Source organism: Kocuria rhizosphaerae, from assembly GCF_044462265.1.
Lineage (GTDB): Bacteria > Actinomycetota > Actinomycetes > Actinomycetales > Micrococcaceae > Kocuria > Kocuria rhizosphaerae.
Window position 1 is genome coordinate 1 of record NZ_JBISWL010000134.1, and the last position, 50,373, is coordinate 50,373.

General features: G+C 72.5%; 46 protein-coding genes. 30 read left to right on the plus strand and 16 right to left on the minus strand.

The genetic code is table 11. From position 1 onward, the window contains the following. Window positions 1-22 precede the first annotated feature (22 nt). Both ACH9EU_RS15490 and ACH9EU_RS15495 read right to left on the minus strand, forming a co-directional pair. Window positions 23-1,039 (minus strand): transketolase C-terminal domain-containing protein, encoded by a 1,017-nt coding sequence (locus ACH9EU_RS15490; protein WP_396414794.1) that lies wholly within the window; start codon window positions 1,037-1,039, stop codon window positions 23-25. Then, the gene (locus ACH9EU_RS15495) at window positions 1,036-1,899 is read right to left on the minus strand and encodes a thiamine pyrophosphate-dependent enzyme (RefSeq protein WP_396414795.1); all 864 of its coding nucleotides are present in this window, start codon (window positions 1,897-1,899) and stop codon (window positions 1,036-1,038) included. The genes ACH9EU_RS15490 and ACH9EU_RS15495 overlap by 4 nt, the downstream gene beginning before the upstream one ends. A 412-nt stretch (window positions 1,900-2,311) precedes the next feature. Between ACH9EU_RS15495 and ACH9EU_RS15500 the strand changes: the two genes are divergently transcribed. The 10 genes from ACH9EU_RS15500 to ACH9EU_RS15545 all read left to right on the plus strand — a co-directional run bounded on the left by ACH9EU_RS15500 (window position 2,312) and on the right by ACH9EU_RS15545 (window position 13,859). After that, complete coding sequence (locus ACH9EU_RS15500; RefSeq protein WP_396414796.1) at window positions 2,312-2,971, plus strand: FCD domain-containing protein; 660 nt, start codon at window positions 2,312-2,314, stop codon at window positions 2,969-2,971. A gap of 603 nt (window positions 2,972-3,574) precedes the next feature. After that, window positions 3,575-4,621, plus strand: a complete 1,047-nt coding sequence (locus ACH9EU_RS15505; protein ID WP_396414797.1) for a TRAP transporter substrate-binding protein — start codon at window positions 3,575-3,577, stop codon at window positions 4,619-4,621. Between the two features lie 4 nt (window positions 4,622-4,625). After that, window positions 4,626-5,213, plus strand: coding sequence for a TRAP transporter small permease subunit (locus ACH9EU_RS15510; RefSeq protein WP_396414798.1), 588 nt, complete (start codon window positions 4,626-4,628; stop codon window positions 5,211-5,213). After that, complete coding sequence (locus ACH9EU_RS15515) at window positions 5,206-6,477, plus strand: TRAP transporter large permease subunit (RefSeq protein ID WP_396414799.1); 1,272 nt, start codon at window positions 5,206-5,208, stop codon at window positions 6,475-6,477. The genes ACH9EU_RS15510 and ACH9EU_RS15515 overlap by 8 nt, the downstream gene beginning before the upstream one ends. Window positions 6,478-6,584: 107 nt before the next feature. Further along, the gene (locus ACH9EU_RS15520) at window positions 6,585-8,327 is read left to right on the plus strand and encodes a dihydroxyacetone kinase family protein (protein ID WP_396414800.1); all 1,743 of its coding nucleotides are present in this window, start codon (window positions 6,585-6,587) and stop codon (window positions 8,325-8,327) included. A gap of 1 nt (window position 8,328) precedes the next feature. Further along, a complete protein-coding gene (locus ACH9EU_RS15525) occupies window positions 8,329-8,790 on the plus strand; it encodes a ribose-5-phosphate isomerase (protein WP_396414801.1) in 462 nt (153 codons plus the stop codon). Window positions 8,791-9,272: 482 nt separating this feature from the next. Beyond that, window positions 9,273-10,301 carry a sodium:calcium antiporter gene (locus ACH9EU_RS15530; RefSeq protein WP_396414802.1) on the plus strand — a complete coding sequence of 343 codons (1,029 nt, stop codon included), beginning with the start codon at window positions 9,273-9,275 and terminating at the stop codon, window positions 10,299-10,301. 377 nt (window positions 10,302-10,678) lie between these two features. Continuing rightward, complete coding sequence (locus ACH9EU_RS15535; RefSeq protein WP_396414803.1) at window positions 10,679-11,644, plus strand: MBL fold metallo-hydrolase; 966 nt, start codon at window positions 10,679-10,681, stop codon at window positions 11,642-11,644. A gap of 30 nt (window positions 11,645-11,674) precedes the next feature. Further along, complete coding sequence (locus ACH9EU_RS15540) at window positions 11,675-13,372, plus strand: FAD-dependent monooxygenase (RefSeq protein WP_396414804.1); 1,698 nt, start codon at window positions 11,675-11,677, stop codon at window positions 13,370-13,372. A 73-nt stretch (window positions 13,373-13,445) separates the two neighbouring features. After that, entirely contained in the window at window positions 13,446-13,859 is a 414-nt protein-coding gene (locus ACH9EU_RS15545) for a DUF1622 domain-containing protein (protein WP_396414805.1), read from the plus strand. A gap of 204 nt (window positions 13,860-14,063) precedes the next feature. Here the strand turns inward: ACH9EU_RS15545 and ACH9EU_RS15550 are convergent, their stop codons facing one another. After that, window positions 14,064-14,444, minus strand: coding sequence for a DUF1304 family protein (locus tag ACH9EU_RS15550; RefSeq protein WP_396414806.1), 381 nt, complete (start codon window positions 14,442-14,444; stop codon window positions 14,064-14,066). Between the two features lie 190 nt (window positions 14,445-14,634). On the opposite strand from ACH9EU_RS15550, the gene ACH9EU_RS15555 reads away from it, so the two are divergent. Next, window positions 14,635-14,997 (plus strand): alpha/beta fold hydrolase, encoded by a 363-nt coding sequence (locus tag ACH9EU_RS15555; RefSeq protein WP_396414807.1) that lies wholly within the window; start codon window positions 14,635-14,637, stop codon window positions 14,995-14,997. Window positions 14,998-15,156: 159 nt separating this feature from the next. Here the strand turns inward: ACH9EU_RS15555 and ACH9EU_RS15560 are convergent, their stop codons facing one another. After that, entirely contained in the window at window positions 15,157-16,830 is a 1,674-nt protein-coding gene (locus ACH9EU_RS15560) for a thiamine pyrophosphate-binding protein (protein ID WP_396414808.1), read from the minus strand. A 141-nt stretch (window positions 16,831-16,971) separates the two neighbouring features. Further along, window positions 16,972-18,378, minus strand: coding sequence for an MFS transporter (locus ACH9EU_RS15565; protein WP_396414809.1), 1,407 nt, complete (start codon window positions 18,376-18,378; stop codon window positions 16,972-16,974). Between the two features lie 340 nt (window positions 18,379-18,718). Here ACH9EU_RS15565 and ACH9EU_RS15570 point away from each other — a divergent pair, with 340 nt between their 5' ends. Both ACH9EU_RS15570 and ACH9EU_RS15575 read left to right on the plus strand, forming a co-directional pair. Next, window positions 18,719-20,125, plus strand: coding sequence for an MBL fold metallo-hydrolase (locus tag ACH9EU_RS15570; RefSeq protein WP_396414810.1), 1,407 nt, complete (start codon window positions 18,719-18,721; stop codon window positions 20,123-20,125). 233 nt (window positions 20,126-20,358) lie between these two features. Beyond that, complete coding sequence (locus ACH9EU_RS15575) at window positions 20,359-20,646, plus strand: hypothetical protein (protein ID WP_396414811.1); 288 nt, start codon at window positions 20,359-20,361, stop codon at window positions 20,644-20,646. Between the two features lie 226 nt (window positions 20,647-20,872). On the opposite strand, the gene ACH9EU_RS15580 is transcribed toward ACH9EU_RS15575, so the two are convergent. The 4 genes from ACH9EU_RS15580 to ACH9EU_RS15595 form a co-directional block, all read right to left on the minus strand. After that, complete coding sequence (locus tag ACH9EU_RS15580) at window positions 20,873-22,150, minus strand: MFS transporter (RefSeq protein ID WP_396414812.1); 1,278 nt, start codon at window positions 22,148-22,150, stop codon at window positions 20,873-20,875. A 98-nt stretch (window positions 22,151-22,248) separates the two neighbouring features. Next, window positions 22,249-22,632 (minus strand): thioredoxin, encoded by a 384-nt coding sequence (gene trxA, locus ACH9EU_RS15585; RefSeq protein WP_396414813.1) that lies wholly within the window; start codon window positions 22,630-22,632, stop codon window positions 22,249-22,251. 45 nt (window positions 22,633-22,677) lie between these two features. Further along, window positions 22,678-23,265, minus strand: coding sequence for a rhodanese-like domain-containing protein (locus ACH9EU_RS15590; protein ID WP_396414814.1), 588 nt, complete (start codon window positions 23,263-23,265; stop codon window positions 22,678-22,680). A gap of 134 nt (window positions 23,266-23,399) precedes the next feature. Next, the gene (locus ACH9EU_RS15595) at window positions 23,400-24,617 is read right to left on the minus strand and encodes a cobalamin-independent methionine synthase II family protein (protein ID WP_396414815.1); all 1,218 of its coding nucleotides are present in this window, start codon (window positions 24,615-24,617) and stop codon (window positions 23,400-23,402) included. A 295-nt stretch (window positions 24,618-24,912) separates the two neighbouring features. On the opposite strand from ACH9EU_RS15595, the gene ACH9EU_RS15600 reads away from it, so the two are divergent. Next, entirely contained in the window at window positions 24,913-25,668 is a 756-nt protein-coding gene (locus tag ACH9EU_RS15600) for a 3-hydroxybutyrate dehydrogenase (protein ID WP_396414816.1), read from the plus strand. 25 nt (window positions 25,669-25,693) lie between these two features. On the opposite strand, the gene ACH9EU_RS15605 is transcribed toward ACH9EU_RS15600, so the two are convergent. Beyond that, on the minus strand, window positions 25,694-26,497 hold the full coding sequence (locus ACH9EU_RS15605; RefSeq protein ID WP_396414817.1) for an IclR family transcriptional regulator domain-containing protein: 804 nt from the start codon (window positions 26,495-26,497) through the stop codon (window positions 25,694-25,696). Between the two features lie 143 nt (window positions 26,498-26,640). Here ACH9EU_RS15605 and ACH9EU_RS15610 point away from each other — a divergent pair, with 143 nt between their 5' ends. From ACH9EU_RS15610 to ACH9EU_RS15620, 3 genes are read left to right on the plus strand one after another with little or no spacing between them, the layout of a single operon-like run. Continuing rightward, entirely contained in the window at window positions 26,641-27,381 is a 741-nt protein-coding gene (locus ACH9EU_RS15610) for a 3-oxoacid CoA-transferase subunit A (protein WP_396414818.1), read from the plus strand. Beyond that, window positions 27,378-28,079, plus strand: coding sequence for a CoA transferase subunit B (locus ACH9EU_RS15615; RefSeq protein WP_396414819.1), 702 nt, complete (start codon window positions 27,378-27,380; stop codon window positions 28,077-28,079). Before ACH9EU_RS15610 ends, ACH9EU_RS15615 begins: the two co-directional genes overlap by 4 nt. Continuing rightward, window positions 28,076-29,266 (plus strand): acetyl-CoA C-acyltransferase, encoded by a 1,191-nt coding sequence (locus ACH9EU_RS15620; RefSeq protein ID WP_396414820.1) that lies wholly within the window; start codon window positions 28,076-28,078, stop codon window positions 29,264-29,266. Before ACH9EU_RS15615 ends, ACH9EU_RS15620 begins: the two co-directional genes overlap by 4 nt. A gap of 73 nt (window positions 29,267-29,339) precedes the next feature. On the opposite strand, the gene ACH9EU_RS15625 is transcribed toward ACH9EU_RS15620, so the two are convergent. From ACH9EU_RS15625 to ACH9EU_RS15635, 3 genes are all read right to left on the minus strand, one after another. Further along, the gene (locus ACH9EU_RS15625) at window positions 29,340-30,314 is read right to left on the minus strand and encodes a LysR substrate-binding domain-containing protein (RefSeq protein ID WP_396414821.1); all 975 of its coding nucleotides are present in this window, start codon (window positions 30,312-30,314) and stop codon (window positions 29,340-29,342) included. 102 nt (window positions 30,315-30,416) lie between these two features. Then, on the minus strand, window positions 30,417-32,267 hold the full coding sequence (locus ACH9EU_RS15630; protein ID WP_396414822.1) for an FAD-dependent monooxygenase: 1,851 nt from the start codon (window positions 32,265-32,267) through the stop codon (window positions 30,417-30,419). 210 nt (window positions 32,268-32,477) lie between these two features. Beyond that, on the minus strand, window positions 32,478-33,038 hold the full coding sequence (locus ACH9EU_RS15635; RefSeq protein ID WP_396414823.1) for a MarR family transcriptional regulator: 561 nt from the start codon (window positions 33,036-33,038) through the stop codon (window positions 32,478-32,480). A 107-nt stretch (window positions 33,039-33,145) separates the two neighbouring features. Between ACH9EU_RS15635 and ACH9EU_RS15640 the strand changes: the two genes are divergently transcribed. The 3 genes from ACH9EU_RS15640 (at window position 33,146) to fahA (ending at window position 36,559) form a co-directional block, all read left to right on the plus strand. Next, a complete protein-coding gene (locus ACH9EU_RS15640; protein ID WP_396414824.1) occupies window positions 33,146-34,372 on the plus strand; it encodes a homogentisate 1,2-dioxygenase in 1,227 nt (408 codons plus the stop codon). Continuing rightward, window positions 34,369-35,241: a hypothetical protein gene (locus tag ACH9EU_RS15645; protein WP_396414825.1), complete on the plus strand. Its 873-nt coding sequence runs from the start codon at window positions 34,369-34,371 to the stop codon at window positions 35,239-35,241. Before ACH9EU_RS15640 ends, ACH9EU_RS15645 begins: the two co-directional genes overlap by 4 nt. An 85-nt stretch (window positions 35,242-35,326) precedes the next feature. Continuing rightward, window positions 35,327-36,559: a fumarylacetoacetase gene (gene fahA, locus ACH9EU_RS15650; RefSeq protein WP_396414826.1), complete on the plus strand. Its 1,233-nt coding sequence runs from the start codon at window positions 35,327-35,329 to the stop codon at window positions 36,557-36,559. A 123-nt stretch (window positions 36,560-36,682) separates the two neighbouring features. On the opposite strand, the gene ACH9EU_RS15655 is transcribed toward fahA, so the two are convergent. Together ACH9EU_RS15655 and ACH9EU_RS15660 are read right to left on the minus strand one after the other, a co-directional pair. Further along, entirely contained in the window at window positions 36,683-37,210 is a 528-nt protein-coding gene (locus tag ACH9EU_RS15655) for a TetR family transcriptional regulator (RefSeq protein ID WP_396414827.1), read from the minus strand. Window positions 37,211-37,248: 38 nt separating this feature from the next. Continuing rightward, window positions 37,249-37,863 (minus strand): SSI family serine proteinase inhibitor, encoded by a 615-nt coding sequence (locus tag ACH9EU_RS15660; protein ID WP_396414828.1) that lies wholly within the window; start codon window positions 37,861-37,863, stop codon window positions 37,249-37,251. A gap of 112 nt (window positions 37,864-37,975) precedes the next feature. On the opposite strand from ACH9EU_RS15660, the gene bioB reads away from it, so the two are divergent. Genes bioB through bioD form a run of 5 tightly spaced genes read left to right on the plus strand, consistent with a single transcriptional unit; the run spans window position 37,976 to window position 43,424 of the window. Further along, window positions 37,976-39,100, plus strand: coding sequence for a biotin synthase BioB (bioB, locus tag ACH9EU_RS15665; protein WP_396414829.1), 1,125 nt, complete (start codon window positions 37,976-37,978; stop codon window positions 39,098-39,100). After that, window positions 39,093-40,475, plus strand: a complete 1,383-nt coding sequence (gene bioA / locus ACH9EU_RS15670) for an adenosylmethionine--8-amino-7-oxononanoate transaminase (RefSeq protein WP_396414830.1) — start codon at window positions 39,093-39,095, stop codon at window positions 40,473-40,475. The genes bioB and bioA overlap by 8 nt, the downstream gene beginning before the upstream one ends. Further along, window positions 40,472-41,584, plus strand: coding sequence for an aminotransferase class I/II-fold pyridoxal phosphate-dependent enzyme (locus tag ACH9EU_RS15675; protein ID WP_396414831.1), 1,113 nt, complete (start codon window positions 40,472-40,474; stop codon window positions 41,582-41,584). The genes bioA and ACH9EU_RS15675 overlap by 4 nt, the downstream gene beginning before the upstream one ends. Further along, entirely contained in the window at window positions 41,581-42,642 is a 1,062-nt protein-coding gene (locus tag ACH9EU_RS15680; protein ID WP_396414832.1) for a cytochrome P450, read from the plus strand. The genes ACH9EU_RS15675 and ACH9EU_RS15680 overlap by 4 nt, the downstream gene beginning before the upstream one ends. Beyond that, the gene (gene bioD, locus ACH9EU_RS15685) at window positions 42,639-43,424 is read left to right on the plus strand and encodes a dethiobiotin synthase (RefSeq protein WP_396414833.1); all 786 of its coding nucleotides are present in this window, start codon (window positions 42,639-42,641) and stop codon (window positions 43,422-43,424) included. The genes ACH9EU_RS15680 and bioD overlap by 4 nt, the downstream gene beginning before the upstream one ends. Here the strand turns inward: bioD and ACH9EU_RS15690 are convergent. Next, window positions 43,400-44,926, minus strand: a complete 1,527-nt coding sequence (locus ACH9EU_RS15690; protein WP_396414834.1) for an FGGY family carbohydrate kinase — start codon at window positions 44,924-44,926, stop codon at window positions 43,400-43,402. The genes bioD and ACH9EU_RS15690 overlap by 25 nt on opposite strands. A gap of 165 nt (window positions 44,927-45,091) precedes the next feature. Between ACH9EU_RS15690 and ACH9EU_RS15695 the strand changes: the two genes are divergently transcribed. The 5 genes from ACH9EU_RS15695 (at window position 45,092) to ilvD (ending at window position 50,353) form a co-directional block, all read left to right on the plus strand. Beyond that, the gene (locus ACH9EU_RS15695; protein ID WP_396414835.1) at window positions 45,092-46,183 is read left to right on the plus strand and encodes a YhjD/YihY/BrkB family envelope integrity protein; all 1,092 of its coding nucleotides are present in this window, start codon (window positions 45,092-45,094) and stop codon (window positions 46,181-46,183) included. 87 nt (window positions 46,184-46,270) lie between these two features. After that, window positions 46,271-46,987: an ATP-binding cassette domain-containing protein gene (locus tag ACH9EU_RS15700; RefSeq protein WP_396414836.1), complete on the plus strand. Its 717-nt coding sequence runs from the start codon at window positions 46,271-46,273 to the stop codon at window positions 46,985-46,987. Further along, window positions 46,987-47,724, plus strand: coding sequence for an ABC transporter permease (locus ACH9EU_RS15705; RefSeq protein WP_396414837.1), 738 nt, complete (start codon window positions 46,987-46,989; stop codon window positions 47,722-47,724). Before ACH9EU_RS15700 ends, ACH9EU_RS15705 begins: the two co-directional genes overlap by 1 nt. A gap of 13 nt (window positions 47,725-47,737) precedes the next feature. Next, window positions 47,738-48,385, plus strand: a complete 648-nt coding sequence (locus tag ACH9EU_RS15710) for a TetR/AcrR family transcriptional regulator (protein ID WP_396414838.1) — start codon at window positions 47,738-47,740, stop codon at window positions 48,383-48,385. Window positions 48,386-48,520: 135 nt separating this feature from the next. Then, on the plus strand, window positions 48,521-50,353 hold the full coding sequence (gene ilvD / locus ACH9EU_RS15715; RefSeq protein WP_396414839.1) for a dihydroxy-acid dehydratase: 1,833 nt from the start codon (window positions 48,521-48,523) through the stop codon (window positions 50,351-50,353). Window positions 50,354-50,373: the final 20 nt, after the last annotated feature.

Here is a 50,373-nt window from a genome sequence, read left to right on the forward strand (position 1 = left end):
CCCGCCACTGTTCCCGTTGTGCTCAGTCCACGCGCTCCGTGTGCGCAGGCTGGAGGAGGGACTTGATCTTCTCGACGATCTTGGCGGTGGACACCCCGTAGCGGTCGTTGAGGGTGGGCAGGGCGCCGGCGTCGAGGAATTCGTCGGGCAGCCCGATCGGGGTGATCTGCCGGAGCACCCCGTCGCGGACGGCGGTGTGGGCCACCGCGTCGAAGAGCCCGCCGATGACGGTGTGGTTCTCGCAGGTGAGCACCAGCCGGTCGCGGCCCAGCTCCCGAAGGATGGTGGCCTCGTCGAGGGGCTTGAGGGTGGGCACGTGCAGCACCGCGACGTCCACCTTGTCCGCCTCGAGCTCCCGGGCCGCCTCCAGTGCGCGCTCGGTCATCAGACCGGTGGAGATGAGCAGCACCTCGTTGCCGTCGCGGATCGTCTTGGCCTTCCCGAGCTCGAAGGTGTAGTCGTACTCGTCGAGCACGCGGGGAACCTTGCCGCGCAGGATGCGGGTGTAGGTCGGTCCGTCGTGGGCGGCCAGCTGCGGGACGGCCTGTTCGATGTCCACCGCGTCGCAGGGGTCCACGATGGTGAGGTTCGGCATGCCCCGCAGGATCGCGACATCCTCGGTGGCCTGGTGGGAGGGTCCGTAGCCGGTGGTGAGCCCGGGCAGGGCACAGACCATGTTGACGTTGAGATTGGCCTCGGCGATGTCCAGGCACAGGAAGTCGTAGGCCCGGCGGGTGGCGAAGACCGAGTACGTGGAGGCGAACGGGACGAACCCTTCCATGGCCAGGCCGGCGGCGGTCCCGAGCAGGGCCTGCTCGGCCATGCCGATCTGGTAGAAACGGTCGGGCATCGCGTCGCGCAGGATGTGGAGGTCGGTGTACTTGGCGAGATCGGCCGACAGGCCCACGATGCGCTCGTCGCGTCCCGCGAGCTCGACCAGGGCGTGCCCCAGGGGGGCGGCAGTGGTCCGCTGGCCCTCCCGGGCCAGGGACGCGCTCATGGCGTCGGAGGTCAGCCTCTTCTTCTGGTTGGTGCTCATGCGTCGAACGACTCCTTCAGCTCTCGGTGGGCCCTCTCCCACTCCTGTGGGGCGACAGACATGAAATGCAGCTTCTCGCGGTTCTCCAGGAACTCCACGCCCTTGCCGAGCTTGGTGTTCACGATCAGGCACCGCGGTTGCGGGGCGTCGAGGCCGCGCAACTCCTCGAGTGCGGTGAGCACGGCGGCCACGTCGTTGCCGTCCACCCGTCGGGTGATCCACCCGAAGGCCTCGAACTTCCCCTCGATCGGTTCCATGCCCAGTGTGGCCTGGCTCTTGCCGTCGGCCTGCTGGTCGTTGAAGTCCACGATCGCGATGAGGTTGTCCAGCTCGTGGTGGGCGGCCACGGCGGCGGCCTCCCAGGTCGAGCCCTCGTTGAGCTCTCCGTCGGAGAGGATGTTGTAGACGAAGGCGTCGTTGTCCTTGCGCTTGAGGCCCAGGGCCACGCCGTTGGCGATGACCAGGCCGTGACCCAGGGAGCCCCCGGAGATCTCCACACCCGGGGTGTAGGAGGCCATCGCCGACATCGGCAGGCGGGAGTCGTCGGTGGCATAGGTGTCCAGCTCCTCCGCGGGAAGGAACTTCGCCTCGGTCAGCGCGGCGTAGAGGGCGATGGCGTAGTGCCCGATGGAGAGCAGGCACCGATCCCGGCCCTCCCACTCCGGCTCCTCGGGGCGCAGGTTCAGCTGGTCGGCGTAGAGCACGGCCAGGACGTCGGCGAGATCGAGGGCCTGGCCGATGTAGCCCTGTCCCTGGACCTCGGCCTGGATCAGGGCGTTGGTGCGGATCCGGAAGGCCGCTTCCCTGATCCGCTGCAGACGCTCGGCCTCGACCGGAGCGACCTCAGTGGATGACTGCATGGGTTTCCCCTCGTGTGTGGTGGTTGTCGGGTCAGCGGGGCAGGGGGCACGGAGCTCCGCCGTACTCCACAACGCTGCTGACTGTTGACAGCAGCTGTGGTTGGAATCACAGTAGTCCCAGTTGTTGTTAACAGTCAACAGTTGAGGCCCTGGTGGTCATCCCACGGCTGAATGCCGTGTGTGGCTTCCTTCCACACTCGGTCGACGGTTAACCGCGGCGTATGATCGGTGGAAACCGGATCGGCGACGAGGTGCCGGCGGCAGATGCGTGCCGGGGCATGGCGGCTTGGGAAGGGGAGGTGGTCTCGGGGCCTCTCACAGACCCGCCATGATCGCCTCGCGCGGCAGGTGTGCTGCTGTCGGCCGGCATTCCAGATCTGTTCCCATCCCCAGCTTCCGAAGGACGGCCTCGATGACCACCCAGAACGCGGCCCTTGCGGGTCTGGCGAAGGTGAACCTGCGCCAACAGGCTCTCTCGGCGCTGCGCCGAGCCATCACGACCGGAGAGCTGCCTCCCGGCACCCACCTGGTGGAGACAGAGCTGTCCGAGCAGCTGCAGATCAGTCGCGGCACCCTGCGTGAGGCCATGCGCCAGCTCCAGCAGGAGGGCTTGATCTCCGCCGGGGCGCGGGGCCGGCTGGCCGTGCGGAGCCTGGACGCCAAGGAGATCCTGGACATCTTCGCCGTACGCGCGGCGCTGGAGTCCTTGGCGGTGCGGACCCTGAGCCAGGTGGAGGACCGTCACGTGGTCGTGGCGCCGCTGCGCGAGGCGATCCGGACCATGGACGAGGCTGTCGGGGACACGCTCGAGGAGCGCATCGAGGCCGACCTGGCCTTCCACCGCACCCTGTGCCGGCTCACCGGCAATGCCATGCTCCTGCACTCCTGGAAAGCCCTCGAGGGCTCCATCCGGATGTCCTTCATGTGGGCCGGCATGGAGCGCGCGGTCGGGAACATGCGCGTGGACCGGCACACGGCCATCGTCGACGTCATCGAGGCCGGCGACGCCCCGCAGGCCGCCGAGTTCATGCTCCACCACATGAACGAGGCCGCCGCCAACCTGGTCTCCTGACCACCCCGGAGGCACGCGCGACACCACCCCGCCGCGAGACGCGCGGTGACGGCCGGAGCCGGCCACGAGGCCGTGATCGCCGGAACCGTGGACGTCGATCGATCCCCTGCGCCCTCGCCGGCGCAGGGGATCGACCCGTTTCATGAGCCGCACCGGCGCGTGCCTGCCCTTGTCGCAGCATGACATCCGCGCGCTGGAGCGGCGCGAGCGCGGTTCCGCCACGGCCGTCACCGGCGCGGAGGGTGTGCTGGGGAGGGGCCTCTCATGCCTCGGCAATCCTTTCCGTGCGCGCACCCCAGAACGCCGCGAGCGCTGCGCCGCGCCGGGCAAAGTCACCCTTGCGTCCCGGCCGGAGCGTGTGACACACTTCACGAACCGGCCGTTGACTGTTAACAGTCAACTGGCGGCAGAGTCCTTCAGGTCCTGCCTCCGGCACTCGGAGAAAGTGCGGCGGGGTCCCGGCGCGGGATTTCCTGTTGCCAGCCCCGAACACCGCGGGCAGGCCGCTGGACGCCGCGACAGATGTCGTCGTCGCCGCCGGGCCGCCGGCCCTCCACTCCATGGCCAGACTTCGATCCTCGAAACTCGGGAAGGTACACCCCCATGAAGCTGAACACAGTGCGCACCAGCACCCACCGACGAGTCCGCTCGAGCGTCCTCGCGATCGCCGTCGTCGCCGGCCTGTCCCTGACAGGGTGCGGCGGCGGAAGCGGCGAGGAGGGCGGGGACAAGCAGCTGCTGCTCGGCCACGGTGCCAGCCCGACCAACCCCCGGTCCGAGGCCGCCGACTTCTTCGCGGAACAGGTGGCTGAGAACACCGACTCGAGCGTGACGGTCCAGGTCCAGGGCGCGGAGCAGCTCGGGTCGGACGCCGAGATGATGGTCTCGCTGGCGTCCGGCACCCTGGACATGACGGCAAACTCGCAGGGCGTGGTGTCCTCCACCGTCCCGGAAGTGGCGCTGTTCGGACTTCCGTTCCTCTTCGAGACCTCCAAGCACGCTCACACCGTCGTCGACGGCCCCATCGGGGACGAGATCGCCGCCAAGGCCGAGGAGGAGGGATTCAAGGTTCTCGCGTGGTGGGACAACGGCATTCGTCACGTCACCACCGGCAAGACTCCCATCAGCACTCCCGAGGACCTGGCCGGCCTGAAGATCCGCACCCCTGAAGACCCGATGACCATCGACATCTTCAACGCTCTGGACGCGAACCCGACGCCGATGGCCTTCAACGAGCTGTACCTGGCCCTCCAGCAGGGGGCCGTGGACGGGCAGGAGAACCCGATCCCGAACATCCACGCGAACGCGCTCCACGAGGTCCAGGGCCACCTCGCTCTGACCGGGCACAAGTACGAAGTGACTCCTCTCGTCATCAGCATGAGCTCGTGGGAGTCGCTGTCCCCGGAGCAGCAGGAGGCCGTGCAGACGGCTGCCGACGAGGCCCGTGACATGCAGCGGGACCTGATGGAGGAGCAGACCGAGGAACTGCGCACGGAACTCGAGGACAGCATGGAGATCACCACGCCCGAGCTCGCCCCGTTCCGGGACGCGACGACCGGGGTGTACGACAAGTGGTCGGCCGACTACCCGGAGTTCGTCGAGCAGATCGTCGACGAGGCCGACGCCACCCGAGCAGAATTCACGGGCTGACCCGATGACACAGTCACCCGATCTGGAAGAGGCGGAGGCGGACTTCGATCCGGACAATCCGCAGCCCATCGAGCAGCCCGATCCGTTCAGCCTGGTGACGGACAGGCTCAACCTGGGAGCCACCTACCTGGGCGGTTTCGTGTCCATCCTCGCCTTCGTGGTGATCGGATCCCTGCTCCTGGTCGCCGTGATCCTCCGGTTCGCGTTCAACTCCAGCCTGGGGTTCGCCGTCGAGATTCCGGCGTTCGCCTTCCCGTGGTTGATCGCCGGCGGGGTGGTGGCCGCCATGGGACGTGGCGGCCACCTGGCGGTGGACTACTTCGCCAACAAGCTGGCGGACCGCAACCGCCGCTACCTGGACATCTTCGTGTGGGCGGTGTCGACCCTGACCCTGGGATTCCTCGTCTACATCTCCACGCTGATGATCCGCCCGTACATGGGGCAGAGCTCACCCATCCTCGGACTGCCCATGATGATCAGCTACGGCGCCTACATCTACATGGCCGTCAGCCTGACCCTGCAGTCCGCCGCGCGCTTCTATGCGGCCTTCCGGGGCCCCGTCCCGCACCCGAAGGGAATCGTCAATGTTTGAGGTCGTCGTAGCGATCGCCCTGTTCCTCGTGCTGCTGTTGCTCAGCATCCCGGTGTCCTTCGCTCTCCTGCTCTCCACCCTGGCCGGCATCGCCCTGGTGGGCACTGCTCCGCTGCAGATCGTGGCCCAGCAGTCCTTCGCACCGGCCTCGAACTTCCTGTTCCTGGCGATCCCCTTCTTCATCCTGACGGCCGACCTGCTGGCCAGCGGCAAGCTGGGCCAAACCGTGATCGGCCTGGCCACCAAGGTGATCGGTCGGTTCCGCGGTGGCGTGGGCCATGCCAGCGTGGCCACCTCGGTGGTGTTCTCCGGTGTGTCGGGCTCGGCCGTGGCCGATGCATCGGGCCTCGGCTCGGTCCTGATTCCCTGGAGCAAGAAGGTCGGCTATCCCGCGCCCTTCAGCGCGGCGGTCAACGCGTCCTCTTCGGTGATCGGCGTCATTCTCCCGCCGTCCATTCCGATGATCCTGTTCGCCGCCACGTCCGGCGTCTCGGTCGCAGCGATCTTCCTCTCCGGCCTGATTCCCGGGTTGTTGCTGGCCACCGCCTACTTCATCGTCTGCTGGGGGGTGGCCGTCCAGCAGGGCTTCCCCCGCATCAAGATGAAGTTCACCAAGAAGAACCTCCTGAAGGACGTGTTCCTCGCGCTGCCGGCCATTCTGATGCCGATCATCATGATCCGCGTGGTCCTGCTCGGCGGTATCGCGACCGTGACCGAAGTTGCTGTGCTCTCCGCGGTGTACGCCCTGTTGATCCGACTGATGTACCGCGATATCTCCGTGAAGGGGATCATCCACTCGATGATCAACACGGCCGCCGCGACCGGCGTGGTCATGCTGCTGATCATGATGTCCGAGGCACTCAGCTGGTTCCTGACGGTCCAGCAGGCGCCGCAGAAACTCGCCGAGAACGTGCTGTCGAACGTGGCCTCGCCCATCCTGATCCTGCTGATGATCAACCTGCTGCTGCTGGTCGTGGGAGCGTTCCTGGACATGTCCCCGGCGATCCTGCTGCTCACCCCGGTGCTGATGCCGATCGCCACGGCCATCGGTCTCGACCCGATCCAGCTCGGTCTCATCATGATCCTCAACCTCGGTATCGGCCTGTTCACGCCACCGGTGGGAACCACCCTCTACATCTCCACGTCGATCGGGAAGATCCCCATCGAGCAGACGGTGAAGGCGTTGGTCCCCTTCTACGCGGTGTCGGTCCTGACCCTTCTCGCCGTGACGTTCGTCCCCGCCCTGACGAGCCTCGGGCGATAGACGACCACAGTCGCCGCGACCGCGAGGCGCCTGCGGACACCAGGCGTCCCGAAGGCGTGGCGGGCGGCCGGCCCACGGCTCGACACCGACCAGAAGAGAGCAGTTCCATGACCACGATCTTCAACGACCCCAGCGAGTTCTGCGACGACCAGCTCGCCGGATTCGTGGATCTGTACGCCGATCGTCTCCGGGAGGTCGCGGGCGGAGTCGTCGCGCTGCGCTCGGGAGAGCCGCAGGTCGCCGTCGTCGTCGGAGGCGGCTCCGGGCACTATCCGGCCTTCGCCGGCCTGGTGGGCCCCGGACTCGCCACCGGGGCGGTCGTGGGCAACGTCTTCACCTCCCCGTCGGCCGCGCAGGTGTACTCCGTGGCCAAGGCGGCCCACCAGGGCCGCGGGGTGATCCTCGCCTTCGGCAACTATGCCGGTGACGTCATGAACTTCGGGATCGCCGCTCGCCGGCTGAACGCGGAGGGAATCGACACCCGGGTCGTGCTGGTCACCGACGACATCGCCTCGGCCCCGGACGTTGACCGGCGCCGGGGCATCGCCGGGGACTTCACGGTCTTCAAGACCATGGGGGCAGCCGCTGCGGCGGGGCTGGACATCCACGAGGTCGAACGGGTGGGACGCGCCGCGAACGACTCCACCCGCACCCTTGGGGTGGCCTTCAGCGGCTGCACGATGCCAGGGGCGAGCGAGCCCCTCTTCAGCGTGCCGGCGGGCCACCTGGGACTGGGGCTGGGCATCCACGGTGAGCCGGGCATCCGGGACGAACCGTTGCCCACGGCGCGCGCACTGGCCGGGACTCTGGTCTCCTCCGTCCTCGGGCAGGCGCCCGCAGGTGCCGGCAACCGCATCGGGGTGATCCTGAACGGACTGGGTGCCACCAAGTACGAGGAGCTGTTCCTGCTCTGGGGAGCGATCGCCCCGATGCTGCGAGAGCGTGGCCACCGCATCGTGGACCCGGAGGTCGGGGAGCTGGTCACCAGCCTCGACATGGGCGGGTGCTCACTGACGGTCTTCTGGCTCACCGATGAGCTGGAGGAGTACTGGTCGGCCGACGCGTACACGCCCGCCTACCGCAAGCAGCGGGCACCGTTGCAGAGTCTGGACACCGCCGGCCCGGAGCCCGTCGCCGACGTCGTCCACCCCGAGCGGGTGCCGGACGCCGGCTCCGCCGCGAGGGAGCTGGCGCGGACCGTCCTGGCGGGACTGCGCCGGGCCTCCGCGACCCTCGAGGACCATGAGAACGAGCTGGGAGCCATCGACGCAGTCGCTGGGGACGGAGACCACGGGCGGGGCATGGTCAAGGGCGCCTCGGCCGCGCTGGCGGCGGCCGAGGCAGTGGCAGGCACCGCCGGAGCCGGTTGGATGCTCCGAGTCGCCGGCAGCGCCTGGGCGGCCCGCGCCGGTGGGACCTCCGGGGTGCTGTGGGGCGCGGCACTCGAGGCGGCCGGCCGGGCTCTTCCCGACGAGGCGGACGCCTTCCACCGGCAGGACCTCGAGCGGGCGGTCTGCAGTTTCGCCCGGGCCATCGAGGAGCTCGGGGGCGCCTCGCTCGGGGACAAGACCCTGTTGGACGCACTGCTGCCCTTCGCCGGAGCGTTGTCCTCATCCCTGTCGGAGACCATGGACCCGGCGCAGGCGTGGTGCGAGGCCTCCGAGGTGGCCACCCGGCGGGCGGCCTCGACCGCCGAACTCCGGCCGAGGGTGGGCCGGGCCCGGCCCCTGGCGGAGAAGAGCCTGGGCACCCCGGATGCCGGGGCCACGTCCATGGCTCTGATCCTCACCGCTGTTGCTCGGGACCCCGAAGTGCTCGCGACCCTCGGAACACGGGAAACGGTGAAGTGATTTGAGCGCGAAACTGCGGATCGTCATCGGCGGCGACGACGCCGGCTTCGACTACAAGGAGGCCCTGCGTCAGGACCTGGAGGCGGACGAGAGGGTCGAGAGCGTCGTCGACGTCGGGGTTGCGCCGACCGAGAACACCGCTTACCCGCACGTGGCGGTCGAGGCGGCACGCAGGGTCGCCGGAGGTGAGGCCGACCGCGCCCTGCTCATCTGCGGGACGGGTCTCGGCGTGGCCATCTCGGCCAACAAGGTCCCCGGCATCCGCGCCGTCACGGCCCACGACTCGTACTCCGTGGAGCGCGCGATCCTCAGCAACAACGCCCAGGTCCTGTGCATGGGTCAGCGGGTGATCGGCCTGGAACTGGCCCGCCGCCTGACCAGGGAGTGGCTCGGATACCTCTTCGATCCGTCCAGCGCCTCGGCGGCCAAGGTGGACGCCATCACTTCCTACGAGAGCTGCTGACCGCTCCTTGTCGCCATGGGTCACGAGGTTCTGGCCGCGGGTGCGACGACTCCTGGAACCCGGGCAGCGTGGCGCGGTGCGCCGCACCCAGCGGACGGCCGAAACCGCGGCGGTGGCCTCGGTCGGACCCACCGGTGATCCGTCAGACAACGCCTTCGCCGAGGTGCTCAACTCGCTGTTCAACGGCGCACCGATCCGGACCAAGGGCCCGGAGGGAGGTCCACCGACCGGCCGCAGGGGAGTCCCCGCCAGCGTTGAGGCCTCGGCCACCCGTGCCGCCGAGAACCTCGAGCAGGCCTCCCGTGCCGGGCCCCGGGCGTCTCGACGGGGAGCGGGGCGGCAACAGGCCGGTCCCGGGAGGCAGCCTCCACGCCGAGTACCCTCGGACTCGTATCGGTGAACGACCTATCGGCCATCCTCGCCTCGATCGGGCCCGACGACGGTGCAGACAGCACCTGCCGGGCCCTCCGGGAAGGACTGACGTGCTCGAGACGATGCCTCTCGGCTCCGCCATCGCACTGTTCGGCCTGTGCACAGCGGTCATCGGCGTCGTGGGCACGAGGCTCGCCGGCGTCGTCGACCGCATCGCGGACCGCACAGGGCTCGGGGAAGCGGTCGCCGGCGCGGTCCTGCTGGGGCTCGCGACGTCGCTGAGCGGCAGTGTTCTCTCGGTCTCTGCTTCCCTGTCCGGCCGGGCGGATCTCGCGATGTCCAATGCCGTCGGCGGAATCGCCGTCCAGACCCTCTTCCTGGCCGTCGCAGACCTCACCTACCGCAGGGCGAACCTCGAGCACGCTGCCGCATCCCTCGGCAACATCATGCAGGGGGCCCTGCTCGTGGCCCAGATGTCCTGGCTGCTGCTGGCGTTCGCCATGCCGGAGTGGACGATAGGCCACGTCCACGTGGTCACGCCCCTGCTGCTCGTCTCCTACCTCTACGGCGTGCGACTGATCCGCAAGGTGCAGACCGCGCCGATGTGGGATCCGGCCCGGACGCGAGAGACCAGGGAGGACGTTCCGGAGGAGAGCAACGAGCGCGAGTCCCTCCGCCGGCTGCTCATGGCCTTTGCCGGTCTCGCCGTGACCATCGGTGCCGCCGGGTGGGTCCTCGAGAAGAGCGCCACCGTCATCGCCGTGGACACGGGGCTCGGGCAGGCGATCGTGGGGACGCTCTTCACCGCCGTCGCCACCTCGTTGCCCGAGCTCGTCACCACGCTCGCCGCCGTCCGCAGGGGCGCGCTCACTCTCGCCGTCGCCGGCATCATCGGCGGCAACGCCTTTGACACCCTCTTCGCAGCCTTCTCCGACGTGGCCTACCTGGACGGTTCCATCTACCACGCCGTGTCGGACCCCGTCGTCTTCTGGACCGCGCTCGGGATGCTGATGACGGCGTTCCTGCTCATGGGCCTGATCCGCCGGGAGGAGCAGGGGCCCGGCCGCATCGGCTTCGAGAGCCTGTCCCTCTTCGGCTTCTACGCGCTCGGAGTGGTCGTCGTGACTGTGGCAGGCTGACCCGCGGCAGGACGGCTCCCGGGAACGCCGGGTGCCAGGTGCGCGGAGGCCGGACGGCGGCAGACCCGGCCGCACACCGTCGTTGCCGGCGCAGGCCCTCCCATCCGGCCGACGCCACCCGGTGGGCGCCGTGGTGGATGGTCGACGGCGAGGTGGTCGCCGACCTGCGGCGTGCCTCGTCCCCGCCCGGGACCATGCCGTCCCTGCGCCGCACCGCCATGTCGACCTGCTGCTGTCCTGGTCCATCTTCTGTGGGGCGCTTCACAAATACGCGCCGGAGGGCTACCGTAGAACTAGTACAACGTTTGACCACCCCGGACGCCCGGCGCCCGGGACCCCGACCGCGGCCCGCCACGGGCCCACGAAGGAGACGGCACATGAGCACCAAGTCGTTCGCGTCCTCCGCCGACCTCGGCGAGAAGCAGAAGACCCTCGAGGTCCTGGCCGAGGGCGTCTACGCCCTGACGGCCGAGGGGGACCCCAACATCGGAGCGATCGAGGGCGAGGACTTCCTGGTCTGCTTCGAGGCCCTCGCGACCCCCGTCGTCGCGGCGGAGTGGCTGCAGGAGCTGCGCAAGCACACGGACAAGCCGATCCGCTTCCTCGTGCTCTCGCACTACCACGCCGTGCGCGTGCTGGGCGCCTCGGCGTTCCACGCGGAGACGATCGTCGCCCACGAGAACACCTACGACCTCATCGTCGAGCGCGGCAAGGAGGACTGGGCCTCCGAGTTCGGCCGCATGCCCCGCCTGGCCAAGGGCGCGGACACCGTCCCGGGCCTGACCTGGCCCACGATGACCTTCGAGGACAAACTGACCATCGACCTCGGCGGGGACCGCGGAGACCTGGTGCTCCAGCACTTCGGGCGCGGGCACACCGAGGGCGACATCGTGGCCTGGCTGCCGAAGCAGAAGATCCTCTTCGCCGGGGACCTCGTCGAGGCCGAGGCTGCGCTCTACACCGGCGACGCCTTCCACCGGGACTGGGCGAGCCACACCCTCGACGCCATCAAGGCGCTCGGCGCGGAGCAGCTCGTGGGCGGCCGCGGGGCGGTCTCGAGGGGCCGGGACGCGGTCGACGCGGCCATCGAGCAGACCCGGCGCTTCCTGACCGTCATGATCGAGGAGGTCGGCAAGGTCCAGCGGGCCGGCGGCACGCTGAAGGACGCCTTCGAGGCGGTGCACGCCGCGCTGTACGACGACTTCGGCCACTGGCCGATCTTCGAGCACTGCCTGCCCTTCGACGTCTCCCGGCTGTGGGACGAGCTGTCGGGCATCGAGCGTCCGGTGATCTGGACGGCCGAGCGCGACCGCGAGGTCTGGGACCAGCTGCAGAACAGCTGACCCGGCGGCACGAGAACGAGAGGCACGACAGTGAGACGATTCGACTCCGGCAAGGTGCTGGTCCTGGGCAACGGCCCGGTCGGCCAGACCGCGGCCCTGCTGCTCGCGCGGTGGGGCATTCCCGTGACCGTCCTGGACGCCCGTGCCGAGCGGGACCCCATCGGCTCCAAGGCGATCTGCCAGCAGCGCGACGTCCTGGAGGTCTGGGAGGCTGTCGGCGTGGGCAGGCAGGTGGCCGAGGAGGGGGTGACCTGGACGACGGCGCGGACCTTCTACCAGGACCAGGAGCTGTTCGCCCAGCCCTTCCGGGACCGGGGCCAGTCCCCGTTCCCCCCGTTCGTGAACATCTCCCAGACCCGCACCGAGGAGCTGCTCGCCGCGAAGATCGCCGCAGAGCCGCTGATCGAGGAGGTCTGGGGCCACGAGATCCAGGAGATCACCCAGGACGAGAAGTCCGTGCGGGTGCGCTGCTCGTGCCTGGACGGCAACGAGGTCGAGATCGTGGCCGACTACGCCGTCGCCGCCCTGGGCTCCAAGGCCCGCCGGCTGCGCGAGCAGCTCGGCGTGAGCTTCGAGGGACGGTCCTTCGAGGACAAGTTCCTGATCTGCGACATCCGGACCGACATGCCCGGCTGGACGACCGAACGGCGCTTCTACTTCGACCCGGAGTGGAACCCCGGCCGGCAGGTGCTCATCCACCCCTGCCCGGACTCGACCTTCCGGATCGACTGGCAGGTGCCCGGCGACTACGACCTCGACGCGGAGGAGGCCTCCGGGGCGCTGGACGCCCGGATCCGACAGATCATCGGGGAGAAGGACTACGAGATCGTCTGGAAGTCCGTCTACCGCTTCCACGCCCGGCTGGCGTCCCGCATGCGTGTGGGCCGCGTCCTGCTCGCCGGGGACTGCGCGCACATCGTCTCCCCCTTCGGCGCCCGCGGGCTCAACTCCGGGGTGGGTGACGCAGAGAACGCCGCCTGGAAGCTCACCTCCGTGCTGCGCGGCAACGCCGACGAGGCCCTGCTGGAGTCCTACGACGTCGAACGCCGCGCCGCCGCCATCGAGAACCTCGAGGTCACGGAGGCCACCATGGACTTCCTGGTGCCGCAGAACGAGGAGCAGTGGGCGGAGCGGCTGGCCAAGCTCGAGCGGGCGATCGGAGACCCCGCGGCGTCCACGTACGTGGACTCCGGCCGGCTCGCCGAGCCGTTCTGGTACGTCGACTCGCCTCTGACCACCCCGCACCCCACGCGCACGTTCACCGGCCGCCCGGCCAAGGGCGACGTTCCCGAGCCCGTGCCCGGCGTCCTGCTGCCGGACGTGCCGGTCGCGGTCCCGGGGATCCGCGCCGACCGGGTCCGCGAGCTCGCCCGCTACGGGATCCTCGTGCTCACCGGCCCGGAGGTCGACACGGACGCCGTGCGGGAGGTGGCGCTGGAGGCCATCACGTCCCCGCTGCGCATCCACGCCCTGGCGGACATCGACTGCACCGGCACGCTGACCGCGGCCCTGCGGCCCGAGCCCCGGGACGTGTGGATCGTCCGCCCGGACTCCCACATCGCCGCCGTCGTCGACGGCGCGGACGCGGCGGCCCTCCGCCGGGCCCTCCGGAACGCCATCGCCGCTCCCGGCTCCGAGGCGGCGCGGATCCTCGCGGCCCGCGAGGTCCGGCCGGTGCGGACCGCGACGCCGGAGGCGCACCCGGAGGAGCCTGTCGCCGCCGCGTAGGGTGCGCCCCGTGAGATCCTGACGTCCTCGTCACAGTCGATTCGCCCCGCCCCGGGGCCACCGGAGGTGCAGGATGTCGTTCCACGAGGTCATGGAGACGGTCGGGAAGTCCGTCGACGCCGCAGGGGTCGTCGCCATCGTGATCGGAGCCGTGGTGTCGACCCTCCTGGCCGCCCGTGCGGTGCTGCGCCACCGCCGGGACGGCCGGGCCGCCGACGGCGCGGACACCTACGAGACCTATCGCCGCCGGCTGGGCCGCTCCATCCTGCTGGGCCTCGAGCTGCTCGTGGCCGCCGACATCATCCGCACGGTCGCCATCGCCCCCACCTACGAGTCCGTGGGAGTGCTGGGGCTGATCGTGCTCATCCGCACGTTCCTCAGCTGGTCCCTGGAGCTGGAGATCAGCGGCCGGTGGCCGTGGCAGAAGGAGCCGAGGGCGGTCGCCCCGGGGGCGGAGCCGGCCGCGCGGTCCCCGGGGCGTGGATGATCTCCTTCCCGACCTCATGGCAGGGCGGCGGCTTCTCCCGGTGCTGCCGTCCTGCCGGGCCGGTCGCATCGGCTCGGGTGCACGGGTCGCGGCTCCGTTCGTCGAGTTCCTCGGCACCAGCAGGCGAGGTCGTCCCGGCGTCCTCGGCCGTTCACGGCACTCCGCGCAACCACGGACTCCGGCCACCGGAGTGCGCCCGGGCACTCATCCCCGGATGAGGTAGGCCACCACGGCCACCAGCGGCACCATGCTCTGGCCCAGGGCGCTGACCCACAGCCGTCGTTCGCTGGCGAAGAGCACGACGCCGAGGACGACGTGGCTGGCGCAGCCGAACAGCACGAGGGCCCGACCTGCCTCCACCCATTCCGAGTGCAGCAGGACGAGGCCGATGATGATGCCGATCGCGTAGCACAGGTTGTAGAAGCCGACGTTGACGGCCCACATCCGCACCGCCGGCACGTCCTCGGGGCGGATGAGAAAAATGGGGTACAGCGCCCGGCGGTGGTGGAAGAACGCCTCCAGGACGAACACGGTCACCAACGCCAGAGCGGTGGCGCCGGCGAAGATCTGACTGAGGAGGTTCATGGTAGGGGCCTAGAATCTGCCACGCGGAAGGGAGAGCGACCCAAGGGCTCCACGGAGCCCATGCATCGACCCTTCCAGTGTCCTCCTGCTGCGGTGTCGTGGGTCCAGATGTGCCCCTCATGACGGGCTCCCTCCCGTCCCGGAACCCCGCGGTCCACCGGCGTCCACCGGGCAGGCGTAGCGTGGCCCCATGCCGACGTTGGACCTGCCCCGCTGCCGACTGGCCTACCGTGTGACGGGCTCGGGTCCGGCCGTCGTGCAGCTGCACGGGCTGATGTCCGACCAGGTGGCCAACGCCGCCGGTGGTCTGGACCTGGCCGCAGGTCTCCCGGCACACCGGATCGTTCGCTACGACGCCCGCGGTCACGGGGCCTCGGCCGCGGAGCTGGCCCAGTGGCCGCGCCTGTGCGCGGACTTCGTCCACCAGGTGGAGTCGGGACCGGCAGGTGGCTCAGAGCTCCCCGGGTGCAGGACGGGCGGCGGCGATGCCCAGGGCGCACGCCACGGAGCTCGCCGGCAGCAGCCGGCCGGGCCCGAGCCCGTCACACGGTAGGCGAGTCGCCCCTGGGCCGCCGTGTTCAGGTCGAATTCCCTGTTCGGGACGGAGCCGGCCCGAGCGGCGGCGGTGCGCAGAGCGAGCTCGACGTCGGCCGCAGCGTCGGCGGTGCCGGGGCTCCGGGATGGCGTCCCGCGTCGGACGGGGCGCTGGGGATCAGAGTCTCCTGCCGGCGGTGAGGGAGGCGGTCATGAACTCGGCGACGATCTTCTGGGAGATCGCGACGTCGAGGACGAAGACGCCTTCGTGGTGGGTGGCCAGCCAGTGGGTGAGGTGGTCGAGGTCGGCCAGGGTGGTGGCCTTGGTGCCCGTGGCGCCCATGGCGGTGGCGAGAGCGGCGAAGTCGACCTCGTCGATGAGCATCGCGGTGGGGTCCAGGCCCTGGGTGGCGTACTGGTGGAGCTCGGCGCCGTAGGCGGAGTCGTTGAGCACCACGATCACCCCGCGGCGGGTCGCGCGCAGGAAGGTCTCGAGGTCGGCCAGGCCCATCAGGGCTCCGCCGTCGCCGGTGACGAGCACGGTGGTGCGGTCCGGGCGGGCCACCGAGACCCCGGCGGCGGCGCCGAAGCCCAGGCCGATGGACTGGAAGGCGGTGCCGACCAGGATCATGGCGTGGGGGTCGGGGACGGTGAGGTACATGGGGGCCCAGCCGATGAAGTGGCCGCCGTCCATGACCACGGAGCGCTGGGCGGGCAGGATGCGGTCCAGGGCGGCGACGACGGCGCGGGGGTTGAGTCGGCCGTCGGCGCCGAACTCGGTGGGGTCCTCGACCGGCTCGGAGGAGCGGAAGGCGTCGGTGGCGACCTGGGGGGCGGCGGCCCGCCAGGTGCGCTGCGGGTCGGCGGGCGGGATCCGGGCCGTGAGGGCGCGCAGGGCGGGGGCGAGGTCGGCGCGCAGGTAGTCGGTGACCGGGGGGTGGTCCGTGGCGGGCTCGGGTTCGTTGTCGAGGCGGATCACCCGGGTGCCTTCGGCGAAGAGGGTGCCGTAGCGGGACTGGAAGGCGTTGAGGGAGGCTCCGGCGACCAGGACGAGGTCGGCCTGGCGGGCCAGGGCCAGGCGGTGGTCGCGGGTGAAGCCCCCCGCGATGCCCAGGTCCCAGGGGGAGTCCAGGGCGCCCACGGCCATGACGGAGGTCATGAACAGCGCCCCGAGCCGGTCCCCGAGCTCTTGGAGCGGGGCCGCGGCCTGGCCCAGGAGAACGCCGCGCCCGGCGAGGATCAGGGGACGGGCGGCGGTGCACAGGAGCTCGGCCACCCGGTCGAGCTCCTGTGAAGGGGCCGTCCAGGAGACCTTGGCCGGCAACGGGGCCGGCGGGACGGGGTCGGGGGACAGGGTGGTGGTGGCGTGGTCGTAGGGGATGGCCACCACCACCGGGGCCACGGTGGCGGTGGCCAGGTCGAAGGCCCGGTGTGCGGTCGCCACCGCGTTGTGGGCGGTGGCGTGCAGGGTGGCGACTCCCACCGCGGACGCGGCGGCGGTCTGGTCGACGTCGAAGGGGCGACGGCCGGTGGTGGGGGCCTCGCCGACGACGAGGACCAACGGGATGCGGGCCATCGCGGCCTCGGCCAGGGCGGTGAGGGTATTGGTGAAACCGGCACCGTAGGTCGTGGTCGCCGCTGCGACGGCCCCGGTGGCGCGGTGGTAGGCGTCGGCCATCGTGACCGTGGCCGCCTCGTGGCGGGCCGAGGTGAACGGGAACCCGGCCGAGGTGAGGTGGCTGATCAGGTGGGCATTGCCGTTGCCCATCAACCCGAACACGTGCCCGGCGCGCTCGGCCAGCACCTCCGCGACAGCGGACGAGACGGTCGGGGTCAGGAGGTCGTCGACCATGGGAATCCTTTCGGCGGGGCTCCGGTGGGAACCCCGGGCGTGAGCGGGGTGTGCTCGGGGGAAGAGACGGGGAACGGGCGGGGCCGCCCGCCGGCACCCGTGAAGATGCCTGACGGGCGGCCCCGGCCGATGGGAGAGGGCTCAGTCGCGCTTCTCGGCGGCCTCCGCGGCCGAGAGGATCTCGGCGGCCTCGGGGTGCTCGGCGACGTAGTCCTGGTGCACCTCCTGGACGTGCAGGTCGATGCCCTGGATGTTCTTCGGGACCAGGGAGACCGCGACGAAGGAGACGAGGGCGAGGCCGGCGATGTAGGCGCCGATCGTCCAGGACATCCCGGTCTCGTTGAGCAGCAGCTGCGCGATCATCGGGGCGAACGCGCCGCCGATGATCGAGCCGAGGGCGTAGCCGATCGAGACCCCCGAGTAGCGCACGCGTGCCGGGAACATCTCGGCGTAGAGCGCGGACTGCGGGCCGTAGGACGGGCCGAGACCGAGGGTCAGGATGACGATGGCCAGGGCGAACAGGGGCAGCGAGGCGGTGTCCATCAGGAACCACATCGGGACGGCCCAGAGGATGATGATGCCGTAGCCGATCTGGAAGGTGCGGACACGCCCGATCTTGTCCGAGATCCAGCCGCCGAACATGGTGAAGACCAGCCAGCCCACGCCACCGATGAGGGAGGCCACGAGGGTCTGGGAGCGGGGCATGCCCAGGACGTTCGCTCCGTAGGAGGCGAAGAACGCGATGACGAGGTAGCCGGCGGCGTTGTTGGCCGCGAAGATCAGGGCCGCGAGGGTGACCTGCCTGGAGTTGTGCTTGAACAGCTGGCCCAGCGGGGCGGAGGACTCCTTCTTGCGCAGCTGCATCTCCTTGAACACCGGGGACTCGTCCACGGTCTTGCGGATCAGGTAGCCGACCACGATGAGCAGCACGGAGGAGATGAACGGGACGCGCCAGCCCCAGGCCTGGAAGTCCTCGGGGGACATCATCGAGGTGAGGGCGAACATGAAGGACGTGGCGAGCAGCATGCCCAGCGGGACGCCGATCTGCGGGTAGGCGCCGAAGAGGCCGCGCTTGTTCCGCGGGGCGTGCTCGACGGACATCAGGGCGGCGCCGCCCCACTCGCCGCCGGCCGAGAAGCCCTGCATGATGCGCAGGACCACCAGGAAGATGGGGGCCCAGACGCCGATCGTGGCGTAGGTGGGCAGCAGGCCGATCAGCATCGTCGCGGCGCCCATGCCCACCAGGGTGAGGACGAGGACGATCTTGCGGCCGTACTTGTCGCCCAGGTGGCCGGCCACGACCGCGCCGAGCGGGCGGAAGAGGAAGCTGATGCCGAGCGAGGCCCACGCGACGACCTGGGCGAGGCCGGCGTTCTCCTCGGACAGCGGGGCGAAGAACAGCGGTGCCAGGACGAACGCGGCGGCCTGGGCGTAGATGAAGAAGTCGTACCACTCGATGGTGGTGCCCACGAGGGTGCCGGCGAGGACCTTGCGCTCCTCGCGGGACATCTCGTGCCGCCCGGTCGGGGCGGAATCTGTGTGCGCCATGGGATCTCCAGTGTGATCGGGGACGGAAACGTCCTCGGCGGAATCGAATCACTCATTACCGAACGTTCGGTAGCTCAGTGAGATGCTACGGAAAAAAGTGACGCCTGTCACCCTCGGAGCAATATAATCAAACTATGTACTAAAAGTGTGACGCGGCCCACCCCGGGGGGCGCAACCGGGGGGGGGCGTCCGGCCGTTGGGGCAGATGTGGTGACGAAGGTGCCGGCAATACCCCTGGGGGTACTTGATCTATACCCCTAGGGGTATTATCGTGGGGATGGACGACCGGAGAACACGTTGCCGGCACCTGACCCACCGACTTCGGGAGAAGGAGAGAACCATGCTCTTCGAGCGCATCTACGACGAGGACCTCGCCCAGGCCAGCTACTTCATCGGCTGCCAGCGCACGGGTCAGGCCCTGGTGGTCGATCCTCGCCGCGACATCGAGGTCTACCGGGACGTGGCCGCGAAGAACGGCATGGAGATCACCGCGGTGACCGAGACCCACATCCACGCCGACTACCTCTCCGGCACCAGGGAGCTGGCCGCGGCCACCGGGGCGACGGCCCACGTCTCGGGAGAGGGCGGGGAGGACTGGCAGTACGAGTTCGACGCCGAGCGGCTGCACGACGGCGACGAGATCCGCATCGGCAACGTGGTCGTGCGGGCCGTGCACACGCCCGGCCACACCCCGGAGCACCTGTCCTTCCTGGTCACTGACGGCGCCTTCGCCGACGCCCCGGGGTACGTGCTCACGGGTGACTTCGTCTTCGCCGGCGACCTGGGCCGCCCGGACCTGCTGGACGAGGCCGCCGGCGGGGACGACACGCGCTTCCTCGGGGCGAAGCAGATGTTCGCCAGCCTGCGGGACAAGTTCCTGACGCTGCCCGACCACGTGCAGGTCTTCCCCGGCCACGGGGCCGGGTCGGCCTGCGGCAAGGCGCTCGGCGCGATCCCGTCCACGACCGTGGGCTACGAGCGGCTCTACTCGTGGTGGGGGCGCTACCTGGCCGAGGGCGACGAGGCGGGCTTCGTCGAGGAGCTGCTGGAGGGCCAGCCGGACGCGCCGTTCTACTTCGGGCGCATGAAGCGGCAGAACCGGCGGGGGCCGGCCGTCATGGGCGAGCGCGCGCCGCTGCCCCAGCTCGACGCGCAGCAGGTGGCGCGGCAGCTGGCGGCCGGGGAGGTGACCTTCGTGGACACCCGTCCCGCGGACCAGGTGCACACGGGGACCGTGGCCGGGGCGCTGAACATCCCGGGCGGGACGTCGATCGCCACCTACGCGGCCTGGGCCGTGGACCCGGAGCGCGGTGCGCGGCCGCTCGTGCTCCTGGCCGCCGACCCGGAGGCCGCCCGGGAGTACTGGGACCACCTGGTGCGCGTGGGCATCGACGAGGTCGCCGGGTACGTGACGGGCCTGGAGGGCCTGCCGCGGACCACGCCCGAGCTGGTGAGCCCCGCTGCGCTCGAGGCCTACGACAAGGCGCTCCTGCTCGACGTCCGGGCGAAGAGCGAGCACGCCGAGGGTCACGTCCCCGGCTCCACCCAGCTGCACGGCGGGCGCGTGCTGTGGAACCTGGACGAGCTGCCGGAGCAGGGCACGATCGTGACCTACTGCCAGGGCGGGCTGCGCAGCTCGGTCGTCGCGTCCACGCTGCGCCACGCGGGCTACGACGTGGCCGAGCTGGAGGGCTCGTACTCCGGCTGGGCCGCTCACCGGGAGGCCCTGGCGGCTGACGCCGGATGACCTGACGCGGGGCGCACCGGACGGTCGCAGGGTCGCCGCACCATGCGGACGGCCCCTTCGACCTCGACCGCACCGCCTCCCGGCGGCGCCCCGGTGATGTCCCGGGGGCGCCGCCGGCGGCGAGGCGATGGCGCTCCGGCGGTCCTTCTGCGGGGACGGGCCCAGCGGCTAAAATGGGGACCAGCACCACCGCGCGCATCGCTGTCACGCTCACCACAACCTCGGAGGACGTCATGGGGGAACCGACGTGGGAGAAGGACTACACCGGCCGGACGGACGCACCGGGATCGGGGTCACCGCTGCTGGATCGCCTCAACGCCGTCTTCCTCAAGATCTACGGCCCGGCAGGGCGAGCTCCGCAGTCGGAGCACGGGGCCGAGGAGACCGAGCTCGTGCATCGCTGGTACGAGCAGGTGCAGCAGCACTTCGCGGTGGAACGGGACGAGGAGGGCAACGAGTACCTGTACCACCGGGACGCCGACGCCGAGGAACCGCCGCCGGGCAGTCCGCACAACTACTGACGCCCGAGCACGGGCTGCCCGGGGCGATGGCCGCCGGGGCGAGGGTGGTTCCGGCCCTGCCCGGTGGGTGATCCTCGCGGAGAGGGCGAGCCGGCGGCAGTGGCGACGACGCCGCGGCCCGGCGCGGTCCCGGGGTGAGATCACCGCGTGGGGCGGTGGCGCGTCGGCGACGCCGATGCTCCCCGGGGGCGACGACGCGTCCTCCGCCGGACCGGGCCTCGTGCCGTCAGGCGTGCCACAGGTTCCCGGCGGGCCCGCCGGGGTGGTCGCTCCCGCGCATCCGGACGGCGACCACGCCGCCGGAGGCGGCGGTCAGGGCGGCGACGACGGCGACGGCCGCGGGGATGCCGAAGGCGTCGGCGACCAGGCCCGAGACCACGGCGCCGACGGCGAAGCCGCCGTCCCGCCACAGCCGGTAGACGCCCACCGATCGGGCCCGCCACGTGGGGTGGGCGACATCGCCGATGGCGGCGAGCAGGGTGGGGTAGACCATCGCGGTCCCCGACCCGAGCAGCACCGACGCCACGAGCCACACCGCGAAGGTGGAGCCGACCGCGACCAGGCCCAGGGCGACCGCCTGGAGGAGCATCCCGGTGACGATGAAGACCTTCCGGCCCCACCGGTCCGACAGCGCGCCGGTGGCCAGCTGGCCGGCGCCCCACACGGCCGGGTAGGCGGCAGCCAGGATCCCGATCTGGCCCAGGGACAGCCCGGCGGCGGCGAACAGGACCGGGAACAGCCCCCAGGCCAGGCCGTCGTTGAGGTTGTTGACCATCCCGGCCTGGCTGACCGACGAGAGGGACCGGTCGCGGAAGCTGGTCAGGGCGAGGACCTCGCGGTTGCTCAGCCCCCCGTGGGCGCCGGCGTGGGCGTCGGTGTGGTCGGCCGCCTCCAGCCGGGCGTGGTCCCGGGTCTCCCGCACGGCGAGCACCGACAGCCCCAGACCGAGAGCGATGTAGGCGGCCCCCAGCAGGAAGGGGGCCGGCCGCAGCCCGTAGTGGGCCGCCAGGTAGCCGGTGGCCATGGCGGTGGCGGCCACCCCGAGGTATCCCGCGGCCTCGTTGAGGCCCATGGCCGCGCCACGCCGGTGCGGACCGACCAGGTCCATCTTCATCACCACGGTCGTGGACCAGGTCAGGCCCTGGCTGACGCCGAGGATGACGTTGGCGACCACGATCCACGACCAGGAGGGCCCGAGGATCAGCAGGACGGGCACCGGCAGGGCGATCAGCCACCCGGCCACCAGCACCGGCTTGCGTCCCCAGCGGTCGGCGAGGGTGCCGGCGAGGTAGTTGGTCGCGGCCTTGGCCACGCCGAAGGCCAGGATGTAGGTCAGCGAGCTGGTGTGGAGATCCAGGTGGAAGACCTCGTCGGCCAGCAGCGGCAGCACGGTCCGCTCCTGCCCCAGGGTGCCGCCGACCAGTGCGTTGACGACGACGAGCAGGGTGAACTGGGCCAGATTCTGCCGCAGCCCCAGCACGGGGGCGCGGGGCGGGCGGGTCATGACCGGCGCTCCGGGGTTCCGTGGCCCTGTCCGGTACCGCCGGCGGGGGCCGGTCCCGTCCCGGCCCGGGGCATGTCGACGACGCCCATCGGCCCGGCTCAGTCCTGCGGCGTCCGCTGCCCGGCCCGGCGGGCGGCCTGCTGCGCCTGGACCTCTGCCATGTCCAGGTCCTGCACGGCGGCGATGACCTGCTCGAGCCCGGCGGCGGGGAGCGACCCCGCCCGGGAGAAGACGACCACGCCCTCGCGGAAGACCATCAGGGTGGGGATCGAGGTGATGCCGGCCGCGGCCGACAGCCGTTGCTCGGCCTCGGTGTCGACCTTGGCGAACACCATGTCGGGGTGCTCCTCCGAGACGGTCGCGTAGGTGGGGGCGAACATGCGGCAGGGCGCGCACCAGGACGCCCAGAAGTCCACCAGGACGATGTCGTTGCCCTCGACGGTGGCGGCGAAGTCGTGTTCGGTGAGGTCGACGGTGGCCACGGGGTCTCCTGGTGGGTGATCGGGGTGCGGGAAGCGCGGAGCCGGTCAGGCGGCGGGGGCGGGGATCCGGTTGATGGCAGCGGTGGCGGTGGGTTCGGCGGCGGCCCTGTTCCAGGGCATGGCGGCCAGGGCCCTGCCCATGGCGCAGGTGTTGGAGGCGGCCGAGAAGGTCAGCCCGGTGCCGATGATCCCGGCCAGGGTGCGCAGCCTCGGGGAGACGAACCGGCCCCCGACCAGCCCGGTGAGGACCAGGGAGCCGGCGACCATGCGCACCTGGCGCTCCAGGTCCCAGCGCCGCGCTCCTCGCACGACGTCGCCGCCGGCGTCGGCGTAGCCGGCGGCTCCACCGGTGAGCACGTGGGCGCTGCCGATGCCGGCCCCGGCCAGCTTCTGGCGGGCCTGCTCGGCCCGGACCCCGGACTGGCAGACCAGCACGACCCGCTCGCCCAGGCGGGCGGCCAGCTCGGCGGTGTGCTCGGCGAGCAGGGGCAGGGGCACGTTGTAGGAGCCGTGGATGTGCAGGGCCTCGAACTCGGCCGCGGAGCGGACGTCGACGACCACCAGGTCCTCGTGCTCGGCCATCCATCGGCGCAGGGTCGCAGGATCGAGGGCGGTCACGGTGGTGGAGGTCATCGGGATCCTTTCGGGGTGTTCGCGGAGGTGGTGCGCATCCAGTGTGGCAGATACCCCTAAGGGTATGCAAAACACCCCAGGGGGTATGGCCGGGGCGTGTCCGGGGCCCCTCCGGCCCGGCCGGGCCGGAGGGCTCAGCCGTAGAGCCGCTCCGAGGCCAGGCGTGCGCCCGCCACGAGGGACTCCAGCTTGGCCCATGCGATCTGCGGGTGCAGCCGCCCGCCCAGGCCGCAGTCGGTCGAGGCGACGACGTTCTCCCGGCCCACCACCGAGGCGAACTGCTCGATCCGGTCGGCGACCAGCTCGGGGTGCTCCACGACGTTCGTCGAGTGGGAGACCACGCCCGGGATGATCACCCGGCCCTCCGGGAGGGTGTGCTCCCGCCAGACCTTCCACTCGTGCGCGTGCCGGGCGGAGGACGCCTCGAAGGTGTAGCCGCCGGCGTTGATGGTGAGCATGAGGTCCACGAGGTGCTTGAGCTCGAGGTCCGTGGTGTGCGGGCCGTGCCAGGAGCCCCAGCACAGGTGGAAGCGCACCTGCTCCTCGGGGATCCCGCGCAGGGCGTGGTTGAGGGCCTCGACACGCAGGCGCGTGAACGCCAGGTAGTCCTCGACCGTGGGCTCCGGGTTGACCTGGTCCCAGGACTCGGCGATCGAGGGGTCGTCGATCTGCACCGTCAGTCCCGCGTCGGTGATCGCCAGGTACTCCTCGCGCATCGCCTCGGCGCAGGCGTGCAGGAGCTCCTCGTCGGTCTCGTAGTACTCGTTGGTCACGCGCGCGCAGGAGCCGGGGGAGAGAGCGGCGACGAAGCCGGTCTCCGCGCCCGTGGCCGCCATCGCGGCCTTCAGGTGGCGGATGTCCGAGGCCACGGCCTCCTGGCCCGTGTAGGTCAGCGGCCCGGTGATCTTGGGCTGCTTCGTGGCCGTTCGCCCGGTCAGGATGCCCGACTGCGGGTCCTCGTAGGCCTCCCGGAAGCGCTCGCGGTCCCGGCGGTCCGGGAAGCTCGTGAGCACGATGTGGCCGGGCGAGGAGCGTTTCCGCTCCGTGGAGGCCCAGCGGTCCTCGTCGGAGGGGGTGAGTCCGCCGAGGCGGCCGAAGGAGTAGTTCCACCACGCCCCGTAGTCCACCGCGCTGGACATCGTGTGCCCGTACTCGCCGTCGTTGACGACGTCCAGGCCGGTCTCGTGCTGGCGCCGGACGACGTCCTCGACGGCCGTGGCGAGCTCACCGCTGAGCTCCTCGAACGTGATCTCCCCCTCGGCGTGCCGGCGGTTCGCCTCCAGGAGGCCCGGCGTGCGGGGCAGGGAGCCCACGTGCGTGGCCCGGACGTGGTCGGTGTTCTGCATGGTCATGCGGGAGTCCTTCCTCCATCGGTCCTGGCGGTAGCACCGGGGGCGCGGCGGAGGCCCGCCCGGGTTGCTGCGGCGTCGTCGAGCCAGGTCTTTCGGCCGCTCTGGATGGTGACGCCCCCATCCAACCGCACGGCCCGGTCATGCGCCATTCGACGCCGCCGCCGTGCTCTGCGGCGGTGCACGGCGGCGGTGCGAAACCGCACGCCGCGCCACCCTCGCCGTCGTGCCGTGGATCACATACCGTGACCGTGACCGGCGCCCCCACCCCGCGGGCACGGCGGAAGGAAGGATCTCCATGCTCCAGGACAACGGTCTCGAAGGGCGCACGGCGCTGGTCACCGGCGGCGCGAGCGGCATCGGCCTGGCCGCCGCCCGTGCTCTCGCCGGCTCCGGCGCCCACGTGGTGGTGGCCGACGTCGACGAGGCCGGTGCGCAGCGCGTCGCCGGTGAGCTCGGGGGGAGGGCGTGGGTCGTCGACCTCCTCGACACGGCGGCCCTCGCCGGGCTGAGTCTCGAGGTCGACGTGCTCGTGAACAACGCCGGCATCCAGAAGGTCGCCCCGATCCACGAGTTCGACCCCGCCGACTACCACCGGATCCTGGTGCTGATGCTCGAGAGTCCGTTCCTGCTCGTGCGCGCGGCCCTGCCCCACATGTACGAGCGCGGCTGGGGCCGGGTCGTCAACGTGTCCTCGGTGCACGGCCTGCGCGCCTCGCCCTACAAGAGCGCCTACGTCTCGGCCAAGCACGGCCTCGAGGGGCTGTCCAAGACCATCGCCCTGGAGGGTGCCGAGCACGGGGTCACGAGCAACTGCGTCAACCCCGGCTACGTGCGCACGCCGCTGGTCGAGAAGCAGGTCACGGATCAGGCGAAGGTGCACGGCATCCCCGAGTCCGAGGTCGTGGAGCGGATCATGCTCGGCGAGACGCCGGTGAAGAAGCTCGTGGAGCCCGAGGACGTGGGCAGCCTCGTGGCCTGGCTCGCCGGCCCGCACGCATCCATGGTCACCGGGGCCTCCTACACCATGGACGGCGGCTGGACGGCCCGCTGAGGCCGCACCGCGCCGGCCCGGAGCCTCACCGGTGGCCCAGCTCCCGGGAGAGCCGGTGCGCCTCCGTGAGCAGGGCCCGGCCCAGGGGCTGCCGGCGCTCGCCGCTGAACCGCGGCTCGATCCCCGTGAGGCTCAGGGCGTAGGCCGGGGCGCCGGTCGCGTCGAACACCGCGGCGGCCATGCCCCAGCTGCCCTCCACGATCATGCCCGGGTTCACGGCGACACCCTCCTGCCGCACGAGCGCGAGCAGCTCCCGGATCCGCTCCGGCGTGTGCAGCGGGCCCCACTCGGCGCGCGCGGCATCCGTGGCGGCCAGGATCCGGTCGACCTCCGGGTCCGGGAGGTGGGCCAGGATCGCCAGCCCGGCCGAGGCCACCCCGAGCGGGAGCCGCAGCCCCTCGTAGAGCACGTGGGAGCGGATCGGGAACGCTCCCTCCACGCGGGCCAGGCACACGGTCTCGAGGCCCCGGCGCGCCGACAGGAACGCGCTCTCGCCGGTGGCCTCGGCGAGCCGGCGCAGCGAGGGCCCGGCCAGCTCGCGGATCGGATAGCGGTGCGCGGCGACCGCCCCCAGCACGTACAGCTCCGGGCCCAGCTGCCACGCCCCCGTCCCCGCGGAGCGGTCGACGAGACCCTCCTCGGCCAGCCCCGTGAGCAGCCGGTGCACGGTGGGCCGGGTCAGGCCGGTGGCGGCCGCGAGCTCCGCCACCGTGCTGCCCTCCTCCCGCCCGGCGACCGCCCGCAGCAGCAGTGCCACGCGGTGGACCACCTGGGTACCCGCTCCGGTCTCCCGAGGTGCTTCTTCCCGTGCCGATCCCGTCGCCGCCATGCTCTCCACTATATGGACAGTTCGGCAGGAAGTGGCCGCATGGTGACGAATTCTCCCGGAACGACAGGGCGTATGTTGACCGCTATGTGGCGGGTCCATAGATTGAGTGGTGGATCACAGTCCGACGAGAGGAAGGGACGAAGGTGTCCAAGGTCAGAGAGAACGCCGCCGAACTGCTGGCGGAGAACCTGCGGGACGGCATGACGCTCGCCGTGGGCGGGTTCGGGCTCAGCGGGATCCCCCGGGACCTCATCGAGGCGGTCCGGGGCTCCGGGGTCACCGGTCTCACGGTGGTCTCCAACAACATGGGGGTGGACGGCAAGGGCCTCGGCATCCTGCTCGAGAACCACCAGGTCAAGAAGGTGCTCGCCTCCTACGTGGGAGAGAACAAGCTGTTCGCGCGGCAGTACCTCGACGGCGAGCTCGAGGTCGAGTTCAACCCGCAGGGCACCCTCGCCGAGCGGCTGCGGGCCGGCGGCGCCGGCATTCCCGCCTTCTACACGAGGACCGGCGTGGGCACCCTCGTGGCCGAGGGCAAGCCCCACGCCGAGTTCGACGGCGAGACGTACGTCCAGGAGCGCGGCATCGTGGCGGACATCGCCCTGGTGCACGCGCACACCGGTGACACCGACGGCAACCTCGTCTACCGCTACACCGCCCGCAACTTCAACCCGATCGTGGCGACCGCCGGCAGGGTCACCTTCGCCGAGGTCGAGAACCTGGTCCAGGTCGGGGAGATCCACCCCGACCACGTCGTGACCCCGGGCGTCTTCGTCCAGCACGTGGCCCGGTACAGCGGCGCCCCCAAGGACATCGAGCAGCGCACCGTCCGGCCCCGCCCCGTGGCGGTCGGGCAGTCCCAGCAGAACGGAGGCCAGGCATGAGCTGGACCCGCGACGAGATGGCGGCCATCGCGGCCGCCGAGCTCAACGACGGCGACTACGTCAACCTCGGCATCGGCATCCCCACCCTCGTGGCGAACAACCTCCCGGAGGGCGTCAACGTGGTGCTGCAGTCCGAGAACGGTGTCCTCGGCATGGGACCCTTCCCCTACGAGGGCGACGAGGACCCGGACCTCATCAACGCCGGCAAGCAGACCATCACGCTGCTGCCCGGGGCGTCGATCTTCGACTCCGCCACGTCCTTCGGGATGATCCGCGGCGGTCACGTCAAGGTCGCCATCCTCGGCGCCATGCAGGTCTCCGGCAGCGGGGACCTGGCCAACTGGACCATTCCCGGCAAGATGGTCAAGGGGATGGGCGGGGCGATGGACCTCGTCGCGGGAACCCCCCGCGTCGTCGTGATCACCGACCACGTGGCCAAGGACGGCTCCGCCAAGATCAAGACGGAGTGCGACCTCCCGCTCACCGGCGTGGGGGTGGTGAACCGCATCGTGACGGACCTCTGCGTGTTCGACGTCGAGGACGGCGCGCTCGCCCTGCGCAGCCTCGCCCCCGGCGTCACCGAGGACGAGGTGCGCGAGAAGACCGAGGCGTCCTTCCGCACCGACCTGGCGGACGTCACCCCCGACACCGTCCCCACCGAGACCGCCGCCACCGGCGGCGCTGAGGAGCACCGATGAGCACCGCCGACGACGTCGTCATCCTGTCCGGCGCCCGCACCCCGCAGGGGAAGATCCTGGGGCAGCTGGCGTCCCTGACCGCCGCCGATCTGGGCGCCCACGCCATCAAGGCCGCCCTCGAGCGCGCCGCGGTGGCCCCCGACCAGGTCGACTACGTGGTCATGGGCCACGTCCTGCAGGCCGGCGCCGGCCAGAACCCGGCCCGCCAGGCCGCCGTCGCCGCAGGGATCCCCCTGAACGTGCCCGCAGAGACCGTGAACAAGGTCTGCCTGTCCGGGCTCGTGGCCATCACGAACGCCGCGCGGATGATCCGTGCGGGCGAGGCCGAGATCGCCGTGGCCGGAGGCCAGGAGTCCATGACCAACGCGCCCCACGTCGCCATGGGCGTGCGCCGGGGCAAGGGCTACGGCGACCTGAAGCTCGAGGACTCGGTGGCCAAGGACGGCCTGGTCGATGCCGCGGCCGCCGTCTCCATGGGCTCGCTCACGGAGGCCGGCAACAGCGAGCGCTCCATCTCCCGGGAGGAGCAGGACCGGGTGGCCGCGCAGAGCCACCGGCGTGCCGCGCGCGCCACGGACGAGGGCGTGTTCCGGGACGAGATCGCCCCGGTGACGATCCCGCAGCGCAAGGGCGACCCCCTGGTCGTGGACACGGACCAGGGCATCCGGCCGGACTCCACGGCCGAGTCCATGGCGAGGCTGCGCCCGGCCTTCGAGAAGGACGGCACCATCACGGCCGGCAACTCCTCCCCCCTCTCGGACGGCGCCGCGGCCGTGGTGCTCACCACGCGCGAGTACGCCGAGCGGCACGGTCTCGAGTGGCTCGCCGTCGTCGGCGCCCCGGGGCAGGTGGCCGGGCCGGACACGTCCCTGCACTCGCAGCCGTCCCGGGCGATCGAGGCGGCGGTGGCGAAGGCCGGCTGGTCCGTGCAGGACCTCGACTTCATCGAGATCAACGAGGCGTTCGCGTCCGTGCTGATCCAGTCCCTGCGGGACCTCGACTACCCGATCGAGAAGGCCAACATCCACGGCGGCGCCGTGGCGGTGGGTCACCCGATCGGCGCCTCCGGGGCCCGGCTGGCCCTGCACGCCGCCCTGGAGCTCTCCCGCCGCGGCACGGGCAGGGCCGCCGTCTCCCTGTGCGGCGGCGGCGGTCAGGGCGAGGCGCTGCTGCTCCACCGCGACTGAGGCCCGGTCCACCCGGACCGGCCCCGTTCCCGTGCCCGGCCACGCAGTCCCGCGGCCGGGCACGGGAGCGGGGTCAGCCGTGTCGAGGGGACCGGGGGTCCTGCTCGTCGAGCGGAGCCGACCGGGCCAGGTCCACGAACGCCCGGGCGGTGCGGCTCAGCGGGACGGCGGCGCTCCAGGCCGCGACGACGGCGACGGGTTCGGCCTGTGCGGGGACGATCTCCCGGACGACCACCCGGCGGCCCTCGTGCGTGCGGTCCGTGCCGGACCGCTGCACCGTCACGGCCCAGCCGAAGCCCCGTCCCACCAACGAGCGCACGGTCTCGAAGCTCTCGGACCGGTAGCGCACGCGCGGCACGATCCCGGCGGCGCGGAACATGCCGTCCACGTGCTGGCTGCTCAGGGGGGTGTCCAGCGAGATGAAGGGCTCCTGGGCCAGGGTCCGCAGGTCGAGCGGACCGGACGCCCGTGCGGCCGGGTGCTCGGCCGGCAGCAGCACGCCGGGGTGCCTGGTCGCCAGCCGGGTGCGCTCGAGGTCCGGGTGCAGGCCGACGTCGAAGGTCAGCGCCAGGTCCAGCGACCCGGAGAGCACCTCGGGCTCCAGCCGGTCCATCGGGGCCTCGCGGAACCGGACGTCCGCGGCGGGGTGGGCGGTCAGGAAGCCCTCGAGCAGCCCCGGCAGCAGCGACGGCCCGAGGCTCGGGAAGCATCCGAGGGAGACCGTGCCGCGCAGCTCCCCGGCCCCGGCCGCTTGCTCGTAGAGGGCGCCGGAGTGCCTCAGCACGGTCCGGGCCAGGGGCAGCACGGACCGGCCCGCCGTGGTGAGCTGCACGCCCTGGGCGCGCCGGCGCACCAGCAGCGTGGTCCGCAGGACCCGCTCCAGCTCGGTGACGGCCAGGGACACCGCGGTCTGGGACACGAGCAGCCGTTCGGCGGCGGCGCTGAACGAGCCGGCGTCGGCCACGGCGAGGAAGATCTGCAGCTGGCGCAGCGTGAAGGGCGGGGCGTCGGAGCCGGGGACCGCCGGCGGCGGGTCGGTCTCGGTCATCCCCGGGGCGCGGGGGCGGTGGTCGGCACGGCGGTTCCTTCGGGTGGGGCGGGACCGGCTCCGCGGGGTGGACCCGCGCGGAGCCCGTGGGGCGGGGGAGGGCTACCGCTGCTGAGCGGCCAGGTCCAGGGCCTCCCGGACGGCGGCCGGCTCGGGGTGGTTCGTGGCCAGCAGCAGCACGGCCTTGGCGAGGAAGGCGACCCTGGACCCGTCGTCGTCGGCGGCGTCCAGGCCCTCGCTGATGCCGCGCCAGACCGTCTCGACGGTCTCGGCCTCGGGGTCGGGCGTGCGGGTGCGGCGCTCCGTGACGTACCGGCTCCCGGTGCGACCGGCCGCGACGCCCGCCGCGATCCCGGTGGGTTCCGTGGTCTCGCCGGGCGCCAGCACGGCCAGCACCAGGCCTTCCGGCCGCAGGACGACGACGTGCTCGCCCTCGATCCCCAGCAGCGCCCGATCCGCGGCGCTGAGCTCGAGCACGCGGGCGCCCTCCTGCGGGAACTGCGCCGCGAAGGCGTCGGCGGTGCGGCGGGCCGGCTCGGCGGTGCCCCGGGTCCCGATCACCGTGAATCCCCGGTCCGTGGCGCGGTACAGGGTCGTGCCCAGGTCCGGCAGGTGCGTGTCGGCCACGGGGTCGCCGGGGTGGATCCCGGCCCGGGAGCCGGGAGTGCCCCAGTTGATCAGGGAACCGCGGGCGTGGGTGGCCGAGGACTGCCGGGGGTCCACGAGGTGGCGCAGTGCGGGCCGGGCGCCGATCAGCGGCAGGACAGCCTCGCGGGAGGCCTTGTAGCCGAACGTGCCCGGGGTCATGAAGAGGGTGCTCAGGGTGGCGTTGGAGATGTTCTGCTCCCACGCGTACCGGCGCTCGGCGGCGTAGGCGTCCAGGAGGGCCGGCCGGGCCGCGCCCAAGACGACGGCGGCCAGCTGCCACGAGGCCGTGGCGGCGTCCTCGAGGCCCGAGTTCATCCCGCGCACGCCGAAGATCGGCACGAGGTGGGCGGCGTCGCCGACGAACACGACGTTGCCGTGGCGGAAGTCCTCCAGCGCGAGCGCCCGGGCGCTGTAGAGGCTGGACCAGACCATCTCCCACTGCGCGTCGGTCTCGCCGAGCCATTCGAGGTGCTCGGTGATGCGGGCCCGGATGACCTCGGGGCGCTGCTCGTGCTCGGGGTCGTCCTCGTCCCGCAGCTGGTAGTCGACGCGCCAGACGTCGTCGGGCTGCTTGTGCATGATGATCGTCGACCCGCGGTTGGACTCGGGGTCGAACCACACGAAGCGCTCGGTGGGCCAGTCGTTGACCCACGTGATGTCGGCGATGACGTAGCGGCCCTCGTAGCTGGTGCCCTCCAGCCGCAGGTCCATCGCGCGGCGGACGGCGCTGCGGGCGCCGTCGGCGGCGGCCACCCACGCCGTGCGCAGGGTGCGCTCGCCCTCCGGGGCGGAGACGGTCAGCTCCACGGTGCGGTCGGTGCCGTGCGCCGCGGCCGAGGCCGGAACCTCCTGGACGCCGGTCACCTCGCAGGAGGTCAGCACCGTGGCCCCCGGCTCGGCCAGCAGGGCCTCCCAGAGGTACTGCTCGATGTCCGCCTGCGAGATGTTGACCATGGGCGGGCGCACGAACTTCTCGTCGTTGGGCATCACGAACTCGAGGATCTGCTGGTCCCGGTAGAAGCTCTTGCCGCGGTCCCACACGAGGGAGCGCTCCTGCACGCGGTCGCCCACGCCCAGCCGGTCGAGGATCTCCAGGGAGTGGCGGGAGGTGCAGATGGCGCGGGAGCCGACCGAGACGGTGTCGCGGGCCTCGACGAGGACGGTCGGGATGCCACGGCGGACCAGGCCGAGGGCGGTGGTCAGGCCCACGGGGCCGCCGCCGACGACCGTGACGGGGTGCACCTCGTCCCAGAATCCCGGGGCGGGCGGCGTGTGGGGAACCGTGAAGGTGTTCAGGGCGCTCATGGTGTCTCCGGATCGTTGCGTCAGGGCTTCATCGATGTTAGGCAGGACACACCAAAATAATCAATGCTTGAACTACTTGGGGGGATCCCAAGTTCTCCTGGGGTGCAGAGGGCGTGCCCCCGCCGCCTCCTGCCCCGCTGTTCCGGTCCGGCGTCCGTCCGGTGCGGGCGACCGCCGGGCCGGGCGCGCGTTCCTGCCTGCGGGGTGGTGCTATCGGCGGGCCCGGGCGCCGATGCGCTCCCGCTGCTCCATGAGCTTCTCGAGCAGGGTCACGAGGGTGTGCTGCTCGTCGTCGGTCAGGGCCTCGGCCCACTGGCTCTCGCGCTCGTTCTGCGCCCGGAACGCCACGCGGATCTTCGCCAGGCCGTCCTCGGTCAGGCGGAGTGTGACGGAGCGCCCGTCGTCGGGGGAGGCCTCGCGCCGCAGCAGGCCCTTGCCGACGAGCGTGCCCGTCAGGTTGGAGACCGCCGCGCGGCTCATGCCGGTCAGCCGCGCCGCCTCGTTCGGGCTCAGGGGCCCGGAGACCCACAGTGCGAGCAGCAGGCGGAAGCTGGACCAGGTGCCGCCGGCCGGGCGGTGGATCGTGGACTCGAAGTCGTAGACCGCGGTCGAGGAGGAGCGGTTGAGCGAGAGGAAGAGCCGGTTCGCGTCCAGGTCCGCGTCCGGGAACTCCTGTGAGATCCGGCGCTGGGCGGCCTGGACGAAGGACCAGTAGTCCGGCGGTGTGGCGGAGGTGTCGCCGGCGGGGGCCGGGCGGTCGTGGTTCGGCATGGCGACGATTCTATGCCAGGGGTTGCCCAAAGTAGTACAAGCATTTACTATTTGCTGGAGAGCTGGATCACAGACCGCCACGTGCGGCCCGACACGAGGAGATGGACATGGCCTACTACCGCCGGCTGGGCCCGGTGCCCCGGCAGCGCCACACCCTGTTCAAGGACGAGGACGGCAGCGTCCTCTACGAGGAGCTCATGGGCGAGGAGGGCTTCTCCTCCGACTCCTCGCTGCTCTACCACCGGTACATCCCCTCGGCGATCGTCGGGACGCGGCCGTGGGACCTGCCGGACCAGACGCTGACCCCGAACGACCCCCTGCTGCCGCGGCACCTGAAGCTGCACGACCTGTTCACCGAGGAGCAGGCGGCCGGCACCGACGCCGTGACCGGGCGGCGGCTCGTGCTGGGCAACGGGGACGTGCGCATCTCCTACGCGTACGTGGGAACGACCTCGCCGCTGTACAAGAACGCGGTGGGCGACGAGTGCGTGTACGTCGAGCGCGGCTCGGCCCTGGTGGAGACCCAGTTCGGCCCCCTCGAGGCCGTCGAGGGCGACTACGTGATCATCCCCCGGGCGACCATCCACCGCTGGGTGCTGCGCGAGGGGGAGACCGCCCGCCTCTACTTCGTCGAGGCCAACAGCCACATCGGGCCCCCGCACCGCTACCTCTCCAAGTACGGCCAGCTGCTGGAGCACGCACCGTACTGCGAGCGCGATCTGCACGGGCCCACCGAGACCCTCCTGCGCGAGGAGACCGACGTGGAGGTCTACATCAAGCACCGCGGCCGCGGCGCCTCCGGGCTGCACGGGACGGTCCACGTCCTGCCGCACCACCCCTTCGACGTCGTGGGCTGGGACGGGTGCCTGTACCCGTACACCTTCAACATCACGGACTACATGCCCATCACGGGCAAGGTGCACCAGCCGCCGCCCGTGCACCAGGTCTTCGAGGGCCACAACTTCGTGATCTGCAACTTCGTGCCCCGCAAGGTCGACTACCACGAGCTGGCGGTGCCGGTGCCGTACTACCACTCCAACGTGGACTCCGACGAGATCATGTTCTACGTGGACGGGGACTACGAGGCGCGCAAGGGCTCCGGGATCGGCAAGGGCTCGATCTCCATCCACCCCGGTGGGCACCCGCACGGCCCGCAGCCGGGGGCGATCGAGGCCTCGGTCGGTGTGGAGTACTTCGAGGAGACCGCGGTCATGGTCGACACCTTCCGCCCCCTCGACCTGGGCGAGGCGGCGGTGGCCACCGACGACGGCAAGTACGCCTCGTCCTGGACGCCCGGGCGCGAGTGGACCGGGGGGATGTGGTCGAACTCGTGAGCGGCACCGTCACCACGGACACCGGCGCGCGGACCGTGCCGGCCCAGTTCACCGGCTTCTTCGACGACGCCGCGACCTTCCCGCCGGGCCTGGCCCCGCTGGAGCGGGCCGTCGTCGACCACGTGGCGCGATGGGCGAACCCGCTCGTCGCGGCGGTGGGGCCGGCCGTGCTGGCGCTGAAGGACCTGCCCGAGGCCAAGCGCATCGCCTCCGGCCTGGACCGTGGCGGGCGGGCGATCGAGGTCTCCGCCGTGGTCCCCGCCGGGCAGCTGCAAGCCGCCCTGGACCTGGCGGAGGAGCTCGGTCCCGAGCTGAGGGTCGTCTCCGTCGAGCTCAAGACCGACCCGGCCGACCGCCACGTGTGGGCGGCGCAGGCCCGCGAGGCGGCCGCGGTCGAGGGCGTGCCGGTCTTCGTGGAGCTCACCGCAGGCCAGGTGGCCGCCGGGGCGCTGGGGCTGCTCGAGGGCACCGGGCTGCGCCTGAAGTACCGCACCGGGGGGATCGAGGCGCACCTGTTCCCCACCCCTGAGCAGCTGGCCTCCGTGCTGGTGGAGGCGGTGGCCGCGCGGCTCCCGTTCAAGCTCACCGCCGGGCTCCACGAGGCCGTGCGGTACACGAACCCGGCCACGGGGTTGACCCACCACGGCTTCCTCAACATCGCGATGGCCACCGGGGCTGCCCGGGCCCAGGAACCGGCCGAACGCGTGGCCGCCCTGCTCACCGAGAGCGAACCGGCCCCCCTCGTGGAGCTCGCCCGGGTCTCGGACGGGGCGTGGCGGAAGTCGTTCACGTCCTTCGGGACCTGCAGCGTGGCCGAGCCCGCCGAGAGCCTCGAGAAGCTCGGCCTCTTCCCGCCCGGTCTCGTCTGAACCGGCACCCTCCCGGGCCCGCGGTCGCGGGCGCGGGAAGGTGCCGCCGTCATCCTCTGTCCCCCTGCTTCGAAGGAGTTCCACCGTGACCACTGCAGCCGACCGTTTCGCCACCGAGGGCTTCGGGCCCCAGAACCTTCCCTACGCCTCCTTCTCCACGGCCGGCGGGGCCCCGCGGCTGGGGGTGCGCCTGGGCGAGCGGGCGATCGACGTGAACGCGCTGGCCACGGCCCTCGACACCACGGGGCCGGTGCTGCCCGAGGGCCTGCACACCGCCGTGTCCGCCCCCGACCTGGACGTCCTGCTGGCCGCCGGCCGGGAGGCGTGGACCGCCCTGCGTGCCTGGCTGGTCGAGGTCGTGACCACCGACGGGGCGGCCGAGGCCGTCGAGCGGGCCTCCCACCCGGTGGAGGAGGTCCGGCTGCACATGCCGTTCACGGTGGCCGACTACGTCGACTACTACGCCTCCGAGCACCACGCCTCCAACGTGGGCAGGATGTTCCGCCCCGACCAGGCTCCGCTGCTGCCCAACTGGAAGCGCCTGCCGGTGGGCTACCACGGCCGGGCCGGCACCGTGATCCCCTCGGGGCAGGACTTCCCCCGCCCCAAGGGCCTGCGACCCGAGCAGGACGGCACGCCCAGCTTCGGTCCCTCCCGCCGCCTCGACATCGAGGCCGAGATCGGCTTCGTGCTGGGCGGCTCCGCCCCCGCGGGAGAGGTCTCCGTGGCGCGGGCGGCGGCCGAGCACCTCTTCGGCGTCGTGCTCTTCAACGACTGGTCCGCCCGCGACATCCAGGCCTACGAGTACGTGCCGCTGGGGCCCTACCTGGGCAAGTCCTTCGCGTCCTCGATCTCCCTGTGGGTCGTGCCCTGGGAGGCCCTGGCGGCCGCCCGCGTGGCGCCCCCGGCCCGCGAGCACGAGCTCGCCCCGTACCTCGACGACAGCTCCGGCGGGCCGTGGGGGCTGGACATCACCATGGAGGTTGTCCTGGACGGGCAGGCCGTCTCCCACCCCCCGGTGCGCACCATGTACTGGACCGCCCCGCAGATGGTCGCCCACATGACCGTCAACGGCGCGAGCCTGCGCCCCGGCGACTTCTTCGGCTCGGGCACCGTCTCGGGCCCCGAGGCGGACCAGCGCGGGTCCTTCCTGGAGCTCTCCTGGGGAGGCAAGGAACCTTTCACCCTTGCCGACGGGACCGAGATGAGCTTCCTCGAGGACGGACAGACCGTGACCCTCAAGGGCACCGCACCGGGTCCGGACGGCTCGGTCATCGACTTCGGCGAGTGCACCGCCACCGTCCTGCCCGCCACCTGAGGTCCCGCCGCCTCCACGACCGCACCGCACCGTCCGGCGCACCCCCGGTCCGCCCCGGGGTCACCACGGGCCTCCCGGGCCGGCCCGGTGCGTTCGTCGTGGGGCAGGGGAGGCGCAGGGCCCTCAGCGCACCGCCAGGCCGCGCAGGAGGACCGCCAGCCCCGCCTCGAAGTCCTCCTCGTCCGCGGCGTCCTGTGCGGGCGTGCTCCCGCCGATCGCCGTGCGGGTCTGCTGGGCGGCCACCGAGCCCAGGCCGAACCGGACCAGCGCGAGGGCGCCCTGCCGGGCCGCGACGTCGTCGAGACCGTTCGCCCGCAGCCGTGCGACGAGCTGGGCCGTGGGCGGCAGCTCGTGGGGTGCGAGGGCGTGGGCCACGGCGACGACGTCGGCGCCGTCCCGCACCGCCAGGACCGCCCGGCGCAGGGCACGCAGCAGGTCCGCGGGGGAACGGTCCTCGTCCTCGCCCACGGGGGCGAGCATCCGCTCGGCGAGGGCCAGCAGCAGCTCTTGCTTGTTGGCCACGTGCCAGTAGAGGGCGCCCGGCTGCACCTCCAGCTCACGGGCCAGCCGGCGCATGGTGAGGTCGCCCAGGCCGTAGGTGCGCAGCAGCTCCCAGGCCGCGTCCACCACGGCGGGTCGGTTCAGGGCCACGGGCGATCCTCCTCGGACGGCGGCGGGACCGCCCCAGTCTACGGTCGCGCGGCCCCGGGACCGGAGGACTCCGGCGGCAGATCCACTCCGCCGGGGCCCAGGAGGCTCTGCGCGGCGTCCCAGCGGGCGATCTCGCACCCGTCGGTCCGGGAGAACCCGGTGTCCACGGGCTCCCCGTCCACGGTGCCCGTGACGCGGGCGGTCTGCGGGCCGCCGTACTGCTGCGTGCAGGCGAGGTCCGGATCGCGTTCGGCCGTGAAGAAGTCCGCGCCGAGGGAGAGCACGTCCGCGCAGGCGGCCTCCGCGTCCGGGTGGGTGGTGGCCGGGCCGGGCCTCCCATCGGCGCACTCGAGGACGTACTGCTCCTGTGCCGCCGACTCGTCCGCGCGGACCGACACGTCCAGCAGGGCCCGGCCGGCGGGGGCCGTGCCCGGGTCGGGGGAGGCCGTGCCCGGCTCGGGGGTGGCCGTGCCCGGGTCCGACGCGCCGGGGCTCGGCGCCGAGCCGTCGGAGCGCGGGGCGCACGCGGTCAGCAGCAGCCCGGCGAGGGCGAGGGCCGTGAGGTGCGCGGCCGCGACCGTCCTGCCGCGCGGGGTGCGCCGACACACCGGGGACGTCGAGATCCGGTCGGAGGCGGGTCGCGGGTTCCTCATGACAGAGCTCCTCGGGGTCGGGGTCGGGATCGGGGTCGGGCGGGGGGTGCCGTCGCCTCCCATTGTGGACCCCTCCTTGACGAGTCGTTGAACAGTGTTCAATGATTGAACGGTGTTCAACGACTATTCCGCCCTCGCCGGTGCCGTCCTCTCCGGCCGCGCCGTCACCCGTGAGGAGGCCCTCGCCCTCCTCACCTCACCCGACGAGGACCTCCTCGACCTCGTGGCCGCAGCCTCCCGGCTGCGCCGCCACCACTTCGGCACCACGGTCAAGGTCAACTACCTCGTCAACCTGAAGTCCGGGCTGTGTCCCGAGGACTGCGGCTACTGCTCCCAGCGGCTCAACGCCGGCACGGGCATCCTGCGGTACTCGTGGCTGAGCCCCGAGCAGGCCGTCGAGCAGGCCGGACACGGCATCCGCGGCGGTGCGTCCCGGGTCTGCCTCGTGGCCAGCGGCCGCGGGCCGTCGAACCGTGAGGTCGGGAAGGTCGCCGGGATCGTCGAGGCGCTGAAGACCGAGCACCCGGGGGTCGAGGTCTGCGCGTGCCTGGGCCTGCTCGAGGACGGGCAGGCCCAGGCCCTGGCCGAGGCCGGGGCGGACGCCTACAACCACAACCTCAACACGGCGGAGTCCAACTACGAGGACATCTGCACCACGCACACCTTCCGGGACCGCGTCGACACCGTGGAACGGGCGCAGGCCGCCGGGCTGTCCCCGTGCTCCGGGCTGATCGTGGGCATGACCGAGACCGACGAGGAGCTCGTCGACGCCGTGCTGGCGCTGCGGGACCTCGGCTCCGCGTCGATCCCGGTGAACTTCCTCATCCCCTTCGACGGGACCCCGCTCGAGGGCACCTGGGAGCTGACCCCCCAGCGCGCCCTGCGGATCCTGGCCGTGGTGCGCTTCGTCTGCCCCGACCGGGAGCTGCGGATGGCCGCCGGCCGGGAGCTGCACCTGCGCACGCTCCAGCCGCTGGCCCTGCACGTGGCCAACTCGCTCTTCCTGGGCGACTACCTCACGAGCGAGGGCCAGGCCGCGCAGGCCGACCTCGAGATGATCCGCGACGGCGGCTTCACGGTCCTGGGTCTCGACGACGGCAGCACCGACGGCAGCACCGCCGGGAGCCCCGGGGACGCGACCGCCGACGACGACGGCGCGGTCGCGGCCGCCGCCGGGACCGGGCGTCCGGTGCTGCGGCGGCGCGGGGCCGGCACGCAGCTGGCCCCCAATGCCTGAGGACGGGATCGCGGGGCGGGACGCGGGTCTGCTCTGGCACCCCTACGAGGCGCTGGACGGGGACCCGCCCTGGGTCGTCGAGCACGCGCAGGGCGTGCGGCTGGGGCTCCGGTCCCCGGACGGCCGGGCGGTCGAGGCGATCGACGGGATGTCCTCGTGGTGGTGCGCCGTCCACGGCTACCGCAACCCCGTGCTCGACCGGGCGGTGGCCGGGCAGCTCGAACGGTTCGCGCACGTCATGTTCGGCGGTCTGACCCACGAGCCGGCGGTCGAGCTGGGGGAGCGGCTCGCGGCCCGGACCCCCGAGGGCCTCGACCACGTGTTCCTGGCCGACTCCGGATCCGTCGCGGTGGAGGTCGCCCTCAAGCTCGCGGTGCAGTACCAGGCCGCCCGTGCCCGCCCCGGCCGCCGCCGGATGCTGACCGTGCGCGGCGGCTACCACGGGGACACCACCGGGGCGATGAGCGTGTGCGACCCGGTGCACGGGATGCACTCCCGGTTCTCCGGGCTCGTGGCCGGGCAGGTCTTCGTGCCCGAACCCCCGGCCGCCGCGGTGGACGAGCACGGCACGTGGTCCACCGACGAGCGGGCCGTCGCCCGGTGGACGGAGCGGCTGCGGGCCACGGCGGCCGCGCACGAGGCCGAGCTGGCCGGCGTCGTCGTCGAACCCGTCCTCCAGGGCGCGGGCGGGATGCGCGTCTACGCCCCCGAGTGCCTGCGGGCGCTGCGCGAGGTCGCCGACGAGCACGGGCTGCTGCTGGTCGCGGACGAGATCGCCACCGGCTTCGGCCGGACCGGGCGCTGGTTCGCGTGCGAGCACGCGGGGGTGGTCCCGGACGTGCTGTGCGTGGGCAAGGCCCTGACCGGCGGCTACCTCTCGCTGGCGGCCGTGGTCGTGAGCCGGCACGTGGGCGGCGTGATCTCGGGCTCCGACCTGCGGGCGCTGATGCACGGCCCCACCTTCATGGGCAACCCGCTCGCGTGCGCGGTGGCCTGCGCGTCCGTGGACCTGCTCGCCGCGACCTGGCGCGAGGACGTCGACCGGGTGGGGACCGCACTGCGCGAGTCCCTCGCGCCGGCCCGGCACGTGCCCGGGGTCCGGGACGTCCGCACGATCGGTGCCGTCGGCGTCGTCCAGCTCGACGCCGCGGCCGACCGGGCGGCCCTGACCCGCGCGGCCCTCGAGCACGGGGTGTGGCTGCGACCCTTCCGCGACCTCGTCTACGCCATGCCGCCCTACCTCGCCACGGACGGGGAGGCCCGGCGGATCGGGGAGGCCGTCGTGGCCGCCGTCGGCTCGGTCGCCCCGGCCGGTCCCCCCGGCCGTGCCGTGCGCCCCGTCCCCGGGGCGGCGCTGCCGGAGCCGGTCCGGTGAGCGCGCTCGCGACGTGGCTCGAGGACCGGGCCAGGATCCGGCGGGCCCGCGGGCTGGTCCGTGAGGACCGCGTGCACCCCGGCGGGGCGCTCGACCTCGCGTCCAACGACTACCTCGGGCTCTCCCGGGACGACCGGGTGCTCGCGGCCGCCCACGGGGCGCTGGACCGCTTCGGTGCCGGGGCCCGGGCCTCCCGCCTGGTCACGGGCACCACGGCCGTGCACCGGGAGCTCGAGCACGAGCTGTGCGCGCTCACCGGCGCGGAGTCGGCGCTGGTGTTCTCGAGCGGCTACGCCGCCAACACCGGTCTGCTCGCGGCCCTCGGCGACCCGGGGACGCTGCTGATCACCGACGCCCACGTGCACGCCTCGGTCGTCGACGGCGCCCGGCTGTCCCGCTCGCCCGTCACGGTCGTGGCCCACCAGGACGTCGCCGCGGTGCGGGCCGCCCTCGCCGGGCGCACGCAGCCGCGGGCCGTGGTCGTCGTCGAGTCCGTCTACTCGGTGCTCGGAGACGCCGCGCCCCTGGCGGAGCTCGCGGCCGCGTGCCGGGAGCACGACGCGCTGCTGGTCGTGGACGAGGCGCACGGCCTGGGGGTCCTCGGCGCGGGGCGGGGAGCGGTGCACGCGGCCGGCCTGGCCGAGGACGAGCACGTGGTCGTCACGGCCACGCTCTCCAAGGCCCTCGGGGCCCAGGGCGGGGCCGTCCTCGGCCCGGAGCCGCTGCGGGAGCACCTGCTCAACACCGCACGGTCGTTCGTCTTCGACACCGGTCTCGCCCCGGCCGCGGCCGCCGCCGCCGCGGCCGCGTGCCGGATCCTCGCGGCCGAGCCGGAGCGGCCGGCGGCCGTGCACCGGAGCGCCCGCACGATCGCGGGGACCCTCGGCGTCCCCGTCTCGGCGGGCGCCGTCCAGTCCGCGCCGATGCCCTCCGCCGCCGCGGCCGCCGCCGCGGCCCAGGAGCTGCGGGGGCGCGGCGTGCTCGTCGGCTGCTTCCGGCCGCCCTCCGTGCCTGACGGCGTCTCCCGGCTGCGGCTGACCGCCCGCGCCGGCCTGGACCCGGCCGCGCTGGACGCCGCGCTGGCCCACGTGGCGGAGGTCCTGTCGTGACCGCCTACCACCACGTGAGCGACCCCGCCCTCGTCAGGGAGGTCCTGCGCCGGGCGGAGGACTTCGGGCCGGGCAACGCCCTCACCGCCGTCGAGCCCCTGGCCCCGGCCGCGCGGCGGGTGCTGGCCCGGTCCGGCTTCGCGCTGCCGCCCGTGCTGGCCAGCGCGACGGGACAGCTGCACCGGACGGTGCGCGGGGTCGTCGCCCGGTTCTTCTCCCCGGCCCGCGTGGCGGCCCGGGAGGAGTCCGTGCGGTCCCTGACCCGGCAGGTCCTCGACCGCGAGCTCCCCGCGGGCACCGGCGACCTCGCCCTGGTCACCCGCACCGTGCCGGCCGCGGCGCTCGCCCCCCTGATCGGCGTGGACCCGGCGCGCCTGCCGCCCGGGGAGCAGCTGCACCGCTGGAGCCTGGACGGCCTCGTCCTCTTCTGGGGCCGGCCGGGGCCCGAGCATCAGGTGGAGCTCGCCCACTCGGCCGCCGCGTTCTCCTCCTGGCTCGCCGGACTCGTGGAGGACACGCGCCGGGACCCGGCCACGGTGTTCGGCGCCCTCGGGGCCGCGGGGATCGACGTCGTGCGGCTGCGCTCGCTCGCGTTCTTCCTGCTGATCGCCGGCCAGACCACCACGGGGCTGCTCGTGAACACCGTGCTCCACCGGGCGCTGGCCGAGCCCGCGGCCTGGCGGGCGGCGGCGGCCGGCGCGGACGCCCTCGTGGCCGAGGCCCTGGCCGAGGACTCCTCCGTGCCCACCTGGCGGAGGTCCTGTCCCGCGGACACCGAGCTGGACGGGCGGACGGTGCCGGCCGGCACCGAGCTGCTGCTCCACCTGTCCGGCCACGGCGGCGGGGCGGGCCTGGCCTTCGGGCACGGCCTGCACCGGTGCCTCGGCGCCCAGCTCGCCCGCTCGGAGAGCGCCTGGATGGTCGAGGAGATCGCCCGCGCCGTCCCGCACGCCCGCTCCGGAGGTGCCGGTCCCCGCCTCGAGCTGCTGTCCTTCTCCGCGCCCCTCACGGTTCCGATCGAGACCCCCGCCGGCTCTGCCCGGCGGCCGGCGCCGTGAGCGGGGCGCCGGGGCTCGACCCCGCCGCGGTGGCGGCCATGCCCCGCGTGGTCGTGCTGACCGGGACGGACACGGACGTGGGCAAGACCGTGGCCACCGCGGTCCTGGCCTCCGCCCTCGCCCGTCTCGGGCGCTCCGTCGCGGTCGACAAGCCTGTCCAGACCGGGGTGCTCCCCCGGGAGGCCGGGGACGCGGTCACGGTGGGGCGGATCGCCGGGCGGCTCGGCACCGCCCCCGGTTCCCTCGCCGTGGGGGAGGGGCTCCGTCTCACCCCGCCCATGGCCCCGCGCCCGGCCGCGGCCCTGGACGGGGTGGACCTGCCGCCCCTCGAGGCCCACGCCGAGCGGATCGCGGGCCTCGCCCGGACCCGCGACCACGTGCTCGTGGAGGGCAGCGGCGGGCTGCTCGTGGAGCTCGACGCGACCCGCCGCACCCTCGCCGACCTCGCACTGCTGCTCCGGGAGCGGGTCGACGCGGACAGCGGCGTCGTCGTCGTGGTCCGCGCAGCGCTCGGCACGCTCAACCACACGGCGCTCACCCTCGAGGCGCTCGCCGCTCGGGGGCTGCCGGTGCTCGGGACCGTGATCGGGTCGTGGCCCTGCGCTCCCGGGCCGGTGGAGCGCAGCAACCGTGAGCACCTGGCGGCGCTGGCCGCGCCCCAGCTGGGGGTGCTGCCGGCCGGCCTCGGCGCGCTGCCGTCGCCGGACCCGGCCGGCCCCCGGCCGCCGGTCCCGGGGGAACCGGTGCGTCCGTCCGCTCAGCGGGACACGACGGCCGCGTAGAGCTCCTCGAAGCGGGCCCGGACGGCAGCGTAGTGCTCCGCCCGTTCCGCCACGGGCTCGTGCGCCGGCGCATACGGCGGCCGGGCTCGCTCCACGTCGGGAGCCAGCGTCTCGAGGGCGAGCAGGGCCGTGCCGCGCAGTGTGGCCCGCTTGAAGTCGGCGCGGACCACGGGCTTGCCGAGGGCGTCGGCCAGGATCTGCAGCACCCCCGGCAGGTCCCGGGACACCCGGCCCGAGGCCACCACCCGCTCCACGCCCCGTGCCGGCCCCTCGAGCAGGTCGGCCACGCGGGCGTAGGACGCCGCGACCCCCTCCAGCACGCCGCGGGCCAGGTCCGCCCCGGTGCTCGCCGCGGAGACGTCCGCGAACAGGGCCCGGGCCTCCCCGGCCCAGCCGGTCGAGCGCTCGCCGCTGAAGAACGGGAGGACCACGGGGGTGGCCTCCGCCACGCCGGCGGCGGCCACGTCCGCCAGGGTGGTGTCTCCGGGCAGGGCGATGGTGTCCTCGAGCCAGGCGACGGCCCGGCCGACGTCGTTGAGGGCGCCGCCCAGCAGGCTCCGCCGCTCGTCGACGCGGTAGCACCACAGCCCGGGAGGCACCCGGTCCGGGATCCCGGGCAGCAGCACCCGCGCGGCTCCCGACGTGGCGACGGAGACCACCAGGGCGGAGTCGTCCGTCCCGCCCGAGCCCAGCTGCGCGCCGAGCCCGTCCGCGACCGGTGCGAACCACACGGCCCCCTCCAGCGCCGGCCACCGCTGCGCCACGGTCGCCGGGAGATCCGGGATCGCCTCGTGCGGGTCGACGACCTCGTGGAGCTGCTCCGCGGCCACGCCGCAGACCTCGAGCAGGGCGGCGTCCCACTGCCCGGTGCGGCGGTCCAGCAGGCCCGTCCACGCGGCGGTGGACGTGCCGGCCCGGGCGGTGCCGAGCAGGCGCAGATGGATGTATTCCCCCAGCGACATCCATCGCCGGGCCCGCGCCCACGCCCCCGGGTCGGTCTCGCGCAGCCACCGCAGCCGCGGCGCCAGGTAGGACGTGTGCAGCAGGGCGCCGGTGCGCTGCAGGACCGCCGGCTCGTCGAGCTCCTGCCGCAGGGCGGCGAGCTGGGCCGCGCACCGGGAGTCCGCGTAGGTGAAGCACGGGGTGACCGCCTCGTTCCCGGCACCCACCCCCACGAGGGACGACGCGAAGGTGTCCAGGGCGACCCCGGCGATCCGTCCTGCCGGCACCGGGTCGGCCAGGACGCGGTCGAGCAGCTCGGCGATCTCGTCCCCGACCTGGTCGGGGTCGATCACGGAGGTCCCGTCGGCCCCGGTCGTGAAGGCGTGCTCGATCTTGTCGCGGTAGCCGCGCACCGGAGTGCCCGTGGCGTCGTGCAGCCCGCCGCGGCTCCCCGTGGAGCCGACGTCGAGGGCCATCACGAGCGGGTCGCGCGCGTCCTCGAGGGCCACGCTGAAGTCGGCGCCGTCGTCGGGCCGCGGGGGTCGGGGTCGACTGCTCATGGCATGTGCCTCCTGGAGTGGCCTCGATCACCTCCAGTCTAGGAACTCGCCGGACGCCGCGCCCGAGCGGTGCGGGTCCCGGGATCGCCGATGGGCGTCCGCGGGGCGACACTGGAGGCAGGGCACGACGACGCGCCACGACCGACCGCTCCGGGAGGAGGACCGATGGCCACCGATCCGCAACCGGCGGATGCTGACGCCGACGACCCGGACAGCGCGGCCAAACCGGCCTCGCCCACGGAGATCACCCGGCCCTCGTGGGGCTACATCCTCCGGCGGACCGTCCACGAGTTCAGGACGGACGAGTGCACGGACTCCGCCGCGGTGATGACCTTCTTCGCGGTGCTGTCCCTGTTCCCGGGGCTGCTGGTCGTGGTCTCGCTGCTGGGGGTCCTCGGCCAGGGGGAGGCGACGACCCGGGCGATCCTCGACCTGCTCCACTCCGTCGGCGCGCCGGCCGGGGCCGTCGAGGTCCTCGAGGACCCGGTCAACGACCTGACGACGTCGCCGTCGGCGAACCTGACCCTGGCCGCGGGTCTCGTGGGGGCGGTCTGGACGGCGTCCGGCTACGTCCGGGCGTTCGCCCGGTCCATGAACCGCATCTACGAGACCCTGGAGGGCCGGCCCGCCTGGAAGCTCTACCCCCTGATGCTGGGGGTCACGCTCGTGCTGATCGTCCTGGTCATGGTGATGGTGCTCATCCTGATCCTCTCCGGGCCCGTGGCCGAGTGGATCGGCGGACTCATCGGTCTGGGCGGCACCGCGCTGGCGGTCTGGAACGTCCTCAGGTGGCCCGTGCTGCTGGCGCTGCTGGCCGGCATGATCGCCCTGCTCTACTACGTGACCCCGAACGTCCGGCAGCCGAGGTTCCGCTGGCTCAGCCTGGGCTCGGCCCTCGCGATCGTGGTCATGGCGCTCGCGACGGCGGGGTTCAGCTACTACGTCTCGAACTTCGGCAACTACAACGCGACCTACGGCACCATCGGCGGTGTGATCGTGCTGCTGCTGTGGTTGTGGATCATGAATGCCGTGCTGCTCGCCGGGGCCGAGTTCAACGCCGAGACGGAGCGTGGACGCCAGCTCCAGGCCGGGATCGTCGCGGAGGAGAACCTGAGGCTGCCCTCGCGGGACACGCGCGGGAGCGAGCGCACGCGGGCCCGGGAGCGCCGGTTCGTCGACGACGGCCGCGAGCTGAGGGCGAAGTTCGTGCCCATCGACCACAGCCGGGACCGCGGGCGCCGCGCCGCCGAGCGCTGACTCCCTGCCGCGGGACCGCGCGTTGTCGCCCACGGGGAATTCACCTATCGTTGAAATCATCGGTCGGCGAATTCTGAGGAGCCACTCGTGGACGATGCCGTGGACATCCGGGATCTCTGCGTGAGCCGCGGCCACCAGGAGGTGCTGCACGGGGTGACCGCGGCTCTGCCCCGTGGCCGGGTGACGGGCGTCCTCGGGCCCAGCGGCAGCGGGAAGACGACCCTGCTGCGTGCCGTGGTCGGGGTGCAGGTGGTCCGGTCCGGGCGCGTCACCGTCCTCGGGCGGGCGGCCGGATCCCCGGAGCTGCGCCGGCGCATCGGGTACCTCACGCAGGCGCCCAGCGTCTACGCGGATCTCACGGTGCGCGAGAACGTGCGCTACTTCGCGGGCCTCTACGGCATCCGTGGTCCCCGGGCGGACGCCGTCCTCGACCGGGTCGGTCTCGGCGGACAGGCCCGGCAGCTGGTCCGGGACCTCTCCGGCGGCCAGCACAGCCGTGCGTCGCTGGCCTGCTGCCTGGTCGGCGACCCGGACCTCCTCGTGCTCGACGAGCCGACCGTGGGCCAGGACCCCCTCCTGCGCGACGAGCTGTGGGCGCAGTTCCGGGCGCTCGCCGACGCCGGCACCACTCTCCTGGTCTCCAGCCACGTCATGGACGAGGCCAACCGCTGCGACCGACTCGTCCTGCTGCGGGAGGGCGGCATCATCGCCCAGGGTCCTCCGGCCGCGGTCAAGGCCGACGCCGGCACGGACGACCTCGACCAGGCGTTCCTCCGCCTGGTCCGACGGCGGGAGGCCGTCTGATGTCACTGCGGATCACCCTGCTCACCGCCGGACGCGTGCTGCGCCAACTGCGCCACGACCGCCGCACCCTGGCCATGATGGTCGTCGTCCCCGCGGTCCTGCTCACGCTCCTGCACTTCATGTACGAGCAGCGCCCGCAGGTCTTCGACCACGTGGCGCTGCTCATGCTCGGCATCTTCCCGTTCATCATGATGTTCCTCGTCACCAGCATCGCCAAGCTGCGCGAACGCACCACGGGAACGCTCGAACGGCTGTTCACCACCCCGGCCGGCAAGGCGGACCTGCTGTTCGGCTACGGTCTGGCCTTCGGCCTCGCCGCCGCCGTCCAAGCCACGGTCGCCACCCTGTTCAGCGCCTGGGTCCTGGGCCTGGATCCCGCCGGGGACCTCGGCCTCGTCGTGCTCATCGCCGTGACCAATGCCCTGCTCGGCGTCTCCCTGGGGCTCATGTTCAGCGCCTTCGCCCGGACCGAGTTCCAGGCGGTGCAGTTCATGCCCGTCGTCGCCATGCCGCAGATCCTGCTCTGCGGCCTCTTCGTGCCGCGCGAGGACATGGCGGGGTGGTTGCAGGCGGTCAGCGACGTCCTGCCGCTCACCTACGCCGTCACCGCGCTCCAGGAGGTCGGGGCCCACGCCGATCCCACCGGCACGATGTGGCACGGACTGCTGGTGGTCGCCGCCGTCGTTGTCCTGGCGCTCGTCCTCGGCGCCGCCACCCTGCGCCGGCGGACCGCGTAGTACCGGGCATCCGATGGGTCGACAGAGCGGGCGGCGTCCGGGCAAGCAGGACACAAGGGGGCAGATTCTCCGTGCTGCGCGCGCCCAGTTCGCGCAGCACGGCTACGACGGCGCCTCCGTCCGCCGGATCGCCCTGGCCGCGGGCGTCGACCCGGCGCTCGTCCACCACTACTTCGGGAGCAAGGAGAACCTGTTCCAGCAGGTCCTGGACGTCCCCGTCCGGCCGGGCGAACTCGTTCCGGAGGTGTTCGCCGAGGGCCCGGAGAACGCTCCCGAGAACCTGGTCCGCACCTTCCTCGGCGTGTGGGAGCACCCGGTGACCGGCCCGGCCATGGCCGGTGTCCTGCGCACCGCCGTGTCCGACGGCGTCACGTCACGGCTCGTGCGGGAGTTCTGGACGACCAGGGTCGTGCGCGCCGTGGTCCACCAGCTCGGGGACCGGGTGAGCGACGAGGAGGCGGCCCTCCGCGTGTCACTCGTCGCGAGTCAGCTCCTCGGTCTCGCCCTGACCCGGTACGTCCTGCGGTTCGAGCCGCTCGCCGGCGCCGAGCAGGAGACGGTGGTGCGCGCCGTCGCCCCCACGGTCCGGCGGTACCTCTTCGGGGCGCTGACGGCGGCGGACCTGCCGCCGGAGCAGCATCCGGGAAGCGGCGGACCGTGACCGCATCCTGAGACGGGGGTCCGGAAACCCATGCGTCGGCACGGAACGACGTACCCTGGTGGGCGGACGTCACGCAGCCGCTGCGCCTCTTCGGCGTGGCCGCACCCGCCCCAGCACAGGAGACGCAGCACCGCCATGCCCCACCTCCGCTCCCGCACCTCCACCCACGGCCGCAACATGGCCGGCGCCCGCGCCCTGTGGCGCGCCACCGGCATGGGCGACGACGACTTCGGGAAGCCCATCGTCGCGATCGCCAACTCCTACACGCAGTTCGTCCCGGGCCACGTGCACCTCAAGGACATGGGCGACCTCGTGGCCTCGGCGGTCCACGAGGCCGGGGGAGTGGCCAAGGAGTTCAACACCATCGCCGTGGACGACGGGATCGCGATGGGCCACGACGGGATGCTCTACTCGCTGCCGTCCCGCGACCTCATCGCCGACTCCGTGGAGTACATGGTCAACGCCCACCGGGCGGACGCGCTGGTGTGCATCTCCAACTGCGACAAGATCACCCCGGGCATGCTCCTGGCCGCCCTTCGGCTGAACATTCCCGTGGTCTTCGTCTCCGGCGGTCCGATGGAGTCCGGCGAGGCCGTGGAGGGCGTCGTCGAGCACCGCCTGGACCTGGTGGACGCCATCTCCCTGGCGGCCGACGAGTCGATCACGGACGAGCAGCTGGGCCAGATCGAGCGCAACGCCTGCCCCACCTGCGGCTCGTGCTCCGGGATGTTCACCGCGAACTCGATGAACTGCCTGACCGAGGCGCTGGGCCTGTCCCTGCCCGGCAACGGCACCACGCTGGCCACCCAGGTGGCCCGCAAGGAGCTGTTCTGCGAGGCCGGCCGCACGGTCGTCGAGCTCTGCCGCCGGTACTACGACCAGGACGACGAGTCCGTGCTGCCGCGCAACATCGCCACCCGGGCCGCGTTCGAGAACGCCATGGCCCTGGACATCGCCATGGGCGGGTCCACCAACACGATCCTGCACATCCTGGCCGCCGCGCAGGAGGGCGAGGTGGACTTCACCCTGCCGGACATCGACGCCCTCTCCCGCCGGGTGCCGTGCCTGTGCAAGGTCGCCCCGAACTCCACGGAGTTCCACATCGAGCACGTGCACCGGGCCGGCGGCATCCCCGCGATCCTCGGGGAGCTGCGCCGCGGCGGGCTGCTCGACGAGGACGTGCACACCGTCCACGCCCCGGACCTGGCCACGTGGCTCGACGAGTGGGACGTGCGCGGCGGGAAGGCGTCCCCGCGGGCCCGGGAGCTCTTCCTGGCCGCGCCCGGCGGGGTGCGCACCACCCGCGCCTTCTCGACGGCCAACCGGTTCGAGTCCCTCGACACCGACGCCGCGGAGGGCTGCATCCGGTCCGTGGAGCACGCCTACACGCAGGACGGCGGTCTGGCCATCCTCTACGGCAACATCGCCGAGGACGGCGCCGTGATCAAGACCGCCGGCATCGACGAGGAGCTCTTCCACTTCGTCGGCAGGGCGTTCGTGGTGGAGTCCCAGGACGAGGCCGTCGTCGAGATCCTCTCCAAGAACGTCCGGTCCGGCGACGTCGTGGTCATCACCCACGAGGGGCCCAAGGGCGGACCGGGCATGCAGGAGATGCTCTACCCCACGTCCTACCTCAAGGGCCTCGGCCTCGGCCGGGAGTGCGCGCTGATCACCGACGGCCGCTTCTCCGGCGGCACGTCGGGCCTGTCCATCGGGCACATCTCCCCGGAGGCCGCCGCCGGCGGGGCCGTGGGACTCGTCGAGACCGGCGACGAGATCGAGATCGACGTCGCGAACCGTGTGCTGCGCGTGAACGTCGACGACGCCGTGCTCGCCGCCCGCCGCCGGGCCAGGGGAGAGGCGCCGTGGGAGCCCGTGGGCCCGCGCGAACGCCAGGTGTCCAAGGCCCTGCGCGCCTACGCCTCGATGGTGACCTCCGCGGACAAGGGTGCCGTGCGCGTGATCTGAGCCCGGCTCCCCCCGCCGCG

Bases quoted from the DNA above. Each gene is read 5' to 3' on its own strand.
- ACH9EU_RS15490 (WP_396414794.1), bottom strand. From the start codon at position 1,039: ATGAGCACCAACCAGAAGAAGAGGCTGACCTCCGACGCCATGAGCGCG.
- ACH9EU_RS15495 (WP_396414795.1), bottom strand. From the start codon at position 1,899: ATGCAGTCATCCACTGAGGTCGCTCCGGTCGAGGCCGAGCGTCTGCAG.
- ACH9EU_RS15500 (WP_396414796.1), top strand. From the start codon at position 2,312: ATGACCACCCAGAACGCGGCCCTTGCGGGTCTGGCGAAGGTGAACCTG.
- ACH9EU_RS15505 (WP_396414797.1), top strand. From the start codon at position 3,575: ATGAAGCTGAACACAGTGCGCACCAGCACCCACCGACGAGTCCGCTCG.
- ACH9EU_RS15510 (WP_396414798.1), top strand. From the start codon at position 4,626: ATGACACAGTCACCCGATCTGGAAGAGGCGGAGGCGGACTTCGATCCG.
- ACH9EU_RS15515 (WP_396414799.1), top strand. From the start codon at position 5,206: ATGTTTGAGGTCGTCGTAGCGATCGCCCTGTTCCTCGTGCTGCTGTTG.
- ACH9EU_RS15520 (WP_396414800.1), top strand. From the start codon at position 6,585: ATGACCACGATCTTCAACGACCCCAGCGAGTTCTGCGACGACCAGCTC.
- ACH9EU_RS15535 (WP_396414803.1), top strand. From the start codon at position 10,679: ATGAGCACCAAGTCGTTCGCGTCCTCCGCCGACCTCGGCGAGAAGCAG.
- ACH9EU_RS15545 (WP_396414805.1), top strand. From the start codon at position 13,446: ATGTCGTTCCACGAGGTCATGGAGACGGTCGGGAAGTCCGTCGACGCC.
- ACH9EU_RS15550 (WP_396414806.1), bottom strand. From the start codon at position 14,444: ATGAACCTCCTCAGTCAGATCTTCGCCGGCGCCACCGCTCTGGCGTTG.
- ACH9EU_RS15555 (WP_396414807.1), top strand. From the start codon at position 14,635: ATGCCGACGTTGGACCTGCCCCGCTGCCGACTGGCCTACCGTGTGACG.
- ACH9EU_RS15560 (WP_396414808.1), bottom strand. From the start codon at position 16,830: ATGGTCGACGACCTCCTGACCCCGACCGTCTCGTCCGCTGTCGCGGAG.
- ACH9EU_RS15565 (WP_396414809.1), bottom strand. From the start codon at position 18,378: ATGGCGCACACAGATTCCGCCCCGACCGGGCGGCACGAGATGTCCCGC.
- ACH9EU_RS15570 (WP_396414810.1), top strand. From the start codon at position 18,719: ATGCTCTTCGAGCGCATCTACGACGAGGACCTCGCCCAGGCCAGCTAC.
- ACH9EU_RS15575 (WP_396414811.1), top strand. From the start codon at position 20,359: ATGGGGGAACCGACGTGGGAGAAGGACTACACCGGCCGGACGGACGCA.
- ACH9EU_RS15580 (WP_396414812.1), bottom strand. From the start codon at position 22,150: ATGACCCGCCCGCCCCGCGCCCCCGTGCTGGGGCTGCGGCAGAATCTG.
- ACH9EU_RS15590 (WP_396414814.1), bottom strand. From the start codon at position 23,265: ATGACCTCCACCACCGTGACCGCCCTCGATCCTGCGACCCTGCGCCGA.
- ACH9EU_RS15595 (WP_396414815.1), bottom strand. From the start codon at position 24,617: ATGACCATGCAGAACACCGACCACGTCCGGGCCACGCACGTGGGCTCC.
- ACH9EU_RS15600 (WP_396414816.1), top strand. From the start codon at position 24,913: ATGCTCCAGGACAACGGTCTCGAAGGGCGCACGGCGCTGGTCACCGGC.
- ACH9EU_RS15605 (WP_396414817.1), bottom strand. From the start codon at position 26,497: ATGGCGGCGACGGGATCGGCACGGGAAGAAGCACCTCGGGAGACCGGA.
- ACH9EU_RS15615 (WP_396414819.1), top strand. From the start codon at position 27,378: ATGAGCTGGACCCGCGACGAGATGGCGGCCATCGCGGCCGCCGAGCTC.
- ACH9EU_RS15620 (WP_396414820.1), top strand. From the start codon at position 28,076: ATGAGCACCGCCGACGACGTCGTCATCCTGTCCGGCGCCCGCACCCCG.
- ACH9EU_RS15625 (WP_396414821.1), bottom strand. From the start codon at position 30,314: ATGACCGAGACCGACCCGCCGCCGGCGGTCCCCGGCTCCGACGCCCCG.
- ACH9EU_RS15630 (WP_396414822.1), bottom strand. From the start codon at position 32,267: ATGAGCGCCCTGAACACCTTCACGGTTCCCCACACGCCGCCCGCCCCG.
- ACH9EU_RS15635 (WP_396414823.1), bottom strand. From the start codon at position 33,038: ATGCCGAACCACGACCGCCCGGCCCCCGCCGGCGACACCTCCGCCACA.
- ACH9EU_RS15640 (WP_396414824.1), top strand. From the start codon at position 33,146: ATGGCCTACTACCGCCGGCTGGGCCCGGTGCCCCGGCAGCGCCACACC.
- ACH9EU_RS15660 (WP_396414828.1), bottom strand. From the start codon at position 37,863: ATGAGGAACCCGCGACCCGCCTCCGACCGGATCTCGACGTCCCCGGTG.
- bioA (WP_396414830.1), top strand. From the start codon at position 39,093: ATGCCTGAGGACGGGATCGCGGGGCGGGACGCGGGTCTGCTCTGGCAC.
- ACH9EU_RS15690 (WP_396414834.1), bottom strand. From the start codon at position 44,926: ATGAGCAGTCGACCCCGACCCCCGCGGCCCGACGACGGCGCCGACTTC.
- ACH9EU_RS15695 (WP_396414835.1), top strand. From the start codon at position 45,092: ATGGCCACCGATCCGCAACCGGCGGATGCTGACGCCGACGACCCGGAC.
- ACH9EU_RS15705 (WP_396414837.1), top strand. From the start codon at position 46,987: ATGTCACTGCGGATCACCCTGCTCACCGCCGGACGCGTGCTGCGCCAA.
- ACH9EU_RS15710 (WP_396414838.1), top strand. From the start codon at position 47,738: ATGGGTCGACAGAGCGGGCGGCGTCCGGGCAAGCAGGACACAAGGGGG.
- ilvD (WP_396414839.1), top strand. From the start codon at position 48,521: ATGCCCCACCTCCGCTCCCGCACCTCCACCCACGGCCGCAACATGGCC.